Source organism: Photorhabdus antumapuensis (assembly GCF_020387775.1).
Lineage (GTDB): Bacteria > Pseudomonadota > Gammaproteobacteria > Enterobacterales > Enterobacteriaceae > Photorhabdus > Photorhabdus antumapuensis.
Window position 1 is genome coordinate 246,368 of sequence record NZ_JAHZMK010000024.1, and the last position, 57,671, is coordinate 304,038.

General features: G+C 41.2%; 59 protein-coding genes and 2 pseudogenes (2 of these 61 running past the window's edge). 28 read left to right on the top strand and 33 right to left on the bottom strand.

The genetic code is table 11. The features are described 5' to 3' along the window. The 4 genes in view from KZ793_RS10735 to upp are tightly spaced (at most 52 nt apart) and all read right to left on the bottom strand, a layout consistent with a single transcriptional unit that may run on beyond the window. Positions 1–48 carry the 5' end (the start) of a DMT family transporter gene (locus tag KZ793_RS10735; RefSeq protein WP_225815327.1) on the bottom strand. It extends 429 nt beyond the left edge of the window, so the window shows 48 of its 477 coding nt (coding positions 1–48); its start codon is at positions 46–48; its stop codon lies beyond the left edge, outside the window. Next, positions 45–713, bottom strand: coding sequence for an HAD family hydrolase (locus tag KZ793_RS10740; protein ID WP_225815328.1), 669 nt, complete (start codon positions 711–713; stop codon positions 45–47). Before KZ793_RS10740 ends, KZ793_RS10735 begins: the two co-directional genes overlap by 4 nt. 39 nt (positions 714–752) lie before the next feature. After that, positions 753–977: a tautomerase PptA gene (gene pptA / locus KZ793_RS10745; protein WP_225815329.1), complete on the bottom strand. Its 225-nt coding sequence runs from the start codon at positions 975–977 to the stop codon at positions 753–755. A gap of 52 nt (positions 978–1,029) precedes the next feature. Further along, complete coding sequence (gene upp / locus KZ793_RS10750; RefSeq protein ID WP_225815330.1) at positions 1,030–1,686, bottom strand: uracil phosphoribosyltransferase; 657 nt, start codon at positions 1,684–1,686, stop codon at positions 1,030–1,032. A 734-nt stretch (positions 1,687–2,420) separates the two neighbouring features. Between upp and KZ793_RS10755 the strand changes: the two genes are divergently transcribed. The 5 genes and pseudogenes from KZ793_RS10755 to uspE all read left to right on the top strand — a co-directional run bounded on the left by KZ793_RS10755 (position 2,421) and on the right by uspE (position 5,454). Further along, positions 2,421–3,176, top strand: coding sequence for an FNR family transcription factor (locus tag KZ793_RS10755; protein WP_225815331.1), 756 nt, complete (start codon positions 2,421–2,423; stop codon positions 3,174–3,176). A 266-nt stretch (positions 3,177–3,442) separates the two neighbouring features. Then, a complete protein-coding gene (locus KZ793_RS10760) occupies positions 3,443–3,634 on the top strand; it encodes a DUF5397 family protein (protein ID WP_225815332.1) in 192 nt (63 codons plus the stop codon). After that, positions 3,635–3,916: a virulence factor gene (locus tag KZ793_RS10765; RefSeq protein ID WP_118984802.1), complete on the top strand. Its 282-nt coding sequence runs from the start codon at positions 3,635–3,637 to the stop codon at positions 3,914–3,916. A gap of 3 nt (positions 3,917–3,919) precedes the next feature. Continuing rightward, positions 3,920–4,027 (top strand): annotated as a pseudogene (locus tag KZ793_RS22875) (recombinase family protein); the annotation flags it as partial. Between the two features lie 482 nt (positions 4,028–4,509). Continuing rightward, positions 4,510–5,454: a universal stress protein UspE gene (gene uspE / locus KZ793_RS10775; RefSeq protein WP_225815334.1), complete on the top strand. Its 945-nt coding sequence runs from the start codon at positions 4,510–4,512 to the stop codon at positions 5,452–5,454. Between the two features lie 64 nt (positions 5,455–5,518). On the opposite strand, the gene KZ793_RS10780 is transcribed toward uspE, so the two are convergent. The 7 genes from KZ793_RS10780 to KZ793_RS10810 all read right to left on the bottom strand — a co-directional run bounded on the left by KZ793_RS10780 (position 5,519) and on the right by KZ793_RS10810 (position 11,109). Beyond that, complete coding sequence (locus KZ793_RS10780) at positions 5,519–6,484, bottom strand: urease accessory protein UreD (protein ID WP_225815335.1); 966 nt, start codon at positions 6,482–6,484, stop codon at positions 5,519–5,521. After that, positions 6,481–7,116 carry an urease accessory protein UreG gene (gene ureG / locus KZ793_RS10785; RefSeq protein ID WP_011146430.1) on the bottom strand — a complete coding sequence of 212 codons (636 nt, stop codon included), beginning with the start codon at positions 7,114–7,116 and terminating at the stop codon, positions 6,481–6,483. The genes KZ793_RS10780 and ureG overlap by 4 nt, the downstream gene beginning before the upstream one ends. 52 nt (positions 7,117–7,168) lie before the next feature. Beyond that, complete coding sequence (locus tag KZ793_RS10790; RefSeq protein ID WP_225815336.1) at positions 7,169–7,855, bottom strand: urease accessory protein UreF; 687 nt, start codon at positions 7,853–7,855, stop codon at positions 7,169–7,171. Beyond that, on the bottom strand, positions 7,852–8,448 hold the full coding sequence (ureE, locus tag KZ793_RS10795; RefSeq protein WP_036775655.1) for an urease accessory protein UreE: 597 nt from the start codon (positions 8,446–8,448) through the stop codon (positions 7,852–7,854). Before ureE ends, KZ793_RS10790 begins: the two co-directional genes overlap by 4 nt. Before the next feature lie 75 nt (positions 8,449–8,523). Continuing rightward, positions 8,524–10,239 (bottom strand): urease subunit alpha, encoded by a 1,716-nt coding sequence (locus tag KZ793_RS10800; protein ID WP_225815337.1) that lies wholly within the window; start codon positions 10,237–10,239, stop codon positions 8,524–8,526. 86 nt (positions 10,240–10,325) lie between these two features. Beyond that, positions 10,326–10,715: an urease subunit beta gene (locus tag KZ793_RS10805; RefSeq protein WP_118984796.1), complete on the bottom strand. Its 390-nt coding sequence runs from the start codon at positions 10,713–10,715 to the stop codon at positions 10,326–10,328. 91 nt (positions 10,716–10,806) lie between these two features. Beyond that, complete coding sequence (locus tag KZ793_RS10810; protein ID WP_118984795.1) at positions 10,807–11,109, bottom strand: urease subunit gamma; 303 nt, start codon at positions 11,107–11,109, stop codon at positions 10,807–10,809. 365 nt (positions 11,110–11,474) lie between these two features. Here KZ793_RS10810 and KZ793_RS10815 point away from each other — a divergent pair, with 365 nt between their 5' ends. Together KZ793_RS10815 and KZ793_RS10820 are read left to right on the top strand one after the other, a co-directional pair. After that, complete coding sequence (locus KZ793_RS10815; RefSeq protein ID WP_225815338.1) at positions 11,475–12,500, top strand: HoxN/HupN/NixA family nickel/cobalt transporter; 1,026 nt, start codon at positions 11,475–11,477, stop codon at positions 12,498–12,500. A gap of 109 nt (positions 12,501–12,609) precedes the next feature. Continuing rightward, positions 12,610–12,783 (top strand): hypothetical protein, encoded by a 174-nt coding sequence (locus KZ793_RS10820; protein ID WP_225815339.1) that lies wholly within the window; start codon positions 12,610–12,612, stop codon positions 12,781–12,783. Positions 12,784–12,908: 125 nt separating this feature from the next. Here the strand turns inward: KZ793_RS10820 and pntB are convergent, their stop codons facing one another. Next, on the bottom strand, positions 12,909–14,297 hold the full coding sequence (pntB, locus tag KZ793_RS10825; RefSeq protein WP_225815340.1) for a Re/Si-specific NAD(P)(+) transhydrogenase subunit beta: 1,389 nt from the start codon (positions 14,295–14,297) through the stop codon (positions 12,909–12,911). A 10-nt stretch (positions 14,298–14,307) separates the two neighbouring features. Then, the gene (gene pntA, locus KZ793_RS10830; protein ID WP_225815341.1) at positions 14,308–15,837 is read right to left on the bottom strand and encodes a Re/Si-specific NAD(P)(+) transhydrogenase subunit alpha; all 1,530 of its coding nucleotides are present in this window, start codon (positions 15,835–15,837) and stop codon (positions 14,308–14,310) included. A 388-nt stretch (positions 15,838–16,225) separates the two neighbouring features. Between pntA and ydgH the strand changes: the two genes are divergently transcribed. Beyond that, positions 16,226–17,179 carry a DUF1471 family protein YdgH gene (gene ydgH, locus KZ793_RS10835; protein ID WP_225815342.1) on the top strand — a complete coding sequence of 318 codons (954 nt, stop codon included), beginning with the start codon at positions 16,226–16,228 and terminating at the stop codon, positions 17,177–17,179. A 199-nt stretch (positions 17,180–17,378) separates the two neighbouring features. Here the strand turns inward: ydgH and stlE are convergent, their stop codons facing one another. The 3 genes from stlE to stlC all read right to left on the bottom strand — a co-directional run bounded on the left by stlE (position 17,379) and on the right by stlC (position 19,797). Continuing rightward, complete coding sequence (gene stlE, locus KZ793_RS10840) at positions 17,379–17,621, bottom strand: stilbene biosynthesis acyl carrier protein StlE (RefSeq protein ID WP_036775642.1); 243 nt, start codon at positions 17,619–17,621, stop codon at positions 17,379–17,381. Positions 17,622–17,700: 79 nt separating this feature from the next. After that, positions 17,701–18,849, bottom strand: a complete 1,149-nt coding sequence (gene stlD / locus KZ793_RS10845; RefSeq protein ID WP_225815343.1) for a beta-ketosynthase StlD — start codon at positions 18,847–18,849, stop codon at positions 17,701–17,703. Continuing rightward, on the bottom strand, positions 18,850–19,797 hold the full coding sequence (stlC, locus tag KZ793_RS10850) for a stilbene biosynthesis aromatase StlC (protein WP_225815344.1): 948 nt from the start codon (positions 19,795–19,797) through the stop codon (positions 18,850–18,852). Between the two features lie 929 nt (positions 19,798–20,726). On the opposite strand from stlC, the gene KZ793_RS10855 reads away from it, so the two are divergent. Continuing rightward, positions 20,727–22,118 (top strand): amino acid permease, encoded by a 1,392-nt coding sequence (locus KZ793_RS10855; protein ID WP_225815345.1) that lies wholly within the window; start codon positions 20,727–20,729, stop codon positions 22,116–22,118. Positions 22,119–22,505: 387 nt separating this feature from the next. Here the strand turns inward: KZ793_RS10855 and KZ793_RS10860 are convergent, their stop codons facing one another. Beyond that, a complete protein-coding gene (locus tag KZ793_RS10860) occupies positions 22,506–23,348 on the bottom strand; it encodes an alpha/beta fold hydrolase (RefSeq protein WP_225815346.1) in 843 nt (280 codons plus the stop codon). 718 nt (positions 23,349–24,066) lie between these two features. Here KZ793_RS10860 and KZ793_RS10865 point away from each other — a divergent pair. The 4 genes from KZ793_RS10865 (at position 24,067) to KZ793_RS10880 (ending at position 29,110) form a co-directional block, all read left to right on the top strand. Beyond that, positions 24,067–24,597 carry a fimbrial protein gene (locus KZ793_RS10865; protein ID WP_225815347.1) on the top strand — a complete coding sequence of 177 codons (531 nt, stop codon included), beginning with the start codon at positions 24,067–24,069 and terminating at the stop codon, positions 24,595–24,597. A gap of 248 nt (positions 24,598–24,845) precedes the next feature. Beyond that, positions 24,846–25,520 carry a fimbrial biogenesis chaperone gene (locus tag KZ793_RS10870; RefSeq protein ID WP_225815348.1) on the top strand — a complete coding sequence of 225 codons (675 nt, stop codon included), beginning with the start codon at positions 24,846–24,848 and terminating at the stop codon, positions 25,518–25,520. Next, entirely contained in the window at positions 25,477–28,098 is a 2,622-nt protein-coding gene (locus KZ793_RS10875; RefSeq protein ID WP_317987457.1) for a fimbria/pilus outer membrane usher protein, read from the top strand. Before KZ793_RS10870 ends, KZ793_RS10875 begins: the two co-directional genes overlap by 44 nt. 19 nt (positions 28,099–28,117) lie before the next feature. Continuing rightward, positions 28,118–29,110 carry a fimbrial protein gene (locus KZ793_RS10880; RefSeq protein ID WP_225815349.1) on the top strand — a complete coding sequence of 331 codons (993 nt, stop codon included), beginning with the start codon at positions 28,118–28,120 and terminating at the stop codon, positions 29,108–29,110. Positions 29,111–29,354: 244 nt separating this feature from the next. Here KZ793_RS10880 and KZ793_RS10885 read toward each other — a convergent pair whose 3' ends face one another. Both KZ793_RS10885 and KZ793_RS10890 read right to left on the bottom strand, forming a co-directional pair. Next, the gene (locus KZ793_RS10885) at positions 29,355–29,621 is read right to left on the bottom strand and encodes a CcdB family protein (protein ID WP_225815350.1); all 267 of its coding nucleotides are present in this window, start codon (positions 29,619–29,621) and stop codon (positions 29,355–29,357) included. After that, positions 29,596–29,844, bottom strand: coding sequence for a type II toxin-antitoxin system CcdA family antitoxin (locus KZ793_RS10890; protein WP_225815351.1), 249 nt, complete (start codon positions 29,842–29,844; stop codon positions 29,596–29,598). The genes KZ793_RS10885 and KZ793_RS10890 overlap by 26 nt, the downstream gene beginning before the upstream one ends. A gap of 298 nt (positions 29,845–30,142) precedes the next feature. Between KZ793_RS10890 and KZ793_RS10895 the strand changes: the two genes are divergently transcribed. From KZ793_RS10895 to KZ793_RS10910, 4 genes are all read left to right on the top strand, one after another. Beyond that, positions 30,143–30,505, top strand: coding sequence for a tlde1 domain-containing protein (locus tag KZ793_RS10895; RefSeq protein WP_112876018.1), 363 nt, complete (start codon positions 30,143–30,145; stop codon positions 30,503–30,505). Next, positions 30,502–31,029: a hypothetical protein gene (locus KZ793_RS10900; protein WP_074524809.1), complete on the top strand. Its 528-nt coding sequence runs from the start codon at positions 30,502–30,504 to the stop codon at positions 31,027–31,029. The genes KZ793_RS10895 and KZ793_RS10900 overlap by 4 nt, the downstream gene beginning before the upstream one ends. Positions 31,030–31,031: 2 nt before the next feature. Further along, positions 31,032–31,517: an Hcp family type VI secretion system effector gene (locus KZ793_RS10905; protein ID WP_225815352.1), complete on the top strand. Its 486-nt coding sequence runs from the start codon at positions 31,032–31,034 to the stop codon at positions 31,515–31,517. A 191-nt stretch (positions 31,518–31,708) separates the two neighbouring features. After that, on the top strand, positions 31,709–31,846 hold the full coding sequence (locus KZ793_RS10910; protein WP_225815353.1) for a hypothetical protein: 138 nt from the start codon (positions 31,709–31,711) through the stop codon (positions 31,844–31,846). A gap of 127 nt (positions 31,847–31,973) precedes the next feature. Here the strand turns inward: KZ793_RS10910 and hrpA are convergent. After that, positions 31,974–35,720, bottom strand: a pseudogene (hrpA, locus tag KZ793_RS10915) (ATP-dependent RNA helicase HrpA); the annotation flags it as partial. A gap of 265 nt (positions 35,721–35,985) precedes the next feature. On the opposite strand from hrpA, the gene KZ793_RS10920 reads away from it, so the two are divergent. Continuing rightward, on the top strand, positions 35,986–36,588 hold the full coding sequence (locus tag KZ793_RS10920) for an FMN-dependent NADH-azoreductase (protein ID WP_225815355.1): 603 nt from the start codon (positions 35,986–35,988) through the stop codon (positions 36,586–36,588). 78 nt (positions 36,589–36,666) lie between these two features. Here KZ793_RS10920 and KZ793_RS10925 read toward each other — a convergent pair whose 3' ends face one another. Genes KZ793_RS10925 through KZ793_RS10935 form a run of 3 tightly spaced genes read right to left on the bottom strand, consistent with a single transcriptional unit; the run spans position 36,667 to position 39,823 of the window. Next, the gene (locus KZ793_RS10925) at positions 36,667–36,993 is read right to left on the bottom strand and encodes a YdbL family protein (RefSeq protein ID WP_225815356.1); all 327 of its coding nucleotides are present in this window, start codon (positions 36,991–36,993) and stop codon (positions 36,667–36,669) included. An 8-nt stretch (positions 36,994–37,001) separates the two neighbouring features. Then, positions 37,002–37,199 carry a YnbE family lipoprotein gene (locus KZ793_RS10930; protein ID WP_225815357.1) on the bottom strand — a complete coding sequence of 66 codons (198 nt, stop codon included), beginning with the start codon at positions 37,197–37,199 and terminating at the stop codon, positions 37,002–37,004. Continuing rightward, complete coding sequence (locus KZ793_RS10935) at positions 37,196–39,823, bottom strand: YdbH family protein (protein ID WP_225815358.1); 2,628 nt, start codon at positions 39,821–39,823, stop codon at positions 37,196–37,198. Before KZ793_RS10935 ends, KZ793_RS10930 begins: the two co-directional genes overlap by 4 nt. A gap of 242 nt (positions 39,824–40,065) precedes the next feature. Between KZ793_RS10935 and KZ793_RS10940 the strand changes: the two genes are divergently transcribed. The 3 genes from KZ793_RS10940 to KZ793_RS10950 all read left to right on the top strand — a co-directional run bounded on the left by KZ793_RS10940 (position 40,066) and on the right by KZ793_RS10950 (position 42,450). Then, positions 40,066–41,070 (top strand): 2-hydroxyacid dehydrogenase, encoded by a 1,005-nt coding sequence (locus KZ793_RS10940; protein WP_225815359.1) that lies wholly within the window; start codon positions 40,066–40,068, stop codon positions 41,068–41,070. 21 nt (positions 41,071–41,091) lie between these two features. Continuing rightward, a complete protein-coding gene (gene hslJ / locus KZ793_RS10945; protein ID WP_225815360.1) occupies positions 41,092–41,505 on the top strand; it encodes a heat shock protein HslJ in 414 nt (137 codons plus the stop codon). A gap of 324 nt (positions 41,506–41,829) precedes the next feature. Next, positions 41,830–42,450 carry a hypothetical protein gene (locus KZ793_RS10950; RefSeq protein WP_225815361.1) on the top strand — a complete coding sequence of 207 codons (621 nt, stop codon included), beginning with the start codon at positions 41,830–41,832 and terminating at the stop codon, positions 42,448–42,450. A 68-nt stretch (positions 42,451–42,518) separates the two neighbouring features. On the opposite strand, the gene KZ793_RS10955 is transcribed toward KZ793_RS10950, so the two are convergent. The 4 genes from KZ793_RS10955 to KZ793_RS10970 all read right to left on the bottom strand — a co-directional run bounded on the left by KZ793_RS10955 (position 42,519) and on the right by KZ793_RS10970 (position 45,012). Beyond that, positions 42,519–43,160, bottom strand: coding sequence for a hypothetical protein (locus tag KZ793_RS10955; RefSeq protein ID WP_118984774.1), 642 nt, complete (start codon positions 43,158–43,160; stop codon positions 42,519–42,521). A gap of 313 nt (positions 43,161–43,473) precedes the next feature. After that, the gene (locus KZ793_RS10960) at positions 43,474–43,905 is read right to left on the bottom strand and encodes a YcgN family cysteine cluster protein (RefSeq protein ID WP_225815362.1); all 432 of its coding nucleotides are present in this window, start codon (positions 43,903–43,905) and stop codon (positions 43,474–43,476) included. Positions 43,906–43,929: 24 nt separating this feature from the next. Next, positions 43,930–44,586, bottom strand: a complete 657-nt coding sequence (locus KZ793_RS10965) for a fumarylacetoacetate hydrolase family protein (RefSeq protein WP_225815363.1) — start codon at positions 44,584–44,586, stop codon at positions 43,930–43,932. 153 nt (positions 44,587–44,739) lie between these two features. After that, positions 44,740–45,012, bottom strand: a complete 273-nt coding sequence (locus tag KZ793_RS10970) for a YcgL domain-containing protein (RefSeq protein WP_225815364.1) — start codon at positions 45,010–45,012, stop codon at positions 44,740–44,742. Between the two features lie 144 nt (positions 45,013–45,156). Here KZ793_RS10970 and minC point away from each other — a divergent pair, with 144 nt between their 5' ends. Genes minC through minE form a run of 3 tightly spaced genes read left to right on the top strand, consistent with a single transcriptional unit; the run spans position 45,157 to position 46,949 of the window. After that, the gene (minC, locus tag KZ793_RS10975; protein WP_225815365.1) at positions 45,157–45,840 is read left to right on the top strand and encodes a septum site-determining protein MinC; all 684 of its coding nucleotides are present in this window, start codon (positions 45,157–45,159) and stop codon (positions 45,838–45,840) included. Positions 45,841–45,863: 23 nt separating this feature from the next. Then, positions 45,864–46,676 (top strand): septum site-determining protein MinD, encoded by an 813-nt coding sequence (gene minD / locus KZ793_RS10980; protein ID WP_118984770.1) that lies wholly within the window; start codon positions 45,864–45,866, stop codon positions 46,674–46,676. A gap of 3 nt (positions 46,677–46,679) precedes the next feature. Beyond that, on the top strand, positions 46,680–46,949 hold the full coding sequence (minE, locus tag KZ793_RS10985; RefSeq protein WP_118984769.1) for a cell division topological specificity factor MinE: 270 nt from the start codon (positions 46,680–46,682) through the stop codon (positions 46,947–46,949). A 140-nt stretch (positions 46,950–47,089) separates the two neighbouring features. Here minE and rnd read toward each other — a convergent pair whose 3' ends face one another. After that, entirely contained in the window at positions 47,090–48,217 is a 1,128-nt protein-coding gene (gene rnd / locus KZ793_RS10990; protein ID WP_225815366.1) for a ribonuclease D, read from the bottom strand. A gap of 90 nt (positions 48,218–48,307) precedes the next feature. Continuing rightward, a complete protein-coding gene (gene fadD, locus KZ793_RS10995) occupies positions 48,308–49,996 on the bottom strand; it encodes a long-chain-fatty-acid--CoA ligase FadD (RefSeq protein WP_225815367.1) in 1,689 nt (562 codons plus the stop codon). A gap of 353 nt (positions 49,997–50,349) precedes the next feature. Between fadD and KZ793_RS11000 the strand changes: the two genes are divergently transcribed. Further along, positions 50,350–50,883 carry a GNAT family N-acetyltransferase gene (locus KZ793_RS11000; RefSeq protein ID WP_225815368.1) on the top strand — a complete coding sequence of 178 codons (534 nt, stop codon included), beginning with the start codon at positions 50,350–50,352 and terminating at the stop codon, positions 50,881–50,883. A 100-nt stretch (positions 50,884–50,983) separates the two neighbouring features. On the opposite strand, the gene KZ793_RS11005 is transcribed toward KZ793_RS11000, so the two are convergent. Together KZ793_RS11005 and tsaB are read right to left on the bottom strand one after the other, a co-directional pair. Next, positions 50,984–51,565: a Slp family lipoprotein gene (locus tag KZ793_RS11005; protein ID WP_225815369.1), complete on the bottom strand. Its 582-nt coding sequence runs from the start codon at positions 51,563–51,565 to the stop codon at positions 50,984–50,986. 112 nt (positions 51,566–51,677) lie between these two features. Continuing rightward, positions 51,678–52,373 (bottom strand): tRNA (adenosine(37)-N6)-threonylcarbamoyltransferase complex dimerization subunit type 1 TsaB, encoded by a 696-nt coding sequence (gene tsaB, locus KZ793_RS11010; protein ID WP_225815370.1) that lies wholly within the window; start codon positions 52,371–52,373, stop codon positions 51,678–51,680. 275 nt (positions 52,374–52,648) lie between these two features. Here tsaB and KZ793_RS11015 point away from each other — a divergent pair, with 275 nt between their 5' ends. Beyond that, on the top strand, positions 52,649–53,596 hold the full coding sequence (locus KZ793_RS11015) for an aspartate/ornithine carbamoyltransferase family protein (protein WP_225815371.1): 948 nt from the start codon (positions 52,649–52,651) through the stop codon (positions 53,594–53,596). Between the two features lie 148 nt (positions 53,597–53,744). Here the strand turns inward: KZ793_RS11015 and KZ793_RS11020 are convergent, their stop codons facing one another. Further along, complete coding sequence (locus tag KZ793_RS11020; RefSeq protein ID WP_225815372.1) at positions 53,745–55,694, bottom strand: ATP-dependent DNA helicase; 1,950 nt, start codon at positions 55,692–55,694, stop codon at positions 53,745–53,747. A gap of 100 nt (positions 55,695–55,794) precedes the next feature. On the opposite strand from KZ793_RS11020, the gene KZ793_RS11025 reads away from it, so the two are divergent. Then, a complete protein-coding gene (locus KZ793_RS11025) occupies positions 55,795–56,139 on the top strand; it encodes a RidA family protein (protein WP_225815373.1) in 345 nt (114 codons plus the stop codon). A gap of 940 nt (positions 56,140–57,079) precedes the next feature. Continuing rightward, complete coding sequence (locus KZ793_RS11030; protein ID WP_225815374.1) at positions 57,080–57,316, top strand: hypothetical protein; 237 nt, start codon at positions 57,080–57,082, stop codon at positions 57,314–57,316. An 87-nt stretch (positions 57,317–57,403) separates the two neighbouring features. On the opposite strand, the gene mdtI is transcribed toward KZ793_RS11030, so the two are convergent. Next, a protein-coding gene (gene mdtI, locus KZ793_RS11035) for a multidrug/spermidine efflux SMR transporter subunit MdtI (protein WP_225815375.1) crosses the window boundary here: on the bottom strand, positions 57,404–57,671 show its 3' portion. Its footprint extends 65 nt past the window's final position; the window shows 268 of its 333 coding nt (coding positions 66–333); its start codon lies off the right edge, out of view; the stop codon is at positions 57,404–57,406.

Here is a 57,671-nt window from a genome sequence, read left to right on the forward strand (position 1 = left end):
ACTTCCACCAATAATTGCCAATAAGATATTTCTTATCGTATTAATCACTTAAGTATATTCTCCTCAATAATATGGCGTACGTCATCAAAACAATCAGCAATCCAAGTTGGCCTGGCTTCTTCCAACATACCGACACTATGTATACCATATGTCACTGCTATTGATCTCATGCCAGCTGCCTTTGCCATATAAATATCGTGAGTGGTATCACCTACCATAACAGCCATCTCTGGTACAGCACCGTAATATTCCAAAATTTTCCTTCCTGATTCTGGATCAGGTTTAGGTTTTGAAACGTGATCAGCACCAATTACCCTGTCAAATACAGCGTTTATTCCCGCAGCCTCAAGTAATGCTGTCGCACTTGCGGTAAATTTGCTGGTCGCTACCGATAGTTTTACATCTTTTTTGTTTAAAGCGATTAATCCATCTTCAACACCAGGAAATAACAATTCCTTTGCTTTTGGCAGAATACGCCGACGATACTGCAATTGATATTGTTCAACAGCTTTAGAGATTAACGCCTTTTCAATAGATATATTCAAGAGCGTTGCAAATGCTTTCTCTAAAGGCAGACCAATTGTAGCGCGAATGTTTTCATCTCCTGCTAATGGAATGTTAAATACCTTAAAAACAGCATTGAATGTTTCTACTATTGCTCGAGAAGTATCAAATAATGTACCGTCTAAATCGAAAATGAGTATTTTATTCATTAAAAGTATCTTTAAAAGATCCTCAGTTATAAAAATAAATTAATAATTTGGCAATTTAATCAACAAGGTTTCTTTGAGTTTAATTTCAGGAAAATAAACCTCTTCATTCCATTTTTCTTTTTCGATCGGCTCTAATGAAATGGAAATAACATCTTCTCTACAACCAAACATCTTTGTTATCACCTTTGTCAATTCTAAAGATAAGATATCTTTATCTTCTCGCGAGAGGTGGGCAGGAAAATGTTTTATACTAATATGTGGCATATGTCATCCTTTCAATTCTAAATGAGAATTATTCTACTTTTTTATATAGCATTCACGATGGTTTATACGTTCCAAAATATCGATCACCAAAATCACCAATGCCTGGATTCATAAAAGCATCTTCATTAAGTCCATTTTCAATTGAAGAAGTAACCAGTTGAATTTTAGGATATGATGTCATGATTCTATTAAGACCAACAGGAGAAGAAAGAAAATTAACAACAATAATATTATCTTCAGGTACGCCTCTTTCTTTTAATAAATCGATAGCCTTAGCTAATGATCCGCCCGTCGCCAACATAGGCTCAAAAAGTAAAATAGTTCTCTCTGCAATATCATCAGGTAAGTTCGAATAATAATAATGAGGCAGTTTTGTCAATTTATCTCTTTGAATAAGAATTTTTCCCGCTGGGGAATCAGGATACATTTTTCTATATTCGCCTTCTATACTTTCTCCGGCACGTATTACCGACACACCACAAAGTTTAGTATTTAAAATAGTTCCATTATAAATATCCCCAATTGGGGTTTGAATATGATGAGAGGTATAGGGTAGCAATTCAGATGCTGCCTCTAATAATAATCGAATAATACGATCAGAGTAAAACACAAACTCCGATTGTTCGGCGTTACGATTACGCGCTTTTGTATGCAAAGAAGTCAAATACTGACTTTTCGGTAAAACATGTACGTTATTATAATTACCCATTATAACTCCAATTAATATTTATACCCTTCATCTTTCAAGCTGCTGCTTTGTTGGCTGCTTTCACTCACCCCAGTCACATAGTTATCTATGCTCCTGGGGATTCATTCACTTGCCGCCGCGCTGCAACTCGAAATCTATTAGGTATATAAATAAATGTTATTCAGTTGTGTTTGATCTCAAATAAATCCGTGATAATCAACGTGTCTATTGAGATCATCCACATATCGATTAAAAGATAAACTCTCATATCCATTCTCTTAATGCAATAGACCGAATCTAAAGAATATTTTATATACTACTACTTTATTATTTAAATAGTTGTATTTAGCAATAAAATCAAAAATAGGCTCTTAAATTCAAACCCTATTTTCAGACTTGTCTTATCTATCTATAAATCTTTATATAGAATAATAATCTGACTTGTCAGAAAAATAAAAAAATGGATAGATTTTAAAAGATAATTGCTTTGGAGAACGGAAAAATAGGGCTTGGCATAGGTGGATAAAGCGAGAAACCCTTTGCCAAATTCAAGCCGCTGATATTGAATACAATCTTGCTATGGTAATGACCGAACATCAACTTTACGCAATGTAATAATTTCTTATAGTCAATATATCAAGATAGTACATTTTCCCGAATAAATCGCAGAAAACTATTATAGCTCTTACCAGAATCATCAACAGATGCTAAAGTTGAACTATATCAATATTTCTAATTTCTAATGAGCATGCCATATGATCCAGGAAAAACGTGTCATTCGTCGAATCCAGTCTGGTGGTTGTGCGATCCACTGCCAGGATTGCAGCATTAGCCAGCTGTGCATCCCTTTCACCCTGAATGAGCACGAGCTTGACCAGCTCGATAATATCATTGAGCGTAAGAAACCTATTCAGAAAGGGCAAACTTTGTTTAAAGCAGGAGATGAGTTGAAATCTCTTTATGCTATCCGTTCTGGAACGATTAAAAGCTACACCATCACCGAAGACGGTGATGAACAGATCACAGGTTTCCATCTCGCAGGGGATTTAGTGGGTTTTGACGCCATCCTTAATACTCAGCATCCAAGTTTTGCTCAAGCCCTGGAAACATCAATGGTTTGTGAAATTCCGTTTGAAACACTGGATGACCTGTCCGGTAAAATGCCTAATCTTCGCCAGCAAATGATGCGCCTGATGAGCGGGGAAATTAAAGGCGACCAAGAAATGATATTGTTGTTATCTAAGAAAAACGCTGAAGAACGATTAGCCGCATTTATTTATAATCTCTCCCGTCGTTTCGCTCAACGGGGTTTCTCACCAAGAGAATTTCGTTTAACCATGACTCGTAGTGATATTGGTAATTACCTTGGTCTGACTGTTGAAACTATTAGTCGTCTGCTTGGGCGCTTCCAGAAAAACAATACTCTCGGCGTAAAAGGTAAATACATTACTATTGAAGATATGAATAAACTGGCCGACCTAGTCGGAAAAAAATCTGTTTCAATTACCTGATGTTAAAACCAGATTATCCGTCAATCTCCTTTCTACCTCGTCTTGAGAAGGATGGAAAGGAGGCAGTTTTCCCGCTTGGCGGCGGACAGCATTGAATGGCGTGGCGTATGACCTCCTTGTTCTTGAAAATGAGGGTTTATGAAAAAGCACTGTACCGCCAACTTATAGTACACAATATCAAGGGGTTAGCGTTCTCGAAAGTCTTTCTTGAAACAACATTCTCAAAATACTACACTATTAATAAATTTCAATAATGAGGAACGGTCATGATAACGACACCGTCTGTACCTGTTGGCACGATAAAAAGCTTTGGTGCGTTTGGGCCAAAATATGAAGTAGGGAAACTGCTCCGTCCGTTAGAGGATGGTGACTGGATGATAGAAGTCGTCCTGGTAGAAACGGGGGAAAAAACCGAATACCGTCTGACCCACGTTAACAATGACCCCAAGGCCGCCTGAATGTACGCTATTGCCTTTGATTTAGTTGTTGCTGACACCGAACAACACCACCCTAAAGGAGTATCGCAAGCCTACGCTGAAATCGGTGCAACGCTGGCTCAATATGGTTTTAGACGCGTTCAGGGCAGTCTGTATGTCAGCGAAGACGAAAACATGGCCCAGCTTTTTGTAGCGATCCAATCCCTCAAGGCCCAATCGTGGTTTCCTCCCTCAGTGCGTGACATTCGCGCTTTCAGAATTGAACAATGGTCTGATTTCACTCCTGTGGTTAAAGGTCAGTGAATTATGTTAATTGGCTATGCTCGTGTCTCGACGCAAGATCAAAATCTGGAGCTTCAACACGATGCCCTGCTCAAAACGGATTGTCAGAAAATATTTGAAGATAAGGTGAGTGAACTCCATCAACCCAAGAACTTCGGTGTATCCGTTCCAACACTCTACCGCTGGATGCCAGCGTCTACGCACGCTTAACATACTTTAAATTCCAAATCAGGAAGATGGAGCCTCAAAGGCGAAGCGGGTTCATTGTCTACTGAAGAAAGCTGATCGCGGAATAGTGCTCCGGATACTTGGTAAGCTTTGGGAGTACAAACTCGACCGACTTTATATGATCACATCGTTGTCTCTTGCGATAAAGGCCTGAAATATCTGTTGAGCAAAAACTCGCTTGCAGGAACAGAATATGCCAGACCACAGTTACCGCGCCATATCTCGACTCTACATAGCATTTTCTTCCTTCCAGGGAGGAGTGTAGTCAATTTAATTTGTCGATCTGCTCCTCCTCTGACCTGTCCGGTTTGCTTATATTGGTTTATCTTTAGTATTGAAGCTTAATATTGAAGCGTGTTTTGTCTAGCCTCTGTGAGGATACCATTATGGCAAACTATCAAAACCTTTTAGTTGCAATTGACCCAAGTCAGGACGATCAACCGGCATTAAGACGCGCAGTTTATATAGTGCAACGTAACGGTGGCCGGATTAAAGCTTTCTTGCCCATTTATGATCTTTCTTATGAGATGACCACCTTACTCTCCCCAGAAGAAGGTAGTGCTATGCGTAAAGGTGTTACCAGTCAACGCACTGCCTGGCTTAAACAACAAGCGTATTACTATCTGGAAGCCGGTATTGATATTGAAATAAAAGTGGTATGGCATAATCGACCTTATGAAGCGATTATCCAGGAGGTCATTACAGGTAATCACGATTTACTTCTGAAAATGACGCATAAACATGACAAGCTAGGCTCTTTGATTTTTACCCCACTTGACTGGCAGTTACTCCGCAAATGCCCATGTCCCGTATGGATGGTAAAAGATCAGATATGGCCAGACCAAGGCTCCGTTGTCGTCGCGGTCAATTTATCTAATGAAGAATCATACCACCATGAACTGAACCTGAAACTGGTTAAGGAAACTCAGGAACTGGCAAACCAGATAATGAAAAACCCGGAAATTCATTTGGTCAGCGCTTATCCTGTTGCACCGCTGAATATCGCTATTGAACTACCCGATTTCGACCCAAGTGTTTATAACCATGCTCTGCGTGGCCAGCATCTTATTGCCATGAAAGAATTGCGCCAAAAATTCTGCCTTGATGAAAAATATACTCATATCCATGAAGGATTACCGGAGAGTGTGATTCCCAACATGTGTGATGAGATGAATGCGGGCATTATTGTTCTTGGCATCCTCGGCAGAACTGGGCTATCCGCTGCTTTTCTGGGAAATACCGCAGAACATGTGATCGATAATCTTAAATGTGACATTCTGACAATCAAACCTGATGGTTTTGAATGTCCAATTAAAGCCGCTAAAGAGTGATAGTAAATAGCATGATAACCATCCATTTGGCGATAAAGCCCGAAACAAATTTTCGTCCCAGGTTTTATCGCCAGATAAACGGCTCAGGCAGTGTAACACCAAGGATCTCCTCACGAGCTATACGCCAGAAAAGACGAATACCCGCTTTAACTTGATAAGTTTCTTTTCCCAATACCTTAAAGATTAGACCACACTGATTGGGTAAACGACTGGTACCACTCGCTATACCCGTTTCAGCATCGTACTGAGGCGTTATGCGCGCCAGAATACGATCGTGGTGAATTTGAGGTGTCAGCAAGATCACGTTACCGAACACATGGAACGGCCCCATCACCCCTACGCTGTTCAACGGTTGTTTTTTGGGCTCCAGGACATAACGTTCTGCAAACAATATCTTGCCATCAAAATCAGTTGCCGTAATGCGTGATGAGTAAACATCAAATTTAAACCCTTGATCAGCTAGATGATACTTGCGGCCAGACATAATCATCTCAGAATAAATCAGGGTGGCTGTCGGATGAATGGTTATCTGAGTGTCGGTAATAAACCGAGAACCACTGTGAGGTATTACCGGATCGGGCATCATTTCCAGATAGCCTCCCTGCTCTATCTGGATAGTTTGCACTTGCGCCGCGTAGTTATTCACCATCGAATGAATCTTAGTCGCCGATTGGGTAGTGACATGACCAAACGCCTCTGGAGCAACATGAATGTCCAGTGCCAATCTATCCCCTTGCAAGATACATCCCGACGTGGAGATCATAAATACACACGGCATCTGCGGTAGTGCCTCATCCCAATACAACGCCCGCTGTACCAAATAGGGAACCCGGCGTTTCATCTGCGCCAAAATGCTACGATCACCACGCCGAGCAAATCCCAACCGTAGATAACCGCTTTTACCTACATCACCGCTTGCCATCTGGGGCGGTTCATCCTGAAATCGTGCAAGTTCCGGCGCGTTGACACCAAGATTATTCGCCTGTTGACACGCTTCTCCAATATTTTGTGGCAAGCTGGTGGCAGTCATTGTGTTGCCTGTAATGAATGGGTAAACAGGAAATCACGCATGATCATATTTACCAACGTTTCAACCCCCTCACCTGTTTTGCAATTGGTAAGAATATAAGGACGCTGACCACGCACAACTTGAGTGTCATGCTCCATCACCGCCAGACTGGCACCAACATAAGGCGCCAAATCAATTTTGTTGATCACCAGAATATCGGCCTGTACCAAACCCGGACCGTTCTTACGCGGAATTTTCTCCCCTTCAGCGACATCAATCACATAAATATAAAAATCTGCCAACGCTGGACTAAAAGTGAGCGTCAGATTATCACCACCACTTTCAATCAACACAACGTCGCTGTCAGGAAAACGCGCTTCCATCTCCTCTACCGCAGCAATATTCATGCTGGGATCTTCACGCACCGCAGTATGAGGGCAAGCACCGGTTTCCACACCAAGTATCTTTTCTTCATCTAAAATGCCTTTCAAGGTACGTTTAACCTGTTTAGCATCCTCAGTGGTAACAATATCATTGGTGATAATCAGAGGTTTTATTCCGCGCTGAATCAAGATAGGCGTGATTACTTCAATAACGGCAGTTTTGCCTGAACCCACCGGACCGCCAATACCAATTCGGGTAATTTTTTTCACAAGAGTTTCCTCACACGATTAAGAGGTGGTTAAAAGCAATATCAGGATCAAGTTAGTTACTGAACAGCCGGGTAAATGCGCTAACGTGTAGTGCCGCCAGAACATCAGTCATCGGTGCATAAGATGTCATTTGGTCAATTCCTCCCTTTTCCGCCTCATCACAAAACAGTTCAATATCTTGATTCAATGAGAACAAGATACGTTGAATTTCAATATGGGTAACCCGCATCAGGCGTATAGCCGCACTCAGTATCGTCATTGCAACGCCATATTGGTGCATGACGATCACTTCACGTGGAGCAGCGCCCAATGCACTCATGACGACCGCCAAAGTAATCGGATAGGTACCTGCGGCAATATCGCTCTTTATTTGTGCTAACCACCATGCAATTAATGACTCACCGGTGACTTCCACTGCCATTTCCGCTAACTTTTTCCCCATCCGCGTGATCATAGTGCGACTTTCTTCATTTAATTTGCGGTTAAGTACTGCCCAATCATGGGAGATAGCGGCATCATGCTGCCCCCTATTCAGCGCCTGACACGCAGCCACTACTGCGCGACCATCACTACTCACCGCCTGTAACAGCGCTGTACGCGTAAAGTCGCTTAACGTTGCCACGTCATATACGATTTTGCTCTGAATGGCCGATTCCAGACCGTTTGAGAAAGAAAATGCGCCAACAGGCAGTACTGAATCAGCAAACTGCATGATTCTGATTAAACGGAGCGCGTTCATTTTAGTTTGATCACATGCTGGTTCAGAAATGTATTATCGACATGAACGTGGGTCGCGGAATCCTCTGCACCACCGAATAACAAGCGAGCCTCTGAGTTGTTAAGAGAAGGCAATATCTCTTCACCTTTAACAAAGGAGTAAGGCAATGCATGAAAACCGTGGGTTTTCATGACTGAATCCATGACCTTAGTGGATACTGTCAGCGGAATATAAATCTGGTTATTTTTAATCACTGATTTCCAATGCTGGTTACCTAAAGCATGACCAAGTTCAAAACTGGTTTTCATTACCGTCTCTAAATCTAATGACAGCAATGATTTCAGGTGAATAACCATCACATCACGCAAGCTCATTTGAACAATAACCGCCAGTCCTTTAGCTTCGTCCCACAATAAAACATCGCCATCAGACAATACCTGATGACGGTCAAGGGAAATACCCAAATCCAACCCGTTAAGGGTGGATTTACGACAACGGCTTTTTTGCGCTTCCCATTGCGAAAGCACCAAGATATCCGGCGAGATCCCTTGTAAGCGATCTCGCCAGAAAACATCCTTTTTGGCATTACCAAGAATCTGTTCAATAACAATCATAAGATAATCCTCTGAACGCATGGATCGGTTAATCCGGCCAGAAAAAACATTCTCTGACCGGCAGCAAAAAATAGACTAACTAAAGAAATAGCGCTGATTGAGCGCGACTGTCCTGACCGGTTTTACTGTGGCATATTCACCATTCACCTTGACGGCAAAGGTTTCAGCATCCACTTCAATGGTGGGTGTTTCAGCATTACGCACCATGTCTTTCTTAGAGATAGCCCGGCAATTGCGCACCGCCATAACCTGGCGTTCCAAACCAAGGCTCTCTTTTACCCCCAGTTCCATTGCCGCCTGGGATACAAAAGTGACACAGGTTTCCTGAAGGGCTTTGCCCAATGCGCCAAACATTGGACGATAAAATGTCGGTTGTGGTGTCGGCAGTGAAGCATTTGGGTCCCCCATCACCGCCCAATTAATCATACCGCCTTTGATGACCAACTTAGGTTTTACGCCAAAGAAACGGGGTTCCCACAGCACAAGATCAGCCATTTTTCCCACTTCAATCGAACCTAGCACATGACTTATTCCCTGAGCAATAGCCGGGTTAATCGTAATTTTGGCAACGTAACGTAATACACGGAAATTATCGTTATATGCGGCATCCTCCGGCAACTTGCCACGCGCTGCTTTCATGGCATGAGCGGTTTGCATCACGCGCAGCCAATTTTCTCCCACTCGCCCCATTGCCTGAGAATCACTGGAAAACATCGACAATACGCCCATATCGTGCAAAACATTTTCCGCAGCAATGGTCTCTGGACGCACACGGCTTTCCGAAAATGCAACATCAGCCGGTACTTTAGGATTAAGGTTATGGCAAACCATAATCATATCAAACAGTTCTGCCTGACTATTGATGCCGTAAGGCAGTGTGGGATTAGTAGAACTGGGCAACACATTCATCTGGCTGGCAACTTTAATGATATCTGGTGCATGCCCGCCACCGGCGCCTTCGGTGTGGAAAGTATGAATAGTGCGACCTTCAAAAGCATCAATGGTATCTTCAACATAACCGCCTTCATTCAGGCTATCGGTATGCACTGCGACTTGGATATCCATTTCATCCGCTACACGTAAGGCATTACGCAATGCGGAGTGAGTTGCGCCCCAGTCTTCGTGCACTTTCAGGCCGGCAACGCCCGCTTTGATCTGCTCAACCAGCGGCATAGCCACCGCAGCATGGCCCTTTCCCAAAATACCTACGTTAACTGGTAAACCTTCAAAAGCACGCAACATGCGGTGGATATGCCATGGACCGGCGGTGACAGTCGTGCCGTTAGTGCCATCAGTGGGGCCAACACCACCGCCAAAGAAAGTCGTCACACCATTGGATAAAGCATGTTCAGCCTGTTGAGGAGAAATAAAGTGAATATGGGTATCAATGCCAGCAGCCGTGAGGATAAGATGCTCACCGGATATAGCATCAGTACTAACACCAACTACCATACCGGGGGTAACACCATTCATCATGTTGGGATTACCACTTTTACCTATCCCGACAATGCGTCCCTCTTTTATGCCGACATCCGCTTTAATGACGCCTTGTCGAGCATCCAAAATAGTGACGCTGGTAATCACCAAATCCAATACGTTTTCGCTGGTCATACGGTTATCCGCACCCATACCATCACGCAGCGATTTGCCCCCGCCATAGACCGATTCATCACCATAGCCACGCAGATCTTTCTCAATTTCAATAAATAGATTGGTATCACCCAAGCGAATCTTATCACCGGTCGTTGGGCCAAAAAGACCTACATATTCCTGTCGGGAAATGGTTGGCATAGTTTATTCCTTTGTTCGAAAGATTTTCCGACGTTTGTCAACTCTACCTTGAATTTATTCGATAACCTTAATATACCCAAATTTTGTTACCCAGCATGCAACCAGGTTTTTTCTTCCTGCTCATCAATGGCAACCTGGCTTTTACCTGCCCAACCATCGACTAAGTTATTAAATCCATAAACGTTTTGTTTCCCACCAATCGGGATTAATGACACCTCGATTTCATCACCGGGTTCAAAACGGATTGCGGTTGTCGCCGTGATATTAAGTCGTTTACCAAATGCCGCTGCACGATTAAATTGCAAGGCTTTATTGACCTCAAAAAAGTGGAAATGAGATCCCACTTGAATAGGACGATCACCTGAATTACGCACTTTTAATTGAATAACCGGACAATCTTCATTAAAGGAGATCGGGTCTTTAGCCAGAATATATCCCCCCAACGGAGTAATATCTTCTTTATTATTTTTTTCCATCGGAAAATCTCCACGTTAAGACGCGAGCCAAAACATAAACTAATATTTTGTCTAGATAATTTTTCCTGCTATTTATAATTTGTTTCAGCAATCATTGGATGGGATCATGCACAGTGACTAAGCGGCTGCCATCAGTAAATATTGCTTCAACCTGCACATGTGGAATAAGATCAGCTACACCATCCATCACATCTTCTTTAGTCAGAATGTGCCGGGAATCATCCATTACTTCTTCTAGTGTTTTCCCCTCTCTGGCACCTTCCAATGCAGCCGCGGTAATAATAGCGACGGCTTCAGGATAATTGAGTTTTAAACCACGAGACTTACGCTTTAATGCGACATCAGCCAGTGTATATACCATGAGCTTTTCGATTTCCCTTGGTGTTAATTGCATAAAGCCCCCTAATCATTGGTTATTCCATATGGTCACACCGCTATGTCAAAATATAACTTAATACGCTTTTCCCAACAGACTTTATTCAAAAGCTGCTATCCCTATCTGAATATTGAGCAAGATAATCTTTTAGTGAAAAAAGTTTTGACACAAAGACCATAATATGTCAATTAAGATCATTCTTCTCAACACAGGTTAGTCCTCTTACCTCTTATTTAAGTTTATCCAAAGTAATATTACAAGCTGATTAGTGTGCCTGCTCAGTAAAAAAATTATAGGTCATGGAGTCAAAAAATACTTACGGTTTTTTGGGGCTTCTAACAATCACCCGCAAAGTGGGTTTTACATTTACAGGTATTCCAGATATGAATAATTTAACGGATAAAAGACGTGCTCTATCTCTTCTTGTTGTTCTGATTGCCGCTAACGTACTTGCTTGGGTTTGGGCATTTATCGCTTTCCGTCATCATGCGGTTATGATGGGGGCGGCGTTGCTGGCTTACGGTTACGGACTACGCCATGCGGTCGACGCTGATCATATCGCGGCAATTGATAACGTCACCCGTAAATTGATGCAACAGGGTAAATCACCCATTGCTGTCGGCGCTTTCTTTTCCCTAGGACACTCTACCATTGTTATTCTGGCCTGCTTCGCCATCGTTCTAACCTCTATGGCATTTAAAGATCAAATGGGCTGGGTTCATGACTATGGCGGCATTGTTGGTACCTTAGTTTCTGCCTGCTTTCTGCTAGCGATAGCACTGATTAATTTGCTGATATTGAAAAGCGTTTATCAGAAATTTCAGGAGATCAAGCGGGGCAGAAATCTGGCTAAAAGTGATTTGACTGCTCTAGAAACGACGCCGGGAGGGATCATGACACGCCTGTTTCATACAGTCTTCCGGCTGGTAAATAAAAGCTGGCATATGTATTTGGTCGGTTTTCTGTTTGGATTGGGTTTCGACACCGCTACCGAAGTTGGGCTATTAAGTATATCTGCCGCCGGTTCTCTCAGTGGACTTCCTCTGTGGTCATTGATGGTATTCCCGGCGCTATTTACCAGCGGTATGGCACTCATCGACTCACTGGATAATTTTGTGATGGTGGGAGCCTATGGTTGGGCGTTTTCCCAACCGACACGCAAACTCTACTACAACATGACCATCACTGCGGCTTCCGTTGCCGTAGCACTGTTCATCGGTGGATTGGAAGCGCTTGGACTTATCGCTGAGCAGTGGGATTTGCATGGTGTTTTCTGGGACACTATCGGGGCATTAAACGACAATATGGGCAATGTTGGTTTTTGGGTCGTCGGGATTTTCATTCTGTTCTGGACATTATCGGTGATGAATTATCGCTGGCAGGGGTACGATACGCTGGAAATTAAGTAGTAAACACAAAATTCTCTGCATATCATGCAATGTATTACATCCTGAAATGTTGCTATTCTTACTTCCCAATGGCAACGTTTATTTTATTAGTGACATTTGTAGAAAGATTATGCATAAACAAACTAATACTCTGAAATCCAGACAACAATTTTTGCGTGATGCTGAAAACGCTTGGTTAGAATATGAAGCTACCGGCTTGCATTTAACTGGCAATGAACTTTCTGACTGGTTAGACGCTATTGCACGTGACGAGGATAAGGAGCTCCCTGAATGCCACCTGTAGTCTGGCACCAAAGGATAAATTTACAGGGTTGACGGTTGGAAACTACCAATTTCTTCTGTCTCTCAATCATATCTCGATTGAGAGACAGTAAATCCATCAAATCTGTACGTTAAAAAGATAGAAAATCACAGTGCACGCAGGATTGCCTCTACACTCGCTTTTGCATCACCGAACAACATCTGACTGTTGTCTTTAAAGAACAACGGGTTTTGCACACCGGCGTAACCTGTGTTCATAGAGCGTTTAAACACAACAACATTTTGTGCTTTCCAGACTTCCAAAACGGGCATACCCGCAATTGGACTGTTGGGATCTTCCTGTGCCGCAGGGTTAACGGTGTCGTTGGCACCAATGACCAACACAGTATCGGTATCAGAGAAATCATTATTGATTTCATCCATTTCCAGAACAACATCGTAAGGCACTTTTGCTTCTGCCAACAGCACGTTCATATGCCCAGGCAAACGCCCCGCAACGGGATGAATACCAAAGCGGACGTTAATTCCCTTCTCCCGCAGTTTAGCGGTGATGTCATGTACCGGATACTGCGCCTGTGCAACAGCCATACCGTATCCCGGCGTGATGATAACCGAAGTTGAGTTTTTTAATAGTTCAGCAACTTCTTCCGCTGTGGTTTCACGGTACTCGCCCATCTCCTGCTGATCACCGGTTGAAGAACCATCAGTCCCAAACCCGCCGGCAATCACACTGATAAAAGAACGGTTCATAGCCTTACACATGATGTAAGAGAGAATCGCCCCCGACGAACCCACCAGTGCACCCGTTACAATCAATAAATCGTTGCTCAACATGAAGCCCGCAGCAGCAGCAGCCCAGCCCGAATAAGAGTTCAGCATTGAAACCACTACTGGCATATCCGCACCACCGATGGAAGCAACCAAATGCCAACCAAACGCCAATGCGATTGCTGTCATGAGCAACAACGTGAACACTTGCAGACCCGTACTTTCCGTTTTCACAAAAGTAATCAACAGCACAAAGGAGATAACAAGCGCCGCGAGGTTTAATTTATGACGATTTGGCAGCATCAACGGTTTAGAGGACATTTTTCCACATAACTTACCAAATGCCACAACAGAACCGGTGAAGGTAACCGCACCAATGAAAACCCCCAGGAAAACTTCTGTCAAATGGATATTTTCCATCACGGGTTCTGCAAAACTATCGTGAGCAATAAAGCTATTAAAACCAACCAATACGGCGGCCAAACCAACAAAACTGTGCAGAATAGCAACCAATTCCGGCATTTCAGTCATTTCAACTCTATTTGCCAGACGGATACCAATAACCGCACCGATCACCATCGCCAGAATAACCCAGACAACACTTCCGGTATCAGGCCCGAAAATAGTCGCAATCAATGCGATTGCCATTCCGGTAATACCAAAAATATTTCCGCGTTTAGAACTCTCATGACGAGATAAACCTGCCAGGCTGAAAATAAATAAAATGGCGGCAACAATATAGGCTGCTGTAACGACTCCACTCGACATTAGTTACCCCTTAGTCCTTACGAAACATTTTCAGCATACGTTGAGTGACAGTGAAGCCACCGAAGATATTAATGCTGGCAATAAGAACAGCAATAAATGAGAAGAAACTTACCCATCCACCATCACCAATTTGCAATAACGCCCCAACGACAATAATCCCCGAAATGGCATTAGTTACCGACATTAATGGTGTGTGTAAAGCATGGCTGACATTCCAGACCACGTAATAACCCACCACACAAGCTAACGCGAAAACAGTAAAGTGGGATAAAAATTCTTTTGGTGCAACATTGGCTAACCAACCAAACAAGATAACAGCCAATGCCAATAAACCATATTTCAGCCAAGGTGAAACGGGTTTCGTCGCTGGCTTTTCTGCTTTAACCGATGCTGGTTTTGCCTGCGGCTGAACCGAAACTTGAATAGGTGGCGCCGGCCAGGTAATTTCGCCCTCTTTAACGACTGTCACACCACGAATAACAACATCGTCAAAATCAATATTGATTTCGCCATTTTTCTCTTTGCACAGTAACTTAAGCAAATTAACCAGATTAGTGCCGTAGAGTTGTGAAGATTGTGTTGACAAGCGGCTTGGTAAATCTGTGTAACCAATAATTTTCACACCATTTGCAGTAATAACCAATTTATCTGCTTGCGTTAATTCACAGTTTCCTCCCGTCTGAGCGGCCAGATCAACAATCACACTACCCGGCTTCATGGATTCAACCATCTCTTTGGTGATAAGACGTGGAGCCGGTTTTCCCGGAATAAGCGCCGTCGTCACAATAATGTCAACTTCTTTTGCTTGTTCAGCAAAAAGCGTCATTTCAGCCTTAATAAAGGCTTCGGACATGACTTTTGCATAGCCATCACCACTACCGGCCTCTTCTTCAAAATCCAGCTCCAGAAACTCTGCACCCATACTCTGAACCTGTTCTTTAACTTCAGGGCGAGTATCAAATGCACGAACAACCGCTCCCAGACTGCCCGCTGCACCCACCGCAGCTAAACCAGCAACACCGGCACCAATAATCATCACCTTGGCTGGCGGGACTTTACCTGCGGCGGTGATCTGACCAGTAAAGAAACGACCAAATTCATGAGCCGCTTCGACTATTGCACGATAACCGGCAATATTTGCCATAGAACTCAGCGCATCCAGCGATTGTGCTCTGGAAATACGCGGTACGGAATCCATAGCCAACACCGTGACTTTGCGGTCTGATAACTTCTGCATTAACTCAGAGTTTTGCGCTGGCCAGACAAAACTAACCAACGTACTCCCTTCCTTCATTAATGCTATTTCGTCATCCTCAGGAGCATTAACCTTTAAAATAATATCTGAACGCCAAATATTATGACGATCAGTAATTTCAGCACCTACTTGTTGGTAAGCACTATCCTCAAAGCTGGCTAAATGCCCCGCTCCACTCTCAACAACGACATTAAATCCCAATTTCAGCAGGTGTTCCACAGTGTTCGGTGTGGCTGCAACACGTGCTTCATTGGCAAGTCGCTCCTTCGGTACACCAATACGCATAATGTTCCCTTCCTAAAGCCTAAGATTAATGATGATTATTGCTTGTTACAGTCAATTTAGCGACTAAATTAACTTTATTACTGCCATCAGCAAAATCTATCAACAAATATTTTGATAACAAATTGAAAATATTATCGATAATCGATCACTAATGAGTAAAAAAATAACTAAGTAGTATTACCGGTACAAATCGCAACTTTAACTAGACCATTCGCTATGTTGATAAAAACTTATGACGCCCTATCCTATAAACTTGCATTCATTCATACTGATAGCATAAATTCGTGGGACATTAGCTATTATTACATGTAATAATTATCGGCTATGTGATGCACAACCATGTTCAGCAAGTTACAACTATTTAATGCGCAAGGTGGAAGGATTTTTTATGAAGCTGAAAACAACGATAATTGCAGCAGCGGTACTCTCATTAACGGGTATTACCACTATTCAAGCAGCTCAGGAGTTATCCCCAGAGAAAGCAGCAGAGCTGAAACCGTTTAAACGTATTACGGTTACAGGCCCTTTTAATGCTATTTATGAAGCTGCCGATGCGGTTTCCCGTCGTGCAGACAAAATGGGTGCAGATGGGTTTTATATCCAAAGCCTTGACGATCTAAATAATAGCGGCAATCTGCGCGTTACAGCTGATCTGTTTCACAAAGATGCAGAGAAAATTGATAATTCACCTAAATATCGTCTGTTCCGTGGCATCAAAGAATTACCCAAAGCAGAAGCTATAACACTGGAACCATTCGATACGGTCACTATTAACGGCTTTTACGACAATGAACCCGATTTGAATGAAGCCATTGCAAAAGAAGCCAAGAAAAAAGACGCAGCGGCTTTCTTTATTGTTCGTCAGGTTGCAATCAATGATGGCGGCAATCAGACGGTGACAGCTTATGTTTATAAAGATGATGCGCCAAAACGCCAAATTCAGGCTGATGAAGCTGTTATCCCGGTAGATTCCGATTCTGGACGCATTGCATTGGCTGCTGGTGGTGAATCAGCTAAAAAAGTAGAAACTCCTGGTTTAGCCTCTTCAACTTCAACCAGTAATTCTGTTGGCCGCTTCTTTGAAACCCAGTATTCTAAAGGTGAACGTTACACGGTAACTCTTCCTGATGGCACAAAAATCCAAGAATTAAATAAAGTCAGCGCTGCTCAGATGGTCCCTTTTGATTCCATCACCTTTTCAGGTTACTACAACAGCATGCCTGATGTTTCTTATGAAGTCGCTAAACGTGCCGCGGCTAAAGGTGCTAAGTACTATCATATCACCCGTGAATGGCAATCCAGTGGTGGAACCTCCACTATCAGTGCAGATCTGTTCAAATAACCAAAAAACAAAAAAAGGCACACATGACCATCATATGTGCTTTTTTACTTATATACCCGTTATCTTTCAAGTTGCCTCTTTGTTGGCTGCACTCACTCACCCCGGTCACATCGTTAGCTATGCTCCCGGGGATTCGCTCCCTTGCCGTCGCGATCCATCTTGAAATCCATTGGGTATAAAGATAATAAAGTTCTTCAAATTAGTTAGCGGATTCTAACTTCGAATCGATACAATCAATGGCGTTCTGTATCGTCACTATTTTTTCCGCTTCTTCATCATCAATAGTTATTCCGAAATGCTCTTCCAGAGCCATAATCAGTTCAACATTATCTAACGAGTCGGCACCTAATTCCTCGAATGTTTGTGTATTAAGAATCTGGGTTTCAGGTATTCCAAGTTGTTCTGCAACAACACTCTTGACACGATTCTCTAAATTTTCCACGCTGTATTTTCCTAGATGTACCAATTACAAGGGGAAACAGGTTGGTTCCCCATTCTTCATTAACACTAAGATTAAATATTTACACGACAGTCAGGTGCATAAATGCTCCTGTGAATCTGGCACTTTCAGGGATAAAACATAACAGACGCTGATCTTTCTTCAATTTACCCGACTTCATAAGCTCATCCAACATGATATAAATAGAAGCCGATCCGGTATTTCCTTTCATTGTTAAGTTAGTAAACCAACGCTCTTGTTCAATACCAAAATTAATATCTTCAAGACCATCGGAAAATTTCATGCGGAAATATTCAGATGAGTAATGAGGTAAGAACCAATCAATAGATTCTGCCGATAAGTTACGATCAGAAACTATCCGTCTCAATGGTTCGGTAAGTGTGTATTTAACGACCCTCTCATTTAAATATCTGACATCTTGTTTGATGCAGAAAACAGAATAGGCAAGCCAATCAGCCTGACTCATTTGTGACCAGCCTTTCAAACTGCCATCTGCTAACTTTTCTCCACCTGAATACATACAGGTCTCTTGCTCATTAGCAAAAGAGTAAATATCTATCCAATCAATTCGTAATGAAACACCATCAGGTCGAGGTTTGTTTTCAAGTAAAGCAGCGCCGGCACCATCAGAAAGCATCCAACGCAGAAAATCTTTTTCAAAAGCGATTTCAGGGCGTCGTTCCAGTTCTGCAACCCGAGCTTCGTTTTCACTCTGGAAATTGCGGGCATGCAATACAGTGGAAGGTACTTCCGACGTTGTTGAAACCGCATTACTTGTCGTTCCCGAGAGAACGGACAAATAAGCATATTTCATCGCGGTCATACCCGCAGCACAAGCACCGGCAGTTGAGATAACTTCACATGGTTTATTTTTGAGCTCTCCATGAACCATGACACCATGACCCGGTATAATTTGATCAGAAGTACCACTGCTTGCTGCCAGACTTTGCATATCATCTAAAGAAAAATGTTCATCAACCAAACCTTTTACTGCCTCAGCCGCTAATTGAGCAGATGTATAAGTTGTCTCACCCGTCTCTGGATCCAGGGCATAATGGCGATATTTGATACCATTATTGCGAAGGACTATATGACGAGATCTTGATGGACGACCACCAACAAAACCAAGGACAGATTCCATTGTATTATTATCTATCGGGTTTCCTGGCATAAACGCGGAAACTTTAGTGATATAAACGTTGTTACTCATTTACTTATTTATCTCCTTATCATCATAGCGCGCAGAACCAGAAGGTTGTTCATAGTATTTTTGTAATTCATTAAGACGTTCTTTAAGTAATGGGGTAAGCAAACGACGAACAACCACTGAAATAGGAAAAACAACTAGTACCATCAATATCAAATAGGTGACAAACAACGCTAATAAAGAGCGTCTTACCCATATCCCTCGTTTGCCTACACGGCAAATCAGCCCGGACCAAAATCTAAATCCTCGATGCGCCGCACGTTCACCGAAAATAAAAGATTGGTCGACAACTGCCGCTCTCATGCCTTTCAACATCGGAGCATCAACTTTCTCTTTATCCGTTTTGAGCGCGGTCAACAATGCATCACCAAAACGTTTAGCATCTTTAACGTCTTCCACCGATACGCCTGCCCGCGGTAAGCTAGAAAATGGCTGTCTTTTGCCTGTCATTAGCCATATCGGGGTGGTGAATACTGTTGCAAAAAAGTTTGCTTTATCAACAAAGACCACGTTATCGCGCAGATACGCTCCACTTTCATGTAGCAATCTTTTGACCGTTTCCTGAGCTATCAACCACATGTTTCGACAAGCAATAACTGTCACCACCGGTCGGCCATTAAGTAAACGTTTTCCTTCTTCACTCTTAAGAAATGCCGTTATCGGAGGAGCAGGTGATAAATACCAAACCTGGTAGCCTAATATGACCAAATCAAAAGGTTCTTCGTCTTCTAGATTTAAAGGCGCTAGCTCAGGCGGATGTAACTGCACTGTTTCCGGGAAAACATCAACAAATTTAGAAAACTTCCAGGGAAATTCAAATTCCGGAATCGGTTTCAGAACAACTTCACGGATGTATATCTCGTCAGACTCTTGCAGGGGTGAAATTACGCTTTTTACCACCTCGATCAATTGGCCGCTTTGGGAATACGACACTACAAGAACACGTTTCATATGTTCTAACCTTTATGAATATTTAATACCGAGCCATTCATCGGCACCTAAAAGATAAAAATTTGAATGACAGCTGTCCTCTCACCATCTGAGAATATTTTTTGGCATATGTACATATAATCATTCCTGAAAATTAAAAACATATACAAGAAAAACAAGTTAATAAATGGCAGAGTAATATTTTCACAAACAATATAAATCAAAGCAGTCGTTGTCAACATGATTTTTCTATTTTTATATAAGATTAGTTTTATATCACATTGTAGGAAATTAATTAGTTACTGATAAAGAAATCAATAAATAATATATTAACCTAAATATAAAATTAACAAAATCAATTAAAAATCAATAAATATTTAAATTAAATCAATAAATTAAAAAACATTCCATATGTTTTAATTTGATAAAATACTCATGACATTATGAAACTACATATTCAATAGATTAATTTAATAATCTGACATGAAAACAAGAGATGATTATTACTTATCGGTAATATTACATAACAAAATAAAAATTAGAGATAAAACGTTATCTTTCACAACCATTTTTATTAAATTTTGAGATCGATCGAAAAAATTAAAATAAAAATTACTTAATTAGTAATAACACCATCGTAATTCATTCTTATTACCTATTTACCTCAGTACAATAAACAGCATTATAAAAATAAATTGCCATCTAACCACACTTAATCATCACCAAACTGACCATCAAACAATGCATAAATTTTATAGTTATTTGCATAGAAAACCATTGCATCCAGCCCATACCCTTCGTAGAATCCCCCCCTATTTCTAGGTTCAGTCAGTCTGTTTCTCCATCCTGTACAGCTTGGAAGCGATAAAAACCCGATACCCAGTTCATCTTTATGATCAGGATAATGAACCGGTTAATAATGCAGTTTATGTCATATTAGGAACATATTTTTGGAAAAGAAACTAGGTCTCACAGCTCTTACTGCTCTGGTACTCAGCTCTATGGTCGGTGCGGGTGTTTTCAGCTTACCGCAGAATATGGCCGAAATCGCCAGCCCAGCAGCGTTAATGATCGGTTGGGGAATAACAGGTGTCGGTATCCTGTTCCTGGCTACCGCACTGTTACTGCTCTCTCGTCTTCGTCCGGATCTTGATGGGGGGATTTTCACTTATGCCAAAGAAGGCTTTGGTGAGCTAATAGGCTTCTGTTCCGCCTGGGGATATTGGTTATGCGCAATCGTTGCCAATGTTTCTTATCTGGTTATCGTTTTTGCCGCCCTGAGTTTCTTTACTGATAAAGAAGGCATTGTCATCTTTGGTGACGGCAATACTTGGCAGTCCCTATTGGGAGAGTCTATTCTACTTTGGTTCGTACATTGGTTAGTACTCCGTGGCGTTCAAACCGCAGCCGGAATCAACAAATTGGCGACAATGGCAAAATTACTGCCTTTGGGTGCTTTCATCATACTTGCTGCCATAGCCTTCAAAATGGATATCTTTCATTTCGACTTTAAAGGTATCGATCTAGGGGTTCCTGTCTGGCAACAAGTAAAAGATACCATGTTGATTACCCTTTGGGTTTTTATTGGTATTGAAGGTGCTGTTGTGGTTTCAGCCAGGGCGAAAAAACGGACAGATGTTGGTATTGCAACCATGCTAGCTGTCATTGCGGCATTAGCAATATATATCTTGGTTACCCTACTCTCCCTTGGATTAGTATCACGACCTGAGTTAGCAGCAATGCGCAATCCATCAATGGCAAACCTGATGGTAGGACTTGTTGGCTCCGCAGGTGAAATCATTATTGCTGCCGGATTGATTGTCTCCGTCTGTGGTGCCTATCTGAGTTGGACAATCATGGCAGCAGAAGTGCCATTTATCGCTTCTCAACACGGCTCTTTTCCAAAAGTATTTAGCCGACAAAACCGCAATAATGCGCCATCATCTTCATTGTGGTTCACGAATAGCGCGGTACAACTCTCTCTCGTTTTGATCTGGTTAAGTGGAAGCAACTACAATTCATTGCTGACAATTGCATCAGAGATGATTTTAGTGCCCTATTTCCTTGTCGGAGCATTTCTTTTAAAAGTCGCTATTGATCGTAGCAATAAGGGGTTATTACTCATTGCTGTTGGAGCATGCATTTATGGCATATGGCTGCTTTATGCATCCGGTTTGATGAATTTGTTATTGTCTGTTGTTCTCTATGCGCCTGGTCTTATTGTTTTTTTATATGCACGCCGCCAAAACCCACAGAAAAATAGCTTACATCTGGCTGAAAAGCTCACTATTGCCGCATTGCTGATAATAGCAATCCCTGCCACTAGGTTGCTAATCAAGTAATCCCGTCAGATCCAAGCCATTATTCTCCTGTAATGGCTTTTGGGATTTTCATATAGCAGTTTGTTTGGTTTTTCGTTGTTCTATCATACTTTTTATTGTTATCTTTATTAGTATGTTGTAACTAATTTTGTTAATGTAACTTAATTGGGATGGTTATTTAGCAATTTTTGTCGAACTCGAAAATTACTCACAGCATGTTGAAGGAGGAAATCAAGGTGATTTTCAAGATGCCGATGTTGATAGATGTATTCCTGATCACCATCGGCAAAGGTGTAAAACTTGAGGTAAGGTATCCATTTCGTCTTATCGGAATCACCTCTGCTTGAGGCATTCGCACTAAATTTTTTCGGTACGAATGCCCTGATAGAGACCGGGTATTGTTTTTAATTATTTCAGTTTGTCAGCCCAATCCGCAATGGCATCCGCTGTCTCGATCGGTTTTTCGGCGGGTAGCGCATGGCTGGCCCCTTCAATCATTGCGACAGTAACGCGGTTACCAAACTCGTCCTTCGCCTCCATCCGAGACGCTTCTGGTCGAAACGGGTCGGAACCAGCCTGTAGATCGAGGATTGACGCCGTCCCGCCAGCCCACCAATCTTTACGATTAGTCAGCTTGCGCGCCGCAGACTGGCTTTTTATAACATCGGAATGCCAACCCTCAAGCCAAGGTGTCGGATCATTGCCTGCCGCGAAGAAGGCAAGTCTAAGTTTCGCCAGCCGCTCCTCTCGGGTGGATTTCGGATCACTAATCACCATGATCGCATCCGAAAGCTCCGAGGGCCAAGATTTCGCAGCCCCTGCCAGAAGTACTATGCCACGCGTCATTTCGGGATAATCCGAGGCAATCGTCTTGGCGATCCAATGGCCATAAGCGTGCCCCACCACGATTGCCTTACCTCCCTCCGCCGCAATCACCGCCGCAAAATCGTCGGCAAAGTCGTGGAAGGTCACATTTTCCATCGGACCGGTCGATCCCGAGATTCCGCGTGGCTCAGGCAGAGCAACGCGATAGCCGCGCATCGCCAGTCGATCGGCGAGCGGCGCGAATTCCGCCGTTCCCCGCCCGGTTGAAGCAATCACCATGAGCAGTGGCCCTTCCCCACGCACCGAATATTCGATCGATGCCACGCCATTGTTGGCGGTTTTTTGCTCTACTTGCATGGCCGAAACAGGATACACGGCTGCGAGCACAATGGACAAAAAGCCCAATATAAAGACGAACTGTTTCATTTTCCTCCCTTACAGGGTTAATTGCGTTGAAGATTCATAACACCAACTGAGATAGGCATTGCTATATACCCTTCATCTTTCAAGCTGCTGCTTTGTTGGCTGCTTTCACTCACCCCAGTCACATCGTTATCTATGCTCCTGGGGATTCATTCACTTGCTGCCGCGCTGCGGCTCCAAATCTATTAGGTATAAACAATAAAATAGAAAGATCACACGAGAAAATTATAGAGTAATTTAATCCAGATAACTTACCCCTATCATAATAAACACTCTCAAAAAGAAAATAACAGCAAGAGGTAATAACATAAAAATAATAGAACAAAAAAATAAATTCTTAAGAGTGATAAATGAATTGTGATTTATATCACAATTCATTTTATAACTAATTATTAATCAAAAGATATTCTCATTAATTAGCATAATGATTTATTACATACAATAAATCACGTTAATATTAAAAAATAATCCTGTTTAAGATACAAATACAGATAAAAGTCTTAAATACAATACATTATCGAGTCATTCTTTGGATTTTTCCTAATTAATCGCTATGATCACCCAGCTTTATCCCGAAAAAGACACAGTTTAAGTTATCGTTGTTGTTATCGGGTAAAAGCTATAAATATTTACACGCTGTATTGATGTTTATACAGTTCCCATTAAATCAGTATTTCTATTGCCCTGACACCATGCTCGGCAGGGTTAGGATCTATTTTAAATGAAAGCTAAACTGATTATTTTATCCTTACTTGCATCTTCTGTATTTATTTCTGTAGCAAATGCCGCAGACGGAAAAATCAACTTTACAGGTAATATCATCGCGAATGCCTGTAAAATCGATACTGATTCTGCAAACCAAAACGTAAACATGGGAACAATTAGCTCCAATGCATTTAGTGGTGTAGATAGTACCGCAGCTGCAACACCCTTTAGCATTAAGATGAGTGATTGCCCACCAGAATATACTCATGCGCAAGTTAAATTTGACGGGCAGATAGATAATAGAAATAACAATCTTCTGGCCTTATCCAATGATAAAGACCAAGCAGTCGCCGATGGTGTTGCTATTGGTATCTATGAAGAAGATAATTCAACGTTGATTCCTTTGGCAAAAGCCTCCAAATCCCAAGCTTTTACTGATCAAAAAACAGCAGAATTGAAGTTCATGGCAAAATATGTTGCTACAGCCCAAGTAATTAGTCCAGGCTCGGGTGATGCAGTCGCCAATTTTACGATTGTTTATAACTAAGACAAGCTAAATTTAGAACATAACTTCATTCACGTTTTGTTTCTAATATACCCTATAGATTTCAAGATGGATCGCGACGGCAAGGGAGTGAATCCCCGGGAGCATAGATAACTATGTGACTGGGGTGAGCGAGTGCAGCCAACAAAGAGGCAACTTGAAAGATAACGGGTATAGAGAAGTACAGGGCATGGATGCCCATAAATCCCACAAAATAACGCATAAAAACACGATAAACCGGAGATGTTACCGTGCAGTATCAACGCCTATTCACAATAATTTTTCTATATATTATCAGTGTAAATTTCGCTATCGCAGGGGTCGTCATTGGTGGAACCCGTGTTATTTACATGAGTGACAAAAAAGAAGCGTCTATTTCTATAAATAACCCGGAAAAAAATGCCCCTTACCTGATTCAATCTTGGATCCAAGATGAAAATGACAATACGAAGACCCCTTTTATCGTTACTCCTCCCATCTTTAAACTCGCAGCAGGCCATGAAAATATCCTGCGTATTGTAAAAACAGAAAGTAACCTGCCTCAAGATCGGGAATCACTTTTTTGGTTAAATGTAAAGTCTATTCCTACCTCTACAAAATCAGATCAGAATCAATTACAAATAACAGTTAAGTCAAAGTTTAAATTATTTTACCGTCCTGTAAATTTAGCAGAAAAGTCAAGTACTGCATACAAAGAGCTCAAATTCCGTACGGAAAATAATTCACTGATCGCAGAGAACCCCACCCCTTATTTCATTTCATTCTCTTACCTGAAAGTCGATCAACATGAAATAAAACCTGCGGGCATGATTAAACCCTTTAGCCAACTAAGCTGGCCTCTGCCAACAAAGAACATAAAACAGGTAAATTGGAAAGCAATTAATGATTTTGGTGGTGCTACCGCCGAGGAAAAAACAACCATTTAATAAAACCATTACATTACTCTACGCCAGAAAATTAATTATGGGAAAGTGCTCACAGCATAAGACTAATAAGCAACCATACAATATTGAACATTCATGGCTCTTATTATTGCCATTTATAGCTGTTGGCGTACTTTTTTACCCGGCTAAAACTTATTCTAAAGATTATTTCAACATTCATGCACTGGAAATAGGTACTGATTTTGGTTCACCTGAAAATATTGATCTCTCTATTTTCACGCAAGATGACCATCCGCCCGGTATTTACTGGGTAGATATTTACCTTAATAGAGATAAAATAGATACCAGGAACGTAACTTTTGTCACGATAAATAATAAATTGCTGCCCAAGCTGACAATTCAGCAATTACAGAATATGGGAGTAAAAATTGATAGCTTTCCAGAGCTGGTCAGTTTACCACCAGAAACAGAGTTGTCTGATTTAAGCCAATATATTCCATCAGCAAGCACCGTCTTCAATTTTAGTCAGCAAAGACTGGATATCAGTATTCCACAAGCAATATTAAACAATCAGGCAAGAGGTTATGTTTCGCCTGAATTATGGCAGCAAGGATTAACTTCATTACTGATTAACTATAATTATAGTGGTTCAAATACCTGGCAAGATAATCCATCTGGCTCTACGCAGACCCATTATCTGAATCTTCGAACGGGTGCTAATTGGCAAGCATGGCGCCTACGCAATTATTCTACCTATACCAGTCGTGATAAGAGTTGGAAAAGTATTAACACCTATTTACAACGGGATATTCACGCACTAAAAGGACAATTAACGCTAGGTGACAGCTTTACCCCCTCCTATATTTTTGAGGGTGTTCAATTCCGCGGCTTACAGTTAGCTTCTGATGACAATATGTTACCAGACAGCTTACAAGGTTTCGCCCCTAGTATCCGAGGAATTGCTCAAAGTAATGCTCAAGTTACAATCAAGCAAAACGGCTATATCATTTATCAAACTTATGTTTCACCGGGTCCATTTGTCATTAATGACCTTTTCCCAACCACAACAAGTGGAGATTTGGACGTTATTATCAAGGAAGCAGATGGTCAGGAATATCGATCTACTCAGTCCTTTTCGACTATACCGATTATGTTACGGGAAGGAGGCTTGCAATATTCGATAACACTGGGCCAATATCAATCATCAAATAATCATGAGCGAGAACCTAATTTTACCCAAAGCGCATTAGTCTATGGTTTTTCTAATAATATCACTACCTATGGTGGTACAATTTTTTCAAAAGATTATCAATCCGTTGCTTTAGGATCAGGTTATAACTTTGGTATATTAGGTTCTCTCTCTTTCGACATCACTCACGCTAACACCGATTTACCATCTAATATAAGTACCAAAGGGCAATCCTACCGTTTTCAATATGCAAAAGACCTTTCATTAACCGGAACTAATTTTACTCTGGCAGGTTATCGTTATTCGACACGTGGTTTTTATGATTTTAAAGAAGCCAATGACATAGGTGATTCTAATAAAAGTGACTGGCGTTACCGCACCAATAAAAGAAGTAAATTGCAACTGCATATTAATCAATCTCTGGGGAATTTTGGCAGTTTATATCTGTCCGCCTTTCAACAAAATTATTGGCAGCAACGTGGCTATGAACGTAATATCAATGCAGGTTATAGCACCAATTATAATAATATTAATTACAGCCTGAATTATACCTATAGCCAACTTCCAGATACAGATAAAAATGAACAGCTTTTTTCATTCAGCATACAGATTCCATTAGATCGCTGGCTAAAGAATAGCTGGACCAGTTATAATTTTAATACCAATAAAAACAAAGATATTTCCCATCAAGTGGGTTTAAGTGGCACAGTGCTGGAAGACAATAATTTAATCTATAGTTTACAGCAGAATTACACGAATCACGGTACTGGCGCTGGCGGTCATATTCATGCGGAATATAAAGGCGCTTATGGTCAATTTAGTACTGGTTATAGCTATGATCGTCATTCTCACCAACTGAATTATGGTCTTCAAGGAGGCATTGTTGCTCACCCATACGGCATTACACTTTCACAACATTTGGGAGATACATTGGCATTAGTTCGGGCTGATGGCGCTCAAGGAATAAAGATCCAAAATAATGTTGGTATTGCCACCGATTGGAATGGCTATGCAGTTATTCCCTATGTCAGCAGTTATCGGAAAAATCGGATCGCACTGGATACTCATTCATTAGCAGATAATGTCGATATTGACATTAATGCCCAAACCGTTATTCCTACTCGTGGGGCATTAGTCCTGGCCGATTTTAAAACCCGGATAGGTCACAGAGTTCTAATCAATCTCTATTATCAAGAAAATCCTCTTCCTTTTGGTGCAGTTGTCACGTTAGAAAAACACCATGACCTTGATGAAACAAACAATGCAATTGTTAGTCACGAAGGGCAAGTTTACCTCACTGGTTTACCCGATAATGGACGATTATTCGTTAAATGGGGATATAAAGATATTCAGGAATGTGTCGTTAATTACAAACTACCAGAAAAAATTCCTTTATCCGGTATTTATATAATAGAAGCACACTGTAAATAACAAGCTACAGGAAAACGCCATGTTTAATATTTACAATAAATTTAAATATTTTATCATTATTACCAACTTATTAATTGGTTTGATAGTCAGTCCTTATAGTTTTGCCGCTAACTGCCAGTTTGAGAAAGGATTTAAACCAGAAATCACTCATCTCTCTTTTGGAACCTTATATGTCCCAAGGGATCACCCTATTGGCACAACCATTTATGAATATCGCGCAGATGAATTAGACAATAAAAGCAATATCTTTTATTGCGATACAAACGTTAATACGTCATGGGGATATACATCCTATAAAAGTGCAGATTATAACAAGGATGCTATTTATGAATCCGGTGTTCCCGGTGTTGGTATCAGAATAAATACGTGGGGCCCCGACTATGGTATCGACTGGTTACCCCGTATCGCTAATAACCCTGTAAGCTGCGATAATTCTGGTCGTTGGTATTGTGGTAAAACATGGGGTTATCTGACAATTCAGCTAATAAAAATAGCGCCAACAACAGGTTCTGGTTTTGTCAAAAATGAGCAGTTAATTCAGGCACGGGTAAATAACCATATCGTGCATACTTACCGCTTAGGAAATACCCGGATTATTACCAAAAGCTGCTCACTGAGAAATAATAATATTACTGTCCCTATGGGCGATATTAAAAAAAGTGATTTTTCTGGTATTAACAGTACCGCAGGAGGAAAAGATTTTGAGGTTATTTTAGATTGTGATGATGATGTCCAGATTCAATTAATGCTTGATGGAAAGAAAGCAAAAAATAACTTATATCATGTATGGGCGCTTGATCAAAATGATAATCATACAACCGCTTCCGGTGTGGGTATGCAAATTCTTTACAACAACCAACCTGTCATTATCCATTCACAAATAAATATTGGTAATAGCCATTCAGGTGGGAAGTTATCTATCCCTTTACACGCCCGCTATTTTCAAACTGATCGCAATATTACTCCCGGCCAAGCAAATGTGACCGCAACAATGACATTAACTTATCAGTAATACGTTTATCTGCATCAGTTATATACCCGTTATCTTTCAAGCTGCCTCTTTGTTGGCTGCACTCACTCACCCCGGTCACATAGTTCTCTATGCTCCCGGGGATTCGCTCCCTTGCCGTCGCGATGCAACTCGAAATCTATTAGGTATAGAAATTTTATTTCTTGGCTAATGCGCTGTTAGTTGATTATTTTTATCTGAAAAATTTTTTAGAAAGTTCAGTAGATTACGCCCACTAATTAACATGTTATGTGTTAGTAATAATAGCATCAATTGCTGAGAGAATTTCTCCTCGTGAAATTACAACATTACATATAAAATCTTTTTTCTTTATTTTATTGGAGTCAAGGAATGTAATAGCCGGAGTAAATACGTAATATTTATCACCATTAATATCGACTACCGGCGTAATACGTTTACGAGTTAGCTCCATTTCTCCTGTTGAAGTCAGTGGAACAATTAATTTTGTTGAAAAGTTACAATAAACATCAAAAGCTCCCAAAAAACTCATCATCCGTAATTATCCCTGCACGCTCCAAAAATGCGTTGATTGCCTGCATATCTTGTTTATCTTCTTTCTGACCGTACTTTTTAGCTTCTACAGCCTGTGCCAAAAGCCCATCCAACATAGACGATAAGTTCATATTTAAGCTACGAGCCGCATCCACCAGATCATCAGTGAGGTATACATTAGTATTTTTCTTGGTTCCAGCCCGTGTAGCAATTGTAGATCTCATAGTATTACACCCTATACACAAAATTATGAGCGTAATTATAATCTAATGAACCTGCAAGAGATAAGAGATTCTCAATATAGAATTGAACTTCTTTCTCCAATAGAGCAAATTTATCTTATACAATTCGTTTATCGTTCATACCTACTTACTAAAATCAATAATCATTAAAATTACTCTTAACTTATCATCTTAAATACTTATGCTTACAAAAGTATTACTATTTTTACAAAATTATGCTTTTAAAAATGTTTATTAAGTTTAAAGTTAAATTTCTTAATATTTACTAATGGAAACAAGTATGACGTGGAAATATTCACAAAGCACTGGCGAGCTAACACATAACGGCTCTTTTATTGCAAAAGGTTATAGCGGTCACGGAACAGGGATAAATAACCCATCTATGGAACAGGTTGAAGGTGAAGGACCAATTCCCCGCGGTTATTACAGAATCAACGGTTACTCTAACTCAATAACCAGGGTCACCGTAATATTAGACCCTATTATGGGAACTAATACGTTTGGACGCTCTCTTTTCAGAATACATGGTGATAGACGGGATGGCACATACCGGCAAGCATCACATGGTTGCATCATTATAAATGGCTCTAATCTCAGAAAAGAGATAGCCAACTCTAGCGATACAATTCTGGTGGTCGAATGAAAAAACTGGTTTTGCTTTTAATACTGGTATCATTTAGCTCATTGGCCGTGGATCATCATGTTACGGCTAAAAATCCATATCCGAATTTAACACCAAAGCAATTGACCCTACAAATAAAGCAGCAAGGTGCAAGAGCAGTAATTGCAAATATGCCAGAGGGAGACAACGGAGAATGGGATTATATAACAGATCATATTGCAAGTGGAGATATAGCGTGGCTCAAAGTAGCTCCTTTACTTGCAAAGGGAAGTGATGCCCATTCATCAGAAACACTATCAACAGCGTTAGCTACTGCATTACCGAAAAACGTAAACGGAGTATTATCTATTCTTGATGATTCCAATGTTTCAATTAGCACTGACTCTGTCTGCTCACTGCCTTTTTATCGAGGAACAGAAGCAGAATTGAATCAGTATGTCGTTGATAGTATTCGTGTACTGTATAAAAGTAAAAGTGGTGAAAAATGCTTACAAAAGCTTATTTCTGCCACCGGTAATTCAAAATCGTTTTCTGAAGGAGATTAATAATGGCTATTCCTCTATATATGTATATAAAAGACGACGGTGGAGCAGATATTAAAGGTTCCGTTGATATCTATGGTAGAGAAGGCAGTATTGAGATTTTAGGTCTTCATCATAGCGTCAGTACCACCACTGATGATAATACAGGAAAATTAACTGGAACGAGGAAACACCTTCCATTTATGATTGAGAAAGAAATTGATTCGTCATCCCCATATCTTTATAAGGCATTGACTACGGGGAAAACACTAAAATCAGCAGAGCTTAAATGGTATAAAATAAACGATCATGGTCAAGAAAAGGAATATTTTAATACCTTAATGGAAAATGTGAAAATAGTGAATATTGTTCCCGTTATGCTGGATATCAAGGATACATCAAAAGAGAAATTCAATCATATGGAAATCATTGAACTTCGCTACGAAAAAATTACCTGGAAACACAATGATGGAAATATAGTCCATTCTGATAGTTGGAATGAAAGGATATAACTACTTATCCCTATAATCGATAATATTAACAGGCTTGTATAATACAGGAAATCAGGGTATTGGAATTCCCAAATATCATTCTTGAAATGATATTTTTCGAAGGGTATCTTTACAATGACCAGAATAAAGATGATTCCCTTCTGGATTATATTGAAGAATCCAGAGTATGAAGATTCAATGAGGAGGCAATTATGTTGTTAAAACGTGCTACAACAACCAAAAAGAAGGCAACTCAGGCTGACTATGATCGTAACCGCAAAAATAAAACCGCGATGGTTAATGCTTTCGTTGAGGCTAACAAAGCTAAACATACGGAAAGTACCTGCTAACCAGTTCATTCGTTTCAGTCTCAGTAGAAAGCCACCTTTAGAATAGGTGGCTTTACCAATCCATAAAAAAACGACACCACAAATGTAAAATTTGCGGCGCAGTTTAAAATATGAGCTTCCTCTTTAATCAAGAAGCAATTTGCTCCATCGTTTGCAAAATTCTCTTATCAGAAACTGGGTATGGCGTACCCAGTTGCTGGGCAAACAAGCTGATCCGCAGTTCTTCAATCATCCAACGAATCTCTTGCACCTCAGGTAACTGTTTCTGTTGCAGTGATAATTTTGTCAGCCATTGCTGCCACTGTTGCTGAACATTTTCGACACGTACCATTTGTGCTCTATCTCTGTGCGGATCAATCGCTAATTTTTCAAGGCGGCGCTCAATGCCTTGCAGATAACGCAGGACATCCGGCAAACGTTTCCAACCATTAACGGTGACAAATCCTTTGAAAACCAGACCAGAAAGCTGCACTTTGATATCCGATAATGGTAAGGCGAATGAAATATCCACTCTCCCCTTGAGACGTTTATTGATCGCAAAAATCGTGGTAAGTATCTGTTCCACCTGCTTAGCTATTTCCACAACAGTATCATTCAACTCAGCCCGAACCTTGTCCTGTAGCTGAATAAAATCCTGTTCATTCCAAGCCGGCCCACTATTCCCTGCCATCAATTTATCCACACCACAGGAGATACAATCGTCAATCAAATCCAATACCTTGCCATAAGGGTTAAAATAGAGCCCCAATTTGGATTTATTCGGCAATTTTTCATGTAAGTATTTAATTGGTGAAGGAATATTGAGTAACAACAGACGACGAGTACCTGCCCACATGGCAATTTGTTGCTCCAGTTCGGTTTCAAACAGTTTGATACCGATACTCTCTTTTTCATCCACCAGCGCAGGAAATGCTTTGACAGAGTAACCGCCACGTTTCTGCTCATACCGTTCCGGTAATTCACCAAAGCTCCAGATGTGCAACCCACTTTGTTCAATCCCATCATCGGCAACAGCGGAGAGGGTCTCCTGAACTTTCTCTTTCAAGCGTAATTTCAGCGCAGATAAATCTTTACCCTCAGCGATAGTCCGGTTCTTCTCACCTACCACTCGGAATGTCATTTTGAGATGCTCTGGTACTTGCTCTAACTGCCAATCATCACGTGACACCGTAACACCAGTCATCCGCCGTAACTCTTTCTCAAAGCTATCTAGCAAAGTCGATTGTGGTTGAGGTACCCGCTCCATAAATGCCTGAGCATAGTTTGGTGCAGGGACAAAATTACGACGAACCGGTTTTGGCAATGATTTAATCAGCGCAACAACCAGATCATAGCGAATACCGGGGATCTGCCAATCGAACCCTTCATCCTTAACCTGATTCAACACCGGCAGCGGAATATGCACTGTCACACCATCAGCTTGCGTGCCCGGCTCAAACTGGTAACTAAGCCGTAATTTCAATGCATCCTGATACCAGTAATTAGGGTAATCCAGCGCACTGATTTTATCGGCATCACCTTTGATCAACATATTTTTTTCAAAGTTAAGCAAGTCCGGTTGCTCTTTACCTGTCTTCATCCACCAACGATCAAAATGGCGAGCAGAAACCACATTCTGAGGTATCCATTGATCATAGAAACTAAACAGGGTTTCATCATCCACCAGAATGTCACGACGACGGGATTTATGTTCTAACTCTTCAATTTCCTCGCGTAATTTCAGATTAGCTCGGAAAAATGCATGCCGCGTCTGCCAATCACCTTCCACCAGCGCATGACGGATAAACAACTCACGACAGAGCATTGGATCAATTTTGCTGTAATTAACCAGACGACTAGCCACAATGGGCAAACCATATAAAGTGACTTTTTCCCTAGCCATTACCGCACCCTGAGATTTTTGCCAGTGCGGCTCGCTATAATGATACTTCACTAAATGTGTAGCTAACGGTTCAACCCATTCAGGTTCTATTCGCGCAGCAATACGCCCCCACAAGCGACTGGTTTCAACCAATTCCGCCGCCATTGACCATTTAGGTGGCTTTTTGAATAAACCAGAACCAGGAAAGATAGCAAAACGCGCATTACGCGCACCGGTATATTCCTGTCTATCTGTATCTTTTTGGCCGATATGGGATAACAGCCCAGAAAGCAATGAAGTATGAATACCGCGGTAATCTGCATCCTGACTATTTACCGATAGACCAATTTCTTTTACAACCTGTCTTAACTGGGTGTATATATCCTGCCATTCTCTGACTCTCAGGTAGTTAAGATAATCTTGACGGCAAAGCTTGCGAAATTGCGACGAAGAGAGTGCCTTTTGCTGCTCTTTCAAAAAATCCCATAATTTCAGAAATGCAATAAAATCGGAGTCTTTATCGGCAAATCGACGGTGTTTCTCATCAGAAGCCTGCTGTTTCTCCAGTGGCCTCTCTCTTGGGTCCTGAATAGACAGCGCAGAAGTGATAACCATCACTTCACGCACACAACCATGATGACGAGCTTCTAATACCATACGGGCCAACCGGGGATCAACCGGGAGCTGAGCAAGCTGTCGCCCTATTAATGTAAGACGGTAATTACCCTTAGCCGTTGTGCTCTGATCAATAGTGCTCTGGTCAATAGCCCCAAGCTCTTCCAGAAGCCGAACACCATCCTGAATATTACGTTTATCAGGCGGTTGCACAAATGGAAATGCGCTAACATCCCCAAGGCCAATTGCTGTCATTTGTAGAATGACCGATGCCAGGTTAGTACGTAGGATTTCTGGATCAGTAAACTCTGGCCTAGAAAGGAAATCGTCTTCTGAATACAGCCGGATACAGATCCCGTCAGACACACGTCCGCAACGCCCTTTCCGCTGATTAGCCGACGCCTGTGATATTGGCTCAATCGGCAACCTCTGTACTTTCGTCCGATAACTGTAACGGCTGATACGTGCATACCCAGTATCAATCACATACTTAATTCCCGGTACAGTCAACGAGGTTTCTGCCACGTTAGTTGCCAGCACAATTCTCCGCCCCGTATGTGACTGGAAAATCCGATTCTGGTCACTGTTAGAAAGACGCGCAAATAATGGCAATACTTCGGTATGACGCAGATTCAGTTTATTCAGCGCATCGGCTGTATCACGAATCTCCCGCTCTCCACTCATAAAGATCAGGATATCTCCAGGCCCTTCCCGGTTGAGTTCATCAACAGCATCAATAATTGCCTCAAGCTGATCCCGATCTCCGTCATTATCTTCCCCCATGACCGGACGATACCGCACTTCCACCGGATAGGTTCGGCCAGAAACTTCAATAATTGGCGCATGATTAAAATGGCGGGAAAAACGCTCAGGATCAATAGTCGCCGAGGTAATAATCACTTTCAAGTCAGGACGTTTTGGCAGCAACTGACGCAAATAACCCAGAATAAAATCAATATTCAGACTACGCTCATGCGCTTCATCGATAATGAGCGTGTCATACTGTTTAAGCAGCCTGTCATTTTGCAGTTCCGCCAGCAAAATACCATCGGTCATCAGCTTAACCAACGTATTATCGCCCACATGATCACTAAACCGGACTTTATAACCGACAGCAGAACCCACTGAAGTTTCCAATTCTTCCGCCAGACGATTAGCAACCGCGCGAGCGGCCAATCGACGGGGTTGAGTGTGACCGATAAGACCTTTTATTCCCCGGCCTAATTCAAGACAAATTTTCGGTATCTGTGTTGTTTTACCCGAACCGGTTTCACCAGCAATAATGACAACTTGATGGTCACGAATAGCTTTATAGATATCATCTTTCTTCTGGCTGACAGGCAAGTTTTCTGGATATTTGATCGTTGGACAAGCAGCCTGACGGTTAATGATTTTCTGAGACTCTTTCACCTTATATTGATCCTTGTAACTGCTTACTTTGCTAATTAGCCAGTTTTTATTGGCGATATAGTAACACATCCTATTTATTGGTAATAATTTCAGCGGATATTTCCGCCACGCTATATCAACGTGAGTAAAAGTCTTTCAATAAATTTGAATTCTATTCTCTAAATATTGCTCTGTTACCATAAGGCAATAACTCATAGAATAACTATATCGTGATTAACAAGTGAACTATCAAAGGTTAATTTAAGGAATAAACATGAGTAAAGTTCTGGTTCTTAAATCCAGCATTATGGCGCAGCATTCACATACTAACCAAATGGCAGATTTCTTCATTGAAAAGTGGCAAGCCAATCATACTGATGACAACATTACAGTACGCGACCTGACTGCACAACCCATTCCTGTTCTGGATAATGAACTGGTTCATGCATTGCGTCCGAGTGGCAATGAAATGACCGCTCGCCAAAAAGAGGCGTTGACATTATCTGACGAACTCATTGCGGAATTGCAGGATAATGACGTTATTGTTATCACTGCGCCTATGTATAACTTCCACATTCCAACCCAACTGAAAAACTATTTTGACCTGATAGCCCGTGCTGGCGTGACTTTCCGTTATACCGAGAATGGCCCTGAAGGTCTGCTAAAAGACAAACGGATAATCATCCTGACCAGCCGGGGTGGCGTCCATAAAGACGGCCCTAGTGATCTGTTAGTGCCTTATCTGCGTCTGTTCCTAAATTTCATTGGTCTCACTGATGTAGAGTTTGTTTTTGCCGAAGGGGTAGGGTTAGGCCCTGATGCCGCAAATCAGGCGCAACAAACCGCCCGTGAAGTTTTGGAAGCAATAGCTTCCTGATAGCCACGTTTTTGTTTATAATTCATACATTACCTATATTTTTATATTGCTGTCTTTTGCGCGTCATCCGACGCGCTTTTATTTCTTCAACCACTTACCATTAATACCAAGCACATACTCACCAAGTTCAGCTCTGTTCACCAGTTTTTCGCCAGTAAGTTTAGCCACTTGCTCTGTAGAAATATTATTGCCAGCCGCAATCTCTGCGTATTTTTTCTCACGGGCCTGATTAATCTCTGTCACCAAAGCCTGTGCCTGACTATCTGTTTTCACTATAGCCAGATAACCACTGAAAGTTTCACCGACCAACCCTTTCTGCTTTGCCTCATTCAGGGTCATTCCTCCAACAGAAGAGCTGAACAATACACTAACCAATAATAATATTCCCGTACCTGTTCTCTTCATAATACCCCCTAGAATAAGCCCGTATTATTCTTGAGCATCTCTTCAACTTGCCTGTCTACTTTTATCTGAATTTCATGCTCAATTTTGACATTCATATTAATATTAATAGGCTTCTCAGGTGTTGCCACTTCAAGGCGTATACAACCTGACAGAATTAAGGGCCCCATTGATAGTAAGAACAGCTTCGTTCTGGTTTGTCTTGTCATTTATCACTCCCATTTAATACAGATATATTCTGCTGTAACCAATCTTCAAGATTGTTACCAAACCGTAAGCTACGCCATAAGTGAAAGATATTCTCTTCATGATGGTAATTCAGCTTGACTTGCCGTTTTTTATCTCTTAATGAATTAACACCTTGAATTTCAGCATCAAGTGTCAGAACGCCTAAATTATCAAGATTGACTTGCGCCCGTAAACGACTGATTTCTAAATAGCGTAGCCAATCCATAGCGGCGCTGGCGGAAATATTATCTTTGTTAATGGAATCTACCGTGTCTTTATCCAGACGTAAGGTCATATGGTCGATATTGGTAATCCGACCTTGCTGAACTATCCAACGTTCATTATTAATAAACAACGGCAATTTTCCGCTGATTTTGCCGGACATCGCAAATTGTTTAATTTTCAACGCAGTAAAAAGGCGACTTAACTCCAATTTATCAAGCGTCAAAATAGCAGGATAATGCTGAGGAAGCCTTAATTTATCTAGGTTAATATGTCCATCCAATATACCTACATTCACGTTAGTCAGTTCCAGCGATTTTTGTTCCGATGGTGGATAAAATCCCTGTAAATCCGCCGTCAAATTACGCATTTCAAACAGGTTATTAATCGTTTTCACTCGTAGATGAACCGGCGATTTAACACCAAATTGCCAGATACTATCTCTCAGCCGCCACGGTAAGACAAAATCAAGTCCACTGATTTCACCATCTTTAAGCCACATGCTGCCATTTTTTACCACCCAGTGACCACCCGCAACAAAACCTTGCCCTTGTGTGACAGAAAAAGCGGCCTGTGCATAAAGATCACCTGATCGTAAGTTTATCCCTAAATCTTTAGGCACCAACGGCTGAAATGCGAGTAAGGATTGAGTAGGCCAACGCGCTTCACCACGCAATCTTGCTCCATCCCAACGACTGTAAAAAGGGATCGGACCCATATTTCTTGATGAAAGATCACCATTAACAATAAAGTTGCTTGGGCTTTCTCCTGTCAATTTTGCTGTCAGCTCAGCGGGGGGCAAAAAGCCACCGGACCGAAACGATGTTTTCTTCGCTGTCAGCCGTAACTCACCATTAAAGGCGGGCAATTTTTCTGAACGTTGCCATTCCAATGGTTTTGTTAATTGTAGACGCGGCGTATCCACCCGGATCATGCCGTGTTTAATAATATTAAAGCCGGTCGTCATTTCGTTGACACTAATCAATGTGTCACGCCAACGCCCTTTTCCGACGATATCCCATTTAGCCTGTAGTGGCGGCAAATAGCCATCTCCCCAATAATTCCAACGCCAATAGCCTTTATCCAGCATAAAATCCTCGGCATGACCATCTAGATGCAAACGGAATTTTCCCCAGTCACGGTGTTGCGCATTAACAATCGCCTGTAACCGACCAGTAAAACCTTCACGTGTCAGATAAGTTCCCGCTAACGGTGATCGGGCATCTTTAACAATAAACTCATCAGACAAACGCCCCCAAGCCCGAAACAACGAACCTGACTGGAAAGTCATTTTCGGATTAACCAACGGACCATTAATTATCGCAGACAATGACATAGCCATAATCATATCCTGCACATTAATCTGACCTGTTAATTGAAAAGGAAGCTGTGTATTTAATGATCCTATCCGACCCGGCTTTATCGTTAACACAATATTCGCTTTACCACGTTCACCCTGCGTGACCAAATTTATACGGCCACTAATTAGCAGGTTATCCAACCCTTGTTGCCAATGAGCAATCTTAATATTCACTCCACCCGCAAAAGGTTGCTCCGCACCAGTCCACTGCCATTTACCATCAGTGATATCAAGCTGTTCTCGGCTAAACTGCCAAGGTAATTCAGCCAAAGGTATTGTCACCCCCTCTTCTTTGATAATAAGTTTGCCGGATTTCTCTCGCCAACCTAACTTGAGATTTAGCGGGTGCGCATATTGCCTGGCAATAATTTTACCTTTTACTTCACCGTGAGGAGGTAGTTTGTCCACATTAAGTGGTAAAGTCATTTCACCATTAAGGCTAATTTCCTGTTCTGGTAATTTAATTGCCAGTTGGTCAATAACTAGCGATTCCTTACCATAAATATGCGCTGACAATTTAACATTCTTTCCCTGATAACTGAGTTTTTGCCCCTGAGGAGAAGAATTGAATTTTAGTTTTCCAGCAAAATCTTGCCAGAGATGAAGAGAAAGATTTTCCACGGACAAACTTCCTTGTGGAATAAAGGCCAAAATATCAGCAACAGATAATGGAACAAGGCTCTGCGTAGATTTAGGCAACTGATTTAGACAATTGATATCCCCGCTAATATCTGCGGCATTTAATTGCCAATGATAACTGTTATCTATCTCTGAATATGGGTAACTAACAGATAATCGCGATACACGAATAAGCCTGCAACCCTTCACCGGCAATGAAATATCAGCCAGTTGCAAAGCCCCATTTTTCCATTCTGGTTGTTTCAATGAAACCGTCATACCTGGAGGTAACCAGTGACCGATGGCCTTAGGTAACCAATGAGGAATCGAAAACCATCCCACCGTTATCAGCAATACCAATAACATTAGTATGGTAATGAATATTTTTAACCCTTTGGTTATCAAATCTTTGCCTCTCCTTACTTAAGCCTTAGATCGGTTACTTCTATTGTTACTCCATAATTTAGCAGACACGCCTTAAACTAAGACATTGATTATTAAGAAAATTATGTTGAACATATAGGGAAGCAACAAGCAATACACTTATAGAGTTAATTAATTTATCGGTTTATTTAACCCTTTACGTCAGCAATAATTTAAGCTCAAAACAATTTATTAGCTACTTAAATTATAGCGGAGATAATTCCATGAAATTAGTCGTTTACAGTACCAAACAGTATGATTACAAACATCTGGAGCAGGTCAATAAAAAGCTCGGATTTGGTTATGATTTCGAGTTTTTCGATTTCCCTCTCAGTTCAAAAACGGCCAAAAACGCTATTGGCGCAGATGCTGTTTGTATTTTCGTCAACGATAATGCTGACCGTAAAGTACTTGAAGAATTGGCTGAAATGAATATAAAAATCCTCGCATTACGTTGCGCAGGTTTTAATAATGTCGATCTGGATGTGGCTGAAGAATTGGGTATTCAGGTTGTACGGGTTCCAGCCTATTCCCCTGAAGCTGTTGCTGAACATACCGTCGGGTTAATGTTGTGCTTAAACCGCCGTATCCACCGGGCTTATCAACGTACCCGTGACGCCAATTTCTCTCTTGAAGGCTTAATTGGTTTCAATATGCACAACCGCACAGCAGGAATTATCGGAACCGGTAAGATTGGTATTGCAACTCTACGTATTCTTAACGGATTTGGTATGCGTCTGCTAGCTCATGATCCCTACCCCAATCAAGCTGTTTTGGATCTCGGTGCTCAATATGTCGATCTGGATACGCTGTACGCGCAATCTGATGTCATATCCCTTCATTGCCCGTTAACACCAGAAAACCATCATCTGCTGAATGAAGTTGCTTTCAGTAAAATGAAAAACGGCGTCATGATCATCAATACCAGCCGAGGGGCCCTAATTGATTCCATCGCAGCCATTAGCGCATTAAAACAACAAAAAATTGGCGCTCTGGGTATGGATGTTTACGAGAATGAACGCGACCTCTTCTTTGAAGATAAATCTAATGACGTAATTCAGGATGATATTTTTCGTCGCTTGTCTTCATGTCATAACGTGCTATTTACCGGTCATCAGGCATTCCTGACCGAAGAAGCCTTAACCAGTATCAGTGAAACTACGCTGAGAAATATCCAGCAATTAATCAACGGGAAAAATTGCCCGAATATTGTTAGTAAGTACCCTTAAAATAATATATAGGAGATAAACATGAAAAAAATACTACCTTTGGCAACAGCAACTTTATTGTTAGCCACATTCCAAGCTTCTGCGGTAGAAAACGTGTCAGTTAATGATTTACAACATCATAAATTTGTTCTGGTGAGCGTTAACGGCGAAGGTGTAAAAAATCAAGATGGTCGCGTACCAACCATTGAATTCGGGGAAAAAATGCATGTTTCTGGTTCCATGTGTAATCTCTTTATGGGTCAAGGCAAACTGAAAAATGGTGTACTGACCGTTAAAAACCTGGCCAGCACTCAAATGCTTTGCTCTGATGAAAAATTAAACAAATGGGATTACCTGATTGGTCAAGTATTAGCCGATGGCGTTAAAGTGAAGTTGAAAGATCACAAACTGACACTATCTCATCCCGACAATACATTGGTTTATAAAGTTCAGTAATCAAAAAAATCATTCATAAAGTTAGTATTAAACATTTAGCAGAGTGAAATTCCTTGAATGGACTCAGAATTAAGCTCTGTTTGTCCAAGTGTTTTATGTTCTAGGTGCCGGAAATGACTCTCCGGCACTTCCAAATAATAATATCTAAGCAATAAATTTACCGCTGATATTAAACTTTTAAACATTATAGGAGAACCAAAATCGACATAAAGAGATATAGATAATGTAATTTATTTTTAACTTATTCCTTCAAACTTAAATAAAGAGTTATACACTTTTTACATTTAATAAATAGTTTACTAACTAAATAAAAGGAAATAATTTATGTCCAATATTGAACTGACTGATATTCAATTTATCGACCTGATGAACGAAATGAGCCAACACGCAAAACATATATTAAATGATTCTAAAACTGAACCATTTTTGCCATCGACACCTGAACTCCAGGCATATGCAAATATGCTTGGGGAACAATATGAGAGTATAGATATTACCGGAAATAAGGAAATAGATGGTATTATTAATGAATTGAAAGATTCTGTGAAATCTGGTGCTAATTCAACGACAAACGTTTCTAAGGCAAGTGTAACTGATAGCACACAGAAATATCAAGAAGCGATTGCTGCCGATCCAGATAACGCAGACCAAGACTGGATCGATAACATGAATAAATCTCGTCAAAGAACCAAAGATGAGAACAACAGACAAATTGATACAAGTTACGATAAAGCCATTCAATTCGGGTTACAATTTCCTAACACCAGAGCAGCAATACAAAGTTTTATGGAAAAAACTAATGCATTCTTCTCCAGTTTGTTTGGTAGGCTTTCAAATTTTATACTTGATGCAGCCAGGCAACTCTCTGAATGGATAAGCAGAGCATGGGAATCAATTAAATCTTTTTATGAGAGAATTAATGTTTGGATTTCCGGCGCTTTGTAATTAACTAATAATGGTTCGAGTTAGTTCGAACCATTATATTCACCTCAGATATAACCTGGCAAAATTAATTACTTATTAGGCAGTTTGATCCTAGAAATAATCGCCAGTCTATCCATATAATATTCCATATTACCCCACAACCAACTCTGCTCTTTACTCACATCATCTTCAGCTAAAATATTTCTTAATTCACAGGTCATAACATCATAACCGTAAACATGAAGCCCAAACTGTAACGCCTCATACATTCTAGCTTGCCAAAAAGAGGTTCCTTCTATTATTTGACTCATATTTGAAGCAACAACATCATAGGTTTTAATCAGATAGTGGAAAAAGATTTTAGCAGCCAAATCACTTAATGCCGCTTTATGTTGTGGCTTCCTCGTTCGCCACACAAGTATCTGCGAAGCGAGGCGACAATTAAGAACTAAGTCACTTATTATAATAACTTTGTTGTAATAAACGACTTCTTTTGTTTCGTCACTAAGTAGCGCTAATTCAAAGTAGGGCTCATCTATATCATCCAAATCTAGCCTGTTATCAACCCTGATCAACCGGTAACCTGGCGGAAAAATGAGTTCATCCACATCATGCACAATATTAGCACCAGAGGAACCAAGAGCATCATACAGAACACGATTGAACTCTAACTCACTCAATTGGATGAAATCATTGGTAATCTTTTCTATGTTTCCCACATGTATTGGCATACTTTATGCCTCCTATAATAGACCACAGGTTCAATTACCTAATGGTAATAGTATAGATGCAATTATATACAATCAACCTTTAGTTCATTTTGGTGGATATACCCACTGGTTAACTTAGCTCTGGAGCAAGCCCCCAACGTGGGAAACACAGAAAATAATTTATTAAATTATAGTTATACCCGTTATCTTTCAAGTTGCCTCTTTGTTGGCTGCACTCACTCACCCCGGTCACATCGTTATCTATGCTCCCGGGGATTCGCTCCCTTGCCGTCGCGATCCATCTTGAAATCCATTGGGTATAGTTAGATCATTATCAAGGTTTATTAATAATATGATCTTCCCATTCTACAATATCAATTTCCCGTACAGCGATATGCCTAACAGAAATTCTTTCACTATGCATTGCTGATTTAGAACCTTTAATCAGAGGGTGCCACGGTAATAATGGCTTCCCTTCTTCAAGCAAACGATATGCACAAGTCATTGGTAACCATGCAAAAGTCGGCAAATTATGACGGGTTAATTTGATACAATCCGGTTCATATCTGAAACGATCTTCGTAATTTTTGCATTGGCACGTTTTTATATTGAGTTGATTGCAAGCAACATTAGTGAAATAAATTTCATCGGTATCATCATCCATCAATTTATGTAAGCAACACTGCCCACAACCATCACATAATGACTCCCATTCTTCATCCGTCATCTGATCTAAGGTTTTTACCTGCCAGAAAGGCTGAGACATAACTTCTACTATTCCTTATATTATTCAAATCACCCTGGTAGTGAGTGAATTATCATTCAGAGTAACCTTTAACACATCACCGGATTTTAGTGCTCCAACACCTTCCGGTGTACCAGTGAGAATCACATCTCCCGGCCGCAAAGTGAAAAAGTGCGACATATGGCTGATCAGAGGAACGATGGATGTCAACATATCGTTACTATTACCGTTCTGCCGTAGCTCATCATTGACCGTCAGTGAAAACTGGACATTCTGCGGATCACCAAAATGACTTATTCGAATAAACCCAGATATCGGGCAAGAGCCATCAAACGCCTTACTTTTTTCCCACGGTTGACCCGCTTTCCTGAATTTAGATTGCAAATCACGCAAGGTGAGATCCAATGCCACAGCAAAACCCGCGATAGCGGCGCCAACTCGCTCTTCATTTGCTTGTTTCAACGGCGTACCAATCAGTACAGCCAGTTCAACTTCATGATGAACGACACCAAAATCCTTTGGAATTGCAATTGGCTGATGTATATCACACAGTGCAGTTTCAGGCTTAATAAAAACAACGGGTTCTTCCGCTGGCTGAGACCCCATCTCTTTAATATGTTTAACGTAATTACTACCAACGCAAACCACTTTATTGACAGGAAGATCCAGTAATGCCCCCTGCCAGTCTCTGTGTTGATACATATTCGTTTCTCACTCTGGTTTATTAGGCAACATACCCATAATTATAGCACTTATTGCCCCATCTTATCGGCCACCATTGTGAATATTGTAGTGGTTAATAAAACCTCGACGACGGTTAATTTTGCTCATCGAGCCCAAGCTCCTGGATTCTTCTTATTTTTCCATCTGATTCAGATGTGCATTCATTAAGTTTTCAACCGGAGGTGGGATTTGCAGGTAAAAACCCTGTTCAATTAACGATATTTTTACCTTTTCTATATCGGCACCTGCCAGTTTTTTTCTGTCTGCCAGAGAGATCATCATTGTATATTGGGGCTGTCCAAAACTTTTCAGTAACTGTTCGGGAACGCGAGAGAAATTATCTCTTTTTTCAACATAAAGATATGTTTGCTCCCTTTTCGGGCTTCTGTAGATCGCACAAATCATTATAATAAACTCTTTTAAATTCAGGTCACAACTTGCTTGAATAATTTAGTAATTATAACATGTTTATTGTATTTCTAAATATCGTATCCCAGGGGGTGTTCTGGGGGGATCTCAAATTTGCTGAATCTGAGTCAGGCAGGATAGATGTCACAGTCGCCAATTGAGCTAAAAGGCAGTAATTTTACGCTTTCGGTTATTCATTTACACAATGACCAACCAGAAATCATTCTACAGGCCCTACAGGAAAAAGTGGAACAAGCACCGGATTTCCTGAAAAATGCGCCTGTTGTCATTAATATCTCCGCTCTGCCGGCAGACGCTGATCTGAAAGCGCTGCATCACGCTATTGATTCAGCAGGATTCCGTATTGTCGGAATGAGTGGTTGTCGTGATGAGCAACAACGCAGGGCGGTAATAAAAGCATCCTTACCACTACTAAGTGAAGGAAAAAAACAAAAAACCTCGGCAAAGGAAGATAAACCGGCTGAACCCGCGATTAAAAAAACCCGCGTAATTAATTTACCTGTTCGCTCAGGTCAAAGGATTTATGCCCAAGGCAGTGATCTTATTGTTACCAGTAATGTAAGCGCCGGTGCCGAATTGATTGCAGACGGCAATATTCACATCTACGGTATGATGCGTGGTCGGGCATTAGCCGGTGCATCCGGTGATCAGGAGTGCCTGGTTTTTTGCACCCATTTAAATGCCGAACTTGTCTCTATCGCGGGGCAATATTGGCTCGGCGATAAAATCCCAACTGAATTAGCAGGAAAAGCCGCAAAACTTAGCCTGGTAAATAATGAATTAACTATTGAACCTTTAATCTAGCCCTTTTAATAAGGAATCACTTCATGGCACGCATTATTGTTGTTACATCAGGTAAAGGTGGCGTTGGCAAAACCACTTCAAGCGCGGCCATTGCTACCGGCCTTGCTCAAAGAGGTAAAAAGACCGTCGTTATCGATTTTGACATCGGCCTGCGTAACCTCGATCTGATTATGGGATGTGAACGCCGCGTAGTTTATGACTTCGTGAACGTTATCCAAGGTGACGTCTCGCTTAATCAGGCATTAATTAAAGATAAACGTACCGAGAATCTTTATATCTTGCCTGCATCGCAAACCCGCGATAAAGACGCTCTCACCCCTGAAGGCGTTGAGCAGGTTTTAGTTGATCTGGATAAACAAGGTTTCGATTTTATTATCTGTGACTCCCCGGCAGGAATTGAAAGTGGTGCATTGGTAGCACTCTATTTTGCTGACGAAGCTATCATCACAACGAATCCTGAGGTCTCTTCTGTACGTGATTCAGACCGTATTCTGGGTATTCTGGCTTCTAAATCTCGACGAGCTGAACGGGGTGAAGATCCCATTAAAGAACATCTGCTATTAACCCGCTATAACCCAGGCCGTGTAAGTCGTGGTGATATGCTAAGTATGGAAGACGTTCTGGAAATTTTATGCATTCCTTTAATCGGTGTTATTCCAGAAGATCAATCTGTACTGCGTTCATCTAACCAAGGGGAACCGGTCATTCTGGATACAGAATCCGATGCAGGGAAAGCGTATGCAGATACTGTTGAACGTTTATTAGGGGAAGAACGTCCTTTCCGCTTCATTGAAGAAGAGAAAAAAGGCTTCTTAAAACGCCTGTTTGGGGGGTAAAACATGGCCTTGCTAGATTTCTTTCTGTCGAGAAAAAAACCGACAGCAAATATCGCTAAAGAACGGCTGCAAATCATCGTGGCAGAGCGTCGCCGTGGTGATTCTGAACCTGCTTATCTGCCTGATATGAAACGGGATATCTTGGCGGTAATCTGTAAATATATACAGGTAGATCCTGATATGCTCTCTGTACAATTTGAACAGAAAGGTGATGATATTTCCGTGCTGGAGCTTAATATAACATTACCTGAGGCAGAAGAAACTCAAAAATAACGCAGACAGACAGGGCTGTTTTATCATTACCGCCATCAAAGTAACCAAACTAATTACATGGCAGTCTGAGATGGGGTAACCCTAACGGGAACCCCTTTCTCGCGCTTTAGCCTGGCATCAGGCTAAGGTTCTGATATGGATTAATCAGAATAGTTCGCCAGAATCTCTGCGACTGGCTCAGCCAGCAACTCTCCCCGCCACCCACTAAGCAATTCAGGTTTGTCATTTAATTGTTTCAAGTTCCAGTGAACGCTAAGTAATTGATTAATCTGACGACGAGATGCCAATAATTCAGAATTAAATCTATGCTGTTCACTTACCTGATGGATCAGCGCCTTAATATCCTTAAATGCTTTGCGATAACCAAGTTGATCAATCAGGTTCGTCATTGGCGGCGGGCATTCGCTTTCTGGAATATTTCCACTTTCAGCAACCATTGCCAATAGACGACGACCATGACAACGAATCTCCTGCCCGCTTAACCCTAACGCATCCAACTCTGCCAAAGAAGTTGGCATATAACGCGCTACCTGCCACAGGTTTTCTTCACGAATGACGAAGTTCACGGCTAAATCGCGCTCTCTAGCCTGATTCAAACGCCATGCCGCCAGTTTTTTCAAACACGCAAGCTGTTGGGGACGTAATTGACAGGTATTGCCTATTTGTTTATAAGCACATTCCGGTTCCAATATCTCTTTACGGCGTCGGCTGATAAGCCGACACTCACCCGTCGCAGCCTCCATATATCCAGCCTGCGCTGTTTCAGTCATCAATATATCCGCCAAAGGCAACAGATAATAAACATCCGCTGCGGCATACTCGCACTGTTTTTCACTTAACGGGCGGGCAAGCCAATCAGTGCGGGATTCGCTTTTATCCAGCTCGACATGAATATATTCAGCCACCAGCGCGGCAAAGCCACATGAAAGCGGGTGCCCAATAAAAGCCGCCAGGACCTGAGTATCAATCATCGGTTCCGGCAAACATTGAAAAGCATTCAGAAAAACTTCCAAATCTTCACTACCAGCATGTAACAGCTTCAATATTTGAGGATGAGTAATTAACTCGCGGAAAGGTTGCCAGTTAGTGATATTAAGTGGATCAATCAGAGAAAGTTGTTCGCCATCATACAGTTGTATCAAACCTAATTGTGGGTAATACGTCCGTGTGCGTACAAATTCAGTATCCAATGCTACTTTTGAGTATTTTTTTGCCCCTTCGCAAACTTGTTGCAACTGAGCATCTGTGGTGATCAACTGATAATTCAAAACATAGTTCTCTTAGCCATTCATGGAATAAGCACGACAACGCCGGCTGATACCGGCGTTGTCGTGCTTATCAATATTATGAAGAGGATCTCAGGCTACAGCGACATTCCTGACCTTTTCCTCTTCATCACGCAGTTCCCTACGAAGAATTTTACCTACATTAGACTTAGGTAATTCATCCCGGAACTCAATGATCTTTGGTACTTTATACCCTGTTAGATAACGACGACAATGGGTTTTAAGTTCATCCTCGGTCAAACTAGGATCTATCCGAACCACAAATACTTTGACAGTTTCACCGGAACTTTCGCTTGATACCCCTATTGCTGCTGACTCTAGCACTTTAGGGTGAGCTGATACAACATCTTCAACTTCATTAGGATACACATTGAAACCAGAAACCAAAATCATATCTTTTTTACGATCTACGATACGAATGAAACCTTGTTCATTAACATCCGCGATATCACCCGTCGCGACCCAACCATCTTTCAACACTTCTTCTGTTGCATCAGGACGATTCCAATAACCAACCATCACCTGTGGGCCACGTATCCACAATTCTCCCTGCTGGCCCATCTCTACCTCATTACCATCATCACCCATCAGTTTTATTTCCGTTGAAGAGACCGGGAAACCAATACTGCCAGTGTAATGTTTCGAATTATAAGGATTACAGGAAACCAAAGGTGAACATTCTGTCAGACCATAACCTTCAAGCAGATTGGTACCTGTCACTTTTGCCCATTTCTCAGCAACCGCTTTCTGTACCGGCATACCACCACCAACAACCAGACGCAGCGTAGAAAAATCAAGCTTCTTAAATTCTTCATTATTCAACCAAGCGTTAAACAACGTATTTACCCCGGTGACAGAAGTAAACGGATAACGACCTAATTCTTTAGCTGTACCCGTAATATCACGCGGGTTAGTGATCAGAAGATTGCACCCACCCAGGTAAATAAGTAACAAGCAATTCACCATTAACGCAAATATGTGATAGAGAGGCAACGCCGTAACAATCAGCTCCTGGCCTACACGTAATAATGGAGAATAAACCGCTTTTGCCTGTTCAAGATTTGCCAATATATTACGGTGAGTCAGCATAGCTCCCTTAGCTACGCCGGTAGTGCCGCCAGTATATTGCAGAAAGGCCAAATCATTACCATTAATCTCTGGTTTTACATATTGCATGCGATAACCTTTCTGTATCGCACAACGAAATGAAATGGCATCAGGCAGATTATACTTCGGTACCAGCCGTTTGATATATTTCACCGCAAAATCAACCAACGTACCTTTAGGACGAGATAGTTGGTCCCCCATACGCGTCAAAATAACATGCTTAACTTTAGTATTAAAAACGATCTTTTCCAATGTATGAGCAAAATTGGAGACGATCACAATAGCGGAAGTGCCGCTGTCATTAAGCTGATGTTCAAGCTCACGCGGCGTATACAGCGGGTTTACATTTACAACAATCATACCTGCACGTAGAACACCAAACAGTGCAACGGGATATTGCAGCAGGTTTGGCATCATCAGCGCAACGCGATCTCCTTTACTTAATCCCAAACCATTTTGCAAATATGCTGCGAATGCCCGACTACGCTCTTCCAACTTACGGAAGGTCATAATCTCACCCATATTGATAAATGCAGGTTGATCTGCATAGTGCGCTACGGCATTTTCAAACATCTCAACCAATGATGCATAACGATCCGGGTCAATTTCCGCAGGAACATCCGCCGGATAATGTTTTAGCCAGACTTTCTCCAAGGTAGTACTCCTGAAATTTTAATTGCTATGTTATCACTCGCCTAATAAATAACGCACGCCTTGATTTAACAAATTATTAACTCAGCATACCAGTTTAAAAAAGAAACATTGTTCAGGTTGAGATACACATCACTAATTTCATGTTAATCCTGATACATAAAAACAAAGAGAATTGTGTTGTCTGTAAATTATTTTTAGTTATCAGTATATTATTGTCATAGTTAATATTTAACTTAGTATCTATTGATTATACATTGACCTACTTATTTTTTGCTTAAGATAGCATTTTTGAAATAGCATTTATTGCTTTCGTCTATTCAAATAAATTATTAAAAAATAAATGGTAATAATAAATGATTATAAATAACATCACAGTCAGAAGAGCAACTTATAAAGATAGTGCTACTATCAGCGATATAGAGCGCCAAGCTGCGTCCCTTTTTCCAAAAGAACTCTTACCAAAAGTACTCGGTGATCAAACCCTACCCGCGTATGAAATTGAATCAAGTATTCAGGAACAACGGCTTTGGGTCGCTGAAAGTGATCAAACGCTGGTTGGATTTGTGCTAATCCGCCGTTTAAATCAATTGATGCTGCTAGCTGAGATTGATGTGTTGCCAAAATATCATGGCCAAGGTATTGCCAGTACCCTGCTTAGCTTAATCATTGAGCAATTAGAACAAAGCAAGGAAACCGCACTTTACCTCACAACTTTTCGTGATTTTATGCCAAGCCGTAAACTATATGACAAATTCGGTTTTGTCATACTGCAATCGGATGATATTCCTGATGAACTACGAAAAATTCTGGCAGAAGAGATAGCTGCCGGTTTAGGAGTAAGAATTGCAATGAAATTAGCGATCAATCCAAAGATAGATAGGAAATAACAGATAAATTACCGCCACATCTATTATTGCGGCGGCTCAAGTAGGAAATTAGGTTACGGTGTCACAAGATATTCATCAACAACCTCTGATTGAAATAACTCTACCTGGTCAAAATAGTTTCAACAAATGCGGGGTCGGGATAATTCCCATTCCATCCCCAACCTGAATAATATGGATAGCCATAATAATTCCAAGTCCCTGTGCCATAAGGCATCAATACCCGTTGAACAACCTTCCAACGTTGATAGCCCATTACATCAATCACAACATAATCGTAATCCGCGCGACCAATTTTACCCTTTTTTAACCCCACTATCGGACCAACAACAGTGACGTAATTTCCTTTAAAATCGTCAGGTTCAAGGAAACTATTAACATAAGCATAGATACGACCAAGGGAAGGTTCATCTAATTGTGGGCTGGCATCTGATGCCAACGGCAATGACGATATTTCCAAACGGGTACGGTGATTTTCATTCACCACACTAAGTACTTTACCGCCAAATCGTCCTTCCTGGCCGATAAACAATGCAGGTGTACTCTTAATAGAAAGTAGATCCTGAACAGGTATTGGTGACGTTCCTTTTACTGAATCAGGAACGGTGACACAGCCTGTAAGCATTACAGCACCTAACAAGATTAGCGCCTTAATACCCGTCCGGTAGTTTATTACTCTTAACATAACCACCTTCTCCTGAAAATTTTCCCAACAACGATGTTTGCAATAACCATATATTTAAAATAATCATGTCTATTTGATACTTTCTTTTACTACAAGTTTCATCAACCGATACTTAACGACCCGGTAATTTTTTCCAAGTCACTTCATTACGCAAGTATACCGGTTCAGCGTGTTCTACGGCCGTCACCTCACCGTTTTGCCACATCTGTATCGCCATAGGTAACATATCTTCAGCATGAGGTAATGTGATACTACTATCAGTTAGCGTTAAATGACTTGCCATCAACTGAGGATAAGCCTGCCAACCGGTTCCGGCAATGGCCCACTCCCCATGAAATGAATCCATGATAGCCCTTGCCTGTTCCGGTCTCAATACAGCTTCTGTTTCACTTCCCTGCCATTTGCCTTCCTGATCGCGGACATATTGCCCCCAGTAAATTTCTCCCATCCGGGCATCAATAGCGGTTAATACTTGAGTTGATCCTGTCAGGCGAAAAACACCTTGAGCCATCATATTAAGCGTTGAAACACCAATCACCGGCAGTTCAGCACCCAGAGCCAACCCCTGAGCAATACCAACACCAATACGTACACCAGTAAAACTGCCTGGCCCACGGCCAAAAGCCAAGGCATTGAGTTGTTGTAAACTGACCTCCGCTTCTGCCAGAACAGATTGAACCATAGGTAAAATACGTTGCGTGTGTTCCCGTGGAGAGATTTCAAACTGTGCCAAAACGGCACCATCATCCCAAAGAGCAACTGAGCAGGCTTCCGTTGCAGTATCAATAGCCAGAATTCGTGTGGACATGCCTTAACCTCGGCAAGAAATATGATTCGAAATAAAGCACCATCTTATCATAACCTAGCCTGTTTTACCCAGTTGGCAACCATAAGAAGGCTATTACTCCTTGCCACATGTACACACAGGGTAGCTGTGTCTTTATGAGTTATCAGATAGAAGAGAAGTAAATTTGCCTGTGATCCATCGCTTTCTAACGTAATTCTACTACCTAAATATGGAACATCTTTAAAATACGAAGATATACTTAAACAATACTTAATATGAAAGTCCGGAGGTGAGTTATGACATCGGTGCAAAATTTCTTTCTAAAGGATAACCTTCTCTCTATTAAATCATTAGATTTAGACACTATAATGAATATTATAGACTTGGCTCAGGATTTTAAAGTATCAAAACCTGATAAAAAAATAAAAAAAAGAAATGAAGATATCCTTGTTGCTTCACTTTTTTTTCAAGCAAGCACAAGAACTCGCCTCAGTTTTGAAAGCGCAGCCAACCGTCTTGGCGCAAGAATTATAGGTTTTTCTAATGGTGAATCAAGCCGTTCTGGTTCAAGCTGGAATGAAAAATTTACGGATACTGCACAAATGATCAATGCGTATGCCGATATTGCCGTTATGCGCCATGCCAAAGTTGAACCTGTGCATAACTATTGTATAAAAAGCCGCCATCCAGTTATAAATGCGGGAAATGGTGAAGGATTAAATGCAGAGCATCCAACGCAGGCTTTGCTTGATATTTTTACCATTCATCAATCTTTCCCTCTTCATAAATCATTAACTTTATTATTATGCTGTCACCCCTCTTCCCGATCAGCGCGCTCCCTTCTCTTTTGTATAGCCCTGTTTCACAATATAAAATTATTACTTTGCACTGAAGAAAATTGTAAGCTTTTACCAGAAGACGAAGCGTACCTTCGTCAAGCTGGTGTCACCTACGAATATCTCCATAACATAAAAGAGGGGTTGTGTAGTGCGGATGTTATTTATATGGCGGGTTATAAAGAAACAGCAGATCATTTACCCGACTCCAATTTGATGCTCATTCCTGATCTACTTTCATACTTACATCCCCGCGCCATAATTATGCATCCTCTTCCGCGAGGTTATGAGCTTCCTTATGAGCTAGATAATTCAATTCATTGTGCTTATTTTTCTCAGGCTGAGAACGGAGTTTTTGTTAGAATGGCAATTCTCCAAGGTTACTTCAACGTTATTGGGGGACGGTAAGGATTCGGACGTAAACACAGGAAGGGGTTTGGTGGTAGTTGGTCAGGTGGTGTTCACAGTGTCCATTTCTGCGATGCAACCTGGATGACCAGCCACACCACCTTTTTCACCGAGTCGTCTGACGGGAACATAAAAAGATATGGGGCAATCATTTAAAGTGCTTCCCTCGGACGACCCGTTCTAAATGGTTAGGAGATTGCCGAGCTTGCAGGAAAGCGACTGCTTTCGTTAAATCTCGGGTTCGTGGCGAAGGTGGCAAACTATTCAAAAACACTTCACCATATGGACGCATCACTAAACGATTATCACAAATGACAACGACGCCATAATCATCAATGTCACGAATAAGCCGCCCGACACCTTGTTTCAAGCTAATAACCGCGTCTGGTAACTGAACTTCATTAAATGCATCACCGCCTTTGAGTTGACAATCTTCAATACGGGCTTTTAACAGCGGATCATCTGGTGCCGTAAAAGGCAGTTTATCGATAATGACACAGGAAAGCGTATCACCCCGCACATCCACACCTTCCCAAAAACTGCTGGTTGCCACCAATAACGCGTTCCCAGCAGAAATAAACTGAGAAAGTAGCTGACTTTTGCTAGTTTCACCCTGAACCAAAACCGGTAACGTCATGCTGGCCCGGAACTCTTCTGCCAAACTGCGCATCATCTGGTGTGACGTACATAAAAAGAAACAACGGCCTTTATTAGTTTCAATCAGCGACTTAAGCATTCTCGCCAGCCATTTTGCACCACCGGGCTGATTCGGTGACGGTAAATGACGAGGAACACAAAGCAGCGTCTGACGTTGATAATCAAATGGGCTTGGCAACAGTAAAGTTTTCGCTTTTTTTAGCCCAAGCCGTTCAGTGAAATGTGAAAGCTGTTCGTTGACGGATAATGTAGCTGACGTGAAAACCCAACAACCTGATTGCTCATTAATCATCTCACTAAATTTGTCAGCAACAGACAGCGGTGTGAGTGCTAAAAGAAAATGGCGGCCATAACTTTCAAACCAATAGCTATAACCGGGGACAGTCACCTCTTTCAAACGTTTAAGACGGTTACGATAAATTGTTGCCCTTTCAAATGCGGCATCCAACATGACTGAACGCCCTAAAGATAATTTCATCACGTCATAACAAAGCTCAAGCGCATCATCAAGCAATACTAATGCTCGCTGCACTTGCGGATTTTGCAATAACTCTCGCAAATTACCTCGATAACCGTTCTCTCCCAACGCTAGCCGGAAATCCTGTGTACTCTGACTCAGACGATCCGCGCTCTTTTGTAATTGAACTTGATCCCGGACTTCTGTGCGATACGCCATAATGATATCTCTGGAGAGATCCATCAGTTGGCGGCTACTTAATTGCTGACCAAAATATTGACTAGCGATATCAGGTATTTGATGTGCCTCATCAAATATCTTGACTTCTGCTTGCGGGATCAACTCACCAAATCCAGTTTCTTTCACCACCATATCCGCCATAAACAGATGATGGTTAACAACGATAACATCCGCTTCCATTGCGCGACGGCGGGCTTTGAGAACAAAGCATTCCTGATAACGCGGGCAATCACTGCCAAGGCAGTTATCGTTAGTACTGGTTACCAACGGCCAAACCTGGCTATCTTCCGCCACTTGGTGACAAGTACTGATATCACCCTCTTCAGTTTGTGAAGACCAGCTTCTTAGCTGAACAATATCTGCCAGAATTTCTGCTTCCAATTGTCCACCACCAAAAGAGTGCTGTTCCAACCGTTCCAAGCAAAGATAATTTGCACGGCCTTTCAACAACGCCAATTTACCAGTGAAATTAATTGCTTCAGCGACTGTCGGTAAATCACGATTATAAAGCTGATCCTGTAATGCCTTAGAACCTGTAGAAATGATAACTTTCTGCCCAGAACGCAGCGCAGGTACTAAATAGGCAAATGTCTTACCTGTTCCCGTGCCTGCTTCTACGACCAATTGTTGATGGTTTTTAATCGCGCACTCAATAGCCACCGCCATTTCTCTTTGAGCATCACGGGGTTTAAAACCTGTTATTGCTTTAGCAAGGGCACCATTTTTCGCAAAATCGTCTGACACAAATCGTCTCTTTCAATAGAATGGATGGAGATTATGCCAATACTATGTTCTGATCACCACCCAAAATCAGGCAGATAGTCATTTACAGAAAGGAGTATCCATGACAATTGAACGTATTGATCCACAGGATCGCTGGTCCGAAGCGGTAGTTTACAATAAAACCATTTACTACACCGCCGTACCGGAAAATCTGGATGGTGATATTACTGAGCAAACAGCGAATACACTGGCCGCTATTGATATCATGCTACAACATCTCGATTCTGATAAAAGTAAAATTATCGATGCCACTATTTTTCTGGCGGACGGAAAAGAATTCGCTGGCATGAATGCCGCCTGGGATGCATGGGTTGTAGCCGGAAGTGCACCCGTGCGCTGCACAGTTGAAGCTAAATTAATGAACCCCAAATACAAAGTCGAGATAAAAATTATCGCCGGTATTTAATATTAATTTCGGGATATTCTCTATCGCCTGCATTTATATTTTGATTATATAGAGGTTATACCTAATAGATTTCGAGNNGCAAGTGAATGAATCCCCAGGAGCATAGATAACTATGTGACTGGGGTGAGTGAAAGCAGCCAACAAAGCAGCAGCTTGAAAGATGAAGGGTATATTAAGAATATCCCAATAGGTGTTATTAATGTAAGTAACTCTGTTTTAGCTGCAATAGCATTTTAAAATATTAATCGATATTCTCATAAACTACATTATCTATTGATCCAAGTGGAATATTATAAGCCCAACAACTCCAATCTTCCTCCTATGCCTTGAGCCATAGATGACCATTATAGTGATCATCTAATATTGACATTCTCATTACTTTAATATCTCAGAGAAAAAAGCAAAAGAAATCTTTAATAGACAAATATCAATAATCCGAGATAATTGGAATAGTATCTGTGAAGAAGCTGAATTAAATGAAATAGATAAAAAGTTGCTCTGGCATAGACAGTTTTTAAATCCATTTTCTATCGGTTTTCAAAACCTTTAAATAGTAATCGAGATATGAAAAATATTAATAAACGCCAATCGCTTATCAAAAATTTATTATAAATCAATCTTACGGGCCAAAATACCTAATTTATTTTAGCAATGGCCCTTAATGATTCATTTTAGAAATATATGTTTGAACCGCTGATAATACTCTGATGATCAATGTAAATAAAATAGTTTCCAATGTTGCTTATCACAAATAGCATTAATTTCATCTGGCAGAGTTAACTCATCAAATGGATTTTCTATTATTTACCTTTTCAATGTTGAATTATACTTATGCGTCGTCCATACTTTCTAATAAGCACATCAGTATCTGGCCACTGTTTAGTGAATATAAACATGGCCTAATCTTCAATAGCTTTTATCACTTGGTATGGAGCATTCTATGGATATTTGTTCAGGTTGTCATGATCCGCTTCATGATTCAGTTGTTGCGGAAGTAGAAGGAAAAATCTATAAAAGTTGCCCATCTTGTTCCGCCTCAATGGGTAAACATGTTTTTTATCGCTATAAAGACTTTGATATGAAGGAGATGGGGAATGGCCGCTATATTGTTCAGTCTTGTTGTCCTGGTTGTTGCATGAAAGATGGTAATAAACCAGACGTCTGTTTTACCTGCTAAGAGTCACTTTTATTCATATCTGCTGGTTATTATGCAAAATAGTTGCTAGTTGCATGCCAGCAGATAATGATTGGGTTACGCTACGGCTTAAGCCATCTTGATCATCACCATGCCCAACAGCAACAAGGCAATTCCACCCCAACCTTTACAATTCAAACGCTGATTAAACATAATCCAGCCAGCAGCAACCGTTGCGATAATACCGAAAGCGCCCCATAAAGCATAAGCAATGGAAAGTTCAATTCCCTTCACTGCCTGAGCAAGCGCACTAAACGCCCCAAGAACAGCAATAAGCGAGAGAATACCCATCCAAGGACGTCTAAAACCATTAGAAAGTTTTAGTAAAATATTCGCT

What these genes read in the sequence shown, in the direction of transcription:
- KZ793_RS10740 (WP_225815328.1), bottom strand. Translation starts at nt 713, where the DNA reads ATGAATAAAATACTCATTTTCGATTTAGACGGTACATTATTTGATACT.
- pptA (WP_225815329.1), bottom strand. Translation starts at nt 977, where the DNA reads ATGCCACATATTAGTATAAAACATTTTCCTGCCCACCTCTCGCGAGAA.
- upp (WP_225815330.1), bottom strand. Translation starts at nt 1,686, where the DNA reads ATGGGTAATTATAATAACGTACATGTTTTACCGAAAAGTCAGTATTTG.
- KZ793_RS10755 (WP_225815331.1), top strand. Translation starts at nt 2,421, where the DNA reads ATGATCCAGGAAAAACGTGTCATTCGTCGAATCCAGTCTGGTGGTTGT.
- KZ793_RS10760 (WP_225815332.1), top strand. Translation starts at nt 3,443, where the DNA reads ATGATAACGACACCGTCTGTACCTGTTGGCACGATAAAAAGCTTTGGT.
- KZ793_RS10765 (WP_118984802.1), top strand. Translation starts at nt 3,635, where the DNA reads ATGTACGCTATTGCCTTTGATTTAGTTGTTGCTGACACCGAACAACAC.
- uspE (WP_225815334.1), top strand. Translation starts at nt 4,510, where the DNA reads ATGGCAAACTATCAAAACCTTTTAGTTGCAATTGACCCAAGTCAGGAC.
- KZ793_RS10780 (WP_225815335.1), bottom strand. Translation starts at nt 6,484, where the DNA reads ATGACTGCCACCAGCTTGCCACAAAATATTGGAGAAGCGTGTCAACAG.
- KZ793_RS10790 (WP_225815336.1), bottom strand. Translation starts at nt 7,855, where the DNA reads ATGAACGCGCTCCGTTTAATCAGAATCATGCAGTTTGCTGATTCAGTA.
- ureE (WP_036775655.1), bottom strand. Translation starts at nt 8,448, where the DNA reads ATGATTGTTATTGAACAGATTCTTGGTAATGCCAAAAAGGATGTTTTC.
- KZ793_RS10800 (WP_225815337.1), bottom strand. Translation starts at nt 10,239, where the DNA reads ATGCCAACCATTTCCCGACAGGAATATGTAGGTCTTTTTGGCCCAACG.
- KZ793_RS10805 (WP_118984796.1), bottom strand. Translation starts at nt 10,715, where the DNA reads ATGGAAAAAAATAATAAAGAAGATATTACTCCGTTGGGGGGATATATT.
- KZ793_RS10810 (WP_118984795.1), bottom strand. Translation starts at nt 11,109, where the DNA reads ATGCAATTAACACCAAGGGAAATCGAAAAGCTCATGGTATATACACTG.
- KZ793_RS10815 (WP_225815338.1), top strand. Translation starts at nt 11,475, where the DNA reads ATGAATAATTTAACGGATAAAAGACGTGCTCTATCTCTTCTTGTTGTT.
- KZ793_RS10820 (WP_225815339.1), top strand. Translation starts at nt 12,610, where the DNA reads ATGCATAAACAAACTAATACTCTGAAATCCAGACAACAATTTTTGCGT.
- pntB (WP_225815340.1), bottom strand. Translation starts at nt 14,297, where the DNA reads ATGTCGAGTGGAGTCGTTACAGCAGCCTATATTGTTGCCGCCATTTTA.
- pntA (WP_225815341.1), bottom strand. Translation starts at nt 15,837, where the DNA reads ATGCGTATTGGTGTACCGAAGGAGCGACTTGCCAATGAAGCACGTGTT.
- ydgH (WP_225815342.1), top strand. Translation starts at nt 16,226, where the DNA reads ATGAAGCTGAAAACAACGATAATTGCAGCAGCGGTACTCTCATTAACG.
- stlD (WP_225815343.1), bottom strand. Translation starts at nt 18,849, where the DNA reads ATGAGTAACAACGTTTATATCACTAAAGTTTCCGCGTTTATGCCAGGA.
- stlC (WP_225815344.1), bottom strand. Translation starts at nt 19,797, where the DNA reads ATGAAACGTGTTCTTGTAGTGTCGTATTCCCAAAGCGGCCAATTGATC.
- KZ793_RS10860 (WP_225815346.1), bottom strand. Translation starts at nt 23,348, where the DNA reads ATGAAACAGTTCGTCTTTATATTGGGCTTTTTGTCCATTGTGCTCGCA.
- KZ793_RS10865 (WP_225815347.1), top strand. Translation starts at nt 24,067, where the DNA reads ATGAAAGCTAAACTGATTATTTTATCCTTACTTGCATCTTCTGTATTT.
- KZ793_RS10875 (WP_317987457.1), top strand. Translation starts at nt 25,477, where the DNA reads ATGATTTTGGTGGTGCTACCGCCGAGGAAAAAACAACCATTTAATAAA.
- KZ793_RS10880 (WP_225815349.1), top strand. Translation starts at nt 28,118, where the DNA reads ATGTTTAATATTTACAATAAATTTAAATATTTTATCATTATTACCAAC.
- KZ793_RS10885 (WP_225815350.1), bottom strand. Translation starts at nt 29,621, where the DNA reads ATGATGAGTTTTTTGGGAGCTTTTGATGTTTATTGTAACTTTTCAACA.
- KZ793_RS10890 (WP_225815351.1), bottom strand. Translation starts at nt 29,844, where the DNA reads ATGAGATCTACAATTGCTACACGGGCTGGAACCAAGAAAAATACTAAT.
- KZ793_RS10895 (WP_112876018.1), top strand. Translation starts at nt 30,143, where the DNA reads ATGACGTGGAAATATTCACAAAGCACTGGCGAGCTAACACATAACGGC.
- KZ793_RS10900 (WP_074524809.1), top strand. Translation starts at nt 30,502, where the DNA reads ATGAAAAAACTGGTTTTGCTTTTAATACTGGTATCATTTAGCTCATTG.
- KZ793_RS10905 (WP_225815352.1), top strand. Translation starts at nt 31,032, where the DNA reads ATGGCTATTCCTCTATATATGTATATAAAAGACGACGGTGGAGCAGAT.
- KZ793_RS10910 (WP_225815353.1), top strand. Translation starts at nt 31,709, where the DNA reads ATGTTGTTAAAACGTGCTACAACAACCAAAAAGAAGGCAACTCAGGCT.
- KZ793_RS10920 (WP_225815355.1), top strand. Translation starts at nt 35,986, where the DNA reads ATGAGTAAAGTTCTGGTTCTTAAATCCAGCATTATGGCGCAGCATTCA.
- KZ793_RS10925 (WP_225815356.1), bottom strand. Translation starts at nt 36,993, where the DNA reads ATGAAGAGAACAGGTACGGGAATATTATTATTGGTTAGTGTATTGTTC.
- KZ793_RS10930 (WP_225815357.1), bottom strand. Translation starts at nt 37,199, where the DNA reads ATGACAAGACAAACCAGAACGAAGCTGTTCTTACTATCAATGGGGCCC.
- KZ793_RS10940 (WP_225815359.1), top strand. Translation starts at nt 40,066, where the DNA reads ATGAAATTAGTCGTTTACAGTACCAAACAGTATGATTACAAACATCTG.
- hslJ (WP_225815360.1), top strand. Translation starts at nt 41,092, where the DNA reads ATGAAAAAAATACTACCTTTGGCAACAGCAACTTTATTGTTAGCCACA.
- KZ793_RS10950 (WP_225815361.1), top strand. Translation starts at nt 41,830, where the DNA reads ATGTCCAATATTGAACTGACTGATATTCAATTTATCGACCTGATGAAC.
- KZ793_RS10955 (WP_118984774.1), bottom strand. Translation starts at nt 43,160, where the DNA reads ATGCCAATACATGTGGGAAACATAGAAAAGATTACCAATGATTTCATC.
- KZ793_RS10960 (WP_225815362.1), bottom strand. Translation starts at nt 43,905, where the DNA reads ATGTCTCAGCCTTTCTGGCAGGTAAAAACCTTAGATCAGATGACGGAT.
- KZ793_RS10965 (WP_225815363.1), bottom strand. Translation starts at nt 44,586, where the DNA reads ATGTATCAACACAGAGACTGGCAGGGGGCATTACTGGATCTTCCTGTC.
- KZ793_RS10970 (WP_225815364.1), bottom strand. Translation starts at nt 45,012, where the DNA reads ATGATTTGTGCGATCTACAGAAGCCCGAAAAGGGAGCAAACATATCTT.
- minC (WP_225815365.1), top strand. Translation starts at nt 45,157, where the DNA reads ATGTCACAGTCGCCAATTGAGCTAAAAGGCAGTAATTTTACGCTTTCG.
- minD (WP_118984770.1), top strand. Translation starts at nt 45,864, where the DNA reads ATGGCACGCATTATTGTTGTTACATCAGGTAAAGGTGGCGTTGGCAAA.
- minE (WP_118984769.1), top strand. Translation starts at nt 46,680, where the DNA reads ATGGCCTTGCTAGATTTCTTTCTGTCGAGAAAAAAACCGACAGCAAAT.
- KZ793_RS11000 (WP_225815368.1), top strand. Translation starts at nt 50,350, where the DNA reads ATGATTATAAATAACATCACAGTCAGAAGAGCAACTTATAAAGATAGT.
- KZ793_RS11005 (WP_225815369.1), bottom strand. Translation starts at nt 51,565, where the DNA reads ATGTTAAGAGTAATAAACTACCGGACGGGTATTAAGGCGCTAATCTTG.
- tsaB (WP_225815370.1), bottom strand. Translation starts at nt 52,373, where the DNA reads ATGTCCACACGAATTCTGGCTATTGATACTGCAACGGAAGCCTGCTCA.
- KZ793_RS11015 (WP_225815371.1), top strand. Translation starts at nt 52,649, where the DNA reads ATGACATCGGTGCAAAATTTCTTTCTAAAGGATAACCTTCTCTCTATT.
- KZ793_RS11025 (WP_225815373.1), top strand. Translation starts at nt 55,795, where the DNA reads ATGACAATTGAACGTATTGATCCACAGGATCGCTGGTCCGAAGCGGTA.
- KZ793_RS11030 (WP_225815374.1), top strand. Translation starts at nt 57,080, where the DNA reads ATGGATATTTGTTCAGGTTGTCATGATCCGCTTCATGATTCAGTTGTT.